Annotated in this window: 48 protein-coding genes and 4 tRNA genes (2 of these 52 cut by a window edge); 25 read left to right on the forward strand and 27 right to left on the reverse strand. The window is 63.3% G+C overall.

The window, feature by feature from the left end; all coding sequences use genetic code 11:
• The 10 genes from EBB56_RS15885 to EBB56_RS15930 all read right to left on the reverse strand — a co-directional run.
• Window positions 1–1,418, reverse strand: the 5' portion of a protein-coding gene (locus tag EBB56_RS15885; RefSeq protein ID WP_045993748.1) for a SurA N-terminal domain-containing protein. 403 nt of this gene lie to the left of the window's left edge; the window shows 1,418 of its 1,821 coding nt (coding positions 1–1,418); it begins with the start codon at window positions 1,416–1,418; the stop codon falls past the left edge of the window.
• A gap of 193 nt (window positions 1,419–1,611) precedes the next feature.
• Window positions 1,612–1,884, reverse strand: a complete 273-nt coding sequence (hupB, locus tag EBB56_RS15890) for a nucleoid-associated protein HU-beta (RefSeq protein WP_045993749.1) — start codon at window positions 1,882–1,884, stop codon at window positions 1,612–1,614.
• A gap of 176 nt (window positions 1,885–2,060) precedes the next feature.
• Complete coding sequence (gene lon, locus EBB56_RS15895) at window positions 2,061–4,469, reverse strand: endopeptidase La (RefSeq protein WP_124804792.1); 2,409 nt, start codon at window positions 4,467–4,469, stop codon at window positions 2,061–2,063.
• A gap of 163 nt (window positions 4,470–4,632) precedes the next feature.
• Window positions 4,633–5,922, reverse strand: coding sequence for an ATP-dependent Clp protease ATP-binding subunit ClpX (gene clpX / locus EBB56_RS15900; RefSeq protein WP_045993751.1), 1,290 nt, complete (start codon window positions 5,920–5,922; stop codon window positions 4,633–4,635).
• A 75-nt stretch (window positions 5,923–5,997) separates the two neighbouring features.
• On the reverse strand, window positions 5,998–6,618 hold the full coding sequence (clpP, locus tag EBB56_RS15905) for an ATP-dependent Clp endopeptidase proteolytic subunit ClpP (RefSeq protein ID WP_045993752.1): 621 nt from the start codon (window positions 6,616–6,618) through the stop codon (window positions 5,998–6,000).
• Between the two features lie 73 nt (window positions 6,619–6,691).
• Window positions 6,692–8,032 (reverse strand): trigger factor, encoded by a 1,341-nt coding sequence (tig, locus tag EBB56_RS15910; RefSeq protein WP_045993753.1) that lies wholly within the window; start codon window positions 8,030–8,032, stop codon window positions 6,692–6,694.
• Between the two features lie 286 nt (window positions 8,033–8,318).
• Window positions 8,319–8,393, reverse strand: a tRNA-His gene (locus EBB56_RS15915).
• Between the two features lie 58 nt (window positions 8,394–8,451).
• Window positions 8,452–8,526: transfer RNA gene (locus EBB56_RS15920), tRNA-His, on the reverse strand.
• A 67-nt stretch (window positions 8,527–8,593) separates the two neighbouring features.
• Window positions 8,594–8,670 (reverse strand) — tRNA-Arg (locus tag EBB56_RS15925).
• Between the two features lie 69 nt (window positions 8,671–8,739).
• Window positions 8,740–8,816 (reverse strand) — tRNA-Pro (locus tag EBB56_RS15930).
• Between the two features lie 203 nt (window positions 8,817–9,019).
• Between EBB56_RS15930 and folD the strand changes: the two genes are divergently transcribed.
• The 3 genes from folD (at window position 9,020) to mtnN (ending at window position 11,215) form a co-directional block, all read left to right on the forward strand.
• Window positions 9,020–9,898, forward strand: coding sequence for a bifunctional methylenetetrahydrofolate dehydrogenase/methenyltetrahydrofolate cyclohydrolase FolD (gene folD / locus EBB56_RS15935; protein ID WP_045993754.1), 879 nt, complete (start codon window positions 9,020–9,022; stop codon window positions 9,896–9,898).
• An 83-nt stretch (window positions 9,899–9,981) separates the two neighbouring features.
• Window positions 9,982–10,449 (forward strand): S-ribosylhomocysteine lyase, encoded by a 468-nt coding sequence (locus EBB56_RS15940; RefSeq protein WP_045993755.1) that lies wholly within the window; start codon window positions 9,982–9,984, stop codon window positions 10,447–10,449.
• A 28-nt stretch (window positions 10,450–10,477) separates the two neighbouring features.
• Window positions 10,478–11,215 carry a 5'-methylthioadenosine/S-adenosylhomocysteine nucleosidase gene (gene mtnN, locus EBB56_RS15945; protein WP_124804793.1) on the forward strand — a complete coding sequence of 246 codons (738 nt, stop codon included), beginning with the start codon at window positions 10,478–10,480 and terminating at the stop codon, window positions 11,213–11,215.
• 76 nt (window positions 11,216–11,291) lie between these two features.
• Here mtnN and EBB56_RS15950 read toward each other — a convergent pair whose 3' ends face one another.
• From EBB56_RS15950 to EBB56_RS15975, 6 genes are all read right to left on the reverse strand, one after another.
• Window positions 11,292–12,299: a DUF5801 repeats-in-toxin domain-containing protein gene (locus EBB56_RS15950; protein ID WP_124804794.1), complete on the reverse strand. Its 1,008-nt coding sequence runs from the start codon at window positions 12,297–12,299 to the stop codon at window positions 11,292–11,294.
• Between the two features lie 301 nt (window positions 12,300–12,600).
• Window positions 12,601–18,669 carry a retention module-containing protein gene (locus EBB56_RS15955; RefSeq protein ID WP_124804795.1) on the reverse strand — a complete coding sequence of 2,023 codons (6,069 nt, stop codon included), beginning with the start codon at window positions 18,667–18,669 and terminating at the stop codon, window positions 12,601–12,603.
• A 349-nt stretch (window positions 18,670–19,018) separates the two neighbouring features.
• Window positions 19,019–19,618 carry a response regulator transcription factor gene (locus EBB56_RS15960; protein WP_045993759.1) on the reverse strand — a complete coding sequence of 200 codons (600 nt, stop codon included), beginning with the start codon at window positions 19,616–19,618 and terminating at the stop codon, window positions 19,019–19,021.
• Window positions 19,618–21,036, reverse strand: coding sequence for an HlyD family type I secretion periplasmic adaptor subunit (locus EBB56_RS15965; protein WP_045993760.1), 1,419 nt, complete (start codon window positions 21,034–21,036; stop codon window positions 19,618–19,620). Before EBB56_RS15965 ends, EBB56_RS15960 begins: the two co-directional genes overlap by 1 nt.
• Window positions 21,036–23,141: a type I secretion system permease/ATPase gene (locus tag EBB56_RS15970; RefSeq protein WP_108133366.1), complete on the reverse strand. Its 2,106-nt coding sequence runs from the start codon at window positions 23,139–23,141 to the stop codon at window positions 21,036–21,038. The genes EBB56_RS15965 and EBB56_RS15970 overlap by 1 nt, the downstream gene beginning before the upstream one ends.
• A 271-nt stretch (window positions 23,142–23,412) precedes the next feature.
• Entirely contained in the window at window positions 23,413–25,356 is a 1,944-nt protein-coding gene (locus EBB56_RS15975) for a TolC family outer membrane protein (protein ID WP_249742783.1), read from the reverse strand.
• Window positions 25,357–25,754: 398 nt separating this feature from the next.
• Here EBB56_RS15975 and EBB56_RS15980 point away from each other — a divergent pair, with 398 nt between their 5' ends.
• From EBB56_RS15980 to EBB56_RS16030, 11 genes are all read left to right on the forward strand, one after another.
• On the forward strand, window positions 25,755–26,036 hold the full coding sequence (locus EBB56_RS15980) for a hypothetical protein (RefSeq protein WP_045994775.1): 282 nt from the start codon (window positions 25,755–25,757) through the stop codon (window positions 26,034–26,036).
• 132 nt (window positions 26,037–26,168) lie between these two features.
• Window positions 26,169–27,656: a tRNA uracil 4-sulfurtransferase ThiI gene (gene thiI, locus EBB56_RS15985; protein WP_124804796.1), complete on the forward strand. Its 1,488-nt coding sequence runs from the start codon at window positions 26,169–26,171 to the stop codon at window positions 27,654–27,656.
• 120 nt (window positions 27,657–27,776) lie between these two features.
• Complete coding sequence (gene metG, locus EBB56_RS15990) at window positions 27,777–29,819, forward strand: methionine--tRNA ligase (protein ID WP_045994777.1); 2,043 nt, start codon at window positions 27,777–27,779, stop codon at window positions 29,817–29,819.
• A 63-nt stretch (window positions 29,820–29,882) separates the two neighbouring features.
• Complete coding sequence (rsxA, locus tag EBB56_RS15995; protein WP_045994778.1) at window positions 29,883–30,473, forward strand: electron transport complex subunit RsxA; 591 nt, start codon at window positions 29,883–29,885, stop codon at window positions 30,471–30,473.
• Entirely contained in the window at window positions 30,470–31,036 is a 567-nt protein-coding gene (rsxB, locus tag EBB56_RS16000; RefSeq protein ID WP_045994779.1) for an electron transport complex subunit RsxB, read from the forward strand. The genes rsxA and rsxB overlap by 4 nt, the downstream gene beginning before the upstream one ends.
• Window positions 31,023–32,777 carry an electron transport complex subunit RsxC gene (gene rsxC, locus EBB56_RS16005; protein WP_124804797.1) on the forward strand — a complete coding sequence of 585 codons (1,755 nt, stop codon included), beginning with the start codon at window positions 31,023–31,025 and terminating at the stop codon, window positions 32,775–32,777. Before rsxB ends, rsxC begins: the two co-directional genes overlap by 14 nt.
• The gene (locus EBB56_RS16010; protein ID WP_124804798.1) at window positions 32,774–33,796 is read left to right on the forward strand and encodes an RnfABCDGE type electron transport complex subunit D; all 1,023 of its coding nucleotides are present in this window, start codon (window positions 32,774–32,776) and stop codon (window positions 33,794–33,796) included. The genes rsxC and EBB56_RS16010 overlap by 4 nt, the downstream gene beginning before the upstream one ends.
• A gap of 118 nt (window positions 33,797–33,914) precedes the next feature.
• Window positions 33,915–34,457: an RnfABCDGE type electron transport complex subunit G gene (locus EBB56_RS16015; RefSeq protein ID WP_185696463.1), complete on the forward strand. Its 543-nt coding sequence runs from the start codon at window positions 33,915–33,917 to the stop codon at window positions 34,455–34,457.
• The gene (locus EBB56_RS16020; RefSeq protein ID WP_124804800.1) at window positions 34,454–35,161 is read left to right on the forward strand and encodes an electron transport complex subunit E; all 708 of its coding nucleotides are present in this window, start codon (window positions 34,454–34,456) and stop codon (window positions 35,159–35,161) included. Before EBB56_RS16015 ends, EBB56_RS16020 begins: the two co-directional genes overlap by 4 nt.
• Window positions 35,162–35,223: 62 nt before the next feature.
• Window positions 35,224–35,859: an endonuclease III gene (nth, locus tag EBB56_RS16025; protein WP_124804801.1), complete on the forward strand. Its 636-nt coding sequence runs from the start codon at window positions 35,224–35,226 to the stop codon at window positions 35,857–35,859.
• Between the two features lie 217 nt (window positions 35,860–36,076).
• Complete coding sequence (locus EBB56_RS16030) at window positions 36,077–36,370, forward strand: hypothetical protein (RefSeq protein WP_045994784.1); 294 nt, start codon at window positions 36,077–36,079, stop codon at window positions 36,368–36,370.
• A 270-nt stretch (window positions 36,371–36,640) separates the two neighbouring features.
• Here the strand turns inward: EBB56_RS16030 and EBB56_RS16035 are convergent, their stop codons facing one another.
• From EBB56_RS16035 to EBB56_RS16060, 6 genes are all read right to left on the reverse strand, one after another.
• Window positions 36,641–36,835 carry a hypothetical protein gene (locus EBB56_RS16035; protein ID WP_045994785.1) on the reverse strand — a complete coding sequence of 65 codons (195 nt, stop codon included), beginning with the start codon at window positions 36,833–36,835 and terminating at the stop codon, window positions 36,641–36,643.
• 38 nt (window positions 36,836–36,873) lie between these two features.
• The gene (locus EBB56_RS16040; RefSeq protein WP_124804802.1) at window positions 36,874–38,082 is read right to left on the reverse strand and encodes a YeeE/YedE family protein; all 1,209 of its coding nucleotides are present in this window, start codon (window positions 38,080–38,082) and stop codon (window positions 36,874–36,876) included.
• A 193-nt stretch (window positions 38,083–38,275) separates the two neighbouring features.
• Window positions 38,276–39,241, reverse strand: coding sequence for a sulfurtransferase (locus tag EBB56_RS16045; protein WP_124804803.1), 966 nt, complete (start codon window positions 39,239–39,241; stop codon window positions 38,276–38,278).
• Between the two features lie 328 nt (window positions 39,242–39,569).
• Window positions 39,570–40,244: a glutathione S-transferase family protein gene (locus EBB56_RS16050; RefSeq protein ID WP_108449420.1), complete on the reverse strand. Its 675-nt coding sequence runs from the start codon at window positions 40,242–40,244 to the stop codon at window positions 39,570–39,572.
• Window positions 40,245–40,438: 194 nt separating this feature from the next.
• Window positions 40,439–40,741 (reverse strand): HlyU family transcriptional regulator, encoded by a 303-nt coding sequence (locus EBB56_RS16055; RefSeq protein WP_124804804.1) that lies wholly within the window; start codon window positions 40,739–40,741, stop codon window positions 40,439–40,441.
• A 35-nt stretch (window positions 40,742–40,776) separates the two neighbouring features.
• Window positions 40,777–41,994, reverse strand: coding sequence for an argininosuccinate synthase (locus EBB56_RS16060; RefSeq protein ID WP_045994790.1), 1,218 nt, complete (start codon window positions 41,992–41,994; stop codon window positions 40,777–40,779).
• A 207-nt stretch (window positions 41,995–42,201) separates the two neighbouring features.
• On the opposite strand from EBB56_RS16060, the gene rnt reads away from it, so the two are divergent.
• Window positions 42,202–42,867 carry a ribonuclease T gene (rnt, locus tag EBB56_RS16065; RefSeq protein ID WP_124804805.1) on the forward strand — a complete coding sequence of 222 codons (666 nt, stop codon included), beginning with the start codon at window positions 42,202–42,204 and terminating at the stop codon, window positions 42,865–42,867.
• 172 nt (window positions 42,868–43,039) lie between these two features.
• Here the strand turns inward: rnt and grxD are convergent, their stop codons facing one another.
• Window positions 43,040–43,390, reverse strand: coding sequence for a Grx4 family monothiol glutaredoxin (gene grxD, locus EBB56_RS16070; protein ID WP_045994792.1), 351 nt, complete (start codon window positions 43,388–43,390; stop codon window positions 43,040–43,042).
• Between the two features lie 237 nt (window positions 43,391–43,627).
• On the opposite strand from grxD, the gene argF reads away from it, so the two are divergent.
• Window positions 43,628–44,548 (forward strand): ornithine carbamoyltransferase, encoded by a 921-nt coding sequence (gene argF, locus EBB56_RS16075; RefSeq protein ID WP_124804806.1) that lies wholly within the window; start codon window positions 43,628–43,630, stop codon window positions 44,546–44,548.
• Between the two features lie 84 nt (window positions 44,549–44,632).
• Entirely contained in the window at window positions 44,633–44,935 is a 303-nt protein-coding gene (locus EBB56_RS16080) for a hypothetical protein (protein WP_045994794.1), read from the forward strand.
• 314 nt (window positions 44,936–45,249) lie between these two features.
• Here EBB56_RS16080 and EBB56_RS16085 read toward each other — a convergent pair whose 3' ends face one another.
• The gene (locus EBB56_RS16085) at window positions 45,250–45,825 is read right to left on the reverse strand and encodes a carboxymuconolactone decarboxylase family protein (RefSeq protein WP_124804807.1); all 576 of its coding nucleotides are present in this window, start codon (window positions 45,823–45,825) and stop codon (window positions 45,250–45,252) included.
• Window positions 45,826–46,059: 234 nt separating this feature from the next.
• On the opposite strand from EBB56_RS16085, the gene EBB56_RS16090 reads away from it, so the two are divergent.
• From EBB56_RS16090 to EBB56_RS16110, 5 genes are all read left to right on the forward strand, one after another.
• Entirely contained in the window at window positions 46,060–46,980 is a 921-nt protein-coding gene (locus EBB56_RS16090; RefSeq protein WP_108133355.1) for a 3-keto-5-aminohexanoate cleavage protein, read from the forward strand.
• Window positions 46,977–47,930: an L-carnitine dehydrogenase gene (locus EBB56_RS16095; RefSeq protein ID WP_124804808.1), complete on the forward strand. Its 954-nt coding sequence runs from the start codon at window positions 46,977–46,979 to the stop codon at window positions 47,928–47,930. Before EBB56_RS16090 ends, EBB56_RS16095 begins: the two co-directional genes overlap by 4 nt.
• The gene (locus EBB56_RS16100) at window positions 47,930–48,382 is read left to right on the forward strand and encodes a thioesterase family protein (RefSeq protein ID WP_124804809.1); all 453 of its coding nucleotides are present in this window, start codon (window positions 47,930–47,932) and stop codon (window positions 48,380–48,382) included. Before EBB56_RS16095 ends, EBB56_RS16100 begins: the two co-directional genes overlap by 1 nt.
• A gap of 40 nt (window positions 48,383–48,422) precedes the next feature.
• Window positions 48,423–49,241, forward strand: a complete 819-nt coding sequence (locus tag EBB56_RS16105) for an alpha/beta hydrolase fold domain-containing protein (protein WP_124804810.1) — start codon at window positions 48,423–48,425, stop codon at window positions 49,239–49,241.
• Window positions 49,242–49,371: 130 nt separating this feature from the next.
• The gene (locus EBB56_RS16110; protein ID WP_045994800.1) at window positions 49,372–50,763 is read left to right on the forward strand and encodes a BCCT family transporter; all 1,392 of its coding nucleotides are present in this window, start codon (window positions 49,372–49,374) and stop codon (window positions 50,761–50,763) included.
• Between the two features lie 168 nt (window positions 50,764–50,931).
• Here the strand turns inward: EBB56_RS16110 and EBB56_RS22080 are convergent, their stop codons facing one another.
• Window positions 50,932–52,188, reverse strand: coding sequence for a hypothetical protein (locus EBB56_RS22080; RefSeq protein WP_124804811.1), 1,257 nt, complete (start codon window positions 52,186–52,188; stop codon window positions 50,932–50,934).
• Between the two features lie 218 nt (window positions 52,189–52,406).
• Between EBB56_RS22080 and EBB56_RS16120 the strand changes: the two genes are divergently transcribed.
• On the forward strand, window positions 52,407–53,081 hold the full coding sequence (locus tag EBB56_RS16120) for a Fe2+-dependent dioxygenase (protein WP_124804812.1): 675 nt from the start codon (window positions 52,407–52,409) through the stop codon (window positions 53,079–53,081).
• A 12-nt stretch (window positions 53,082–53,093) separates the two neighbouring features.
• On the opposite strand, the gene EBB56_RS16125 is transcribed toward EBB56_RS16120, so the two are convergent.
• Window positions 53,094–54,089 carry a GlxA family transcriptional regulator gene (locus tag EBB56_RS16125; protein ID WP_045994548.1) on the reverse strand — a complete coding sequence of 332 codons (996 nt, stop codon included), beginning with the start codon at window positions 54,087–54,089 and terminating at the stop codon, window positions 53,094–53,096.
• 187 nt (window positions 54,090–54,276) lie between these two features.
• Between EBB56_RS16125 and EBB56_RS16130 the strand changes: the two genes are divergently transcribed.
• Together EBB56_RS16130 and EBB56_RS16135 are read left to right on the forward strand one after the other, a co-directional pair.
• Entirely contained in the window at window positions 54,277–55,326 is a 1,050-nt protein-coding gene (locus EBB56_RS16130) for a GlxA family transcriptional regulator (protein WP_311767538.1), read from the forward strand.
• A gap of 305 nt (window positions 55,327–55,631) precedes the next feature.
• Entirely contained in the window at window positions 55,632–56,900 is a 1,269-nt protein-coding gene (locus EBB56_RS16135) for a TauD/TfdA family dioxygenase (RefSeq protein ID WP_124804813.1), read from the forward strand.
• A gap of 20 nt (window positions 56,901–56,920) precedes the next feature.
• Here EBB56_RS16135 and EBB56_RS16140 read toward each other — a convergent pair whose 3' ends face one another.
• A protein-coding gene (locus EBB56_RS16140; protein ID WP_260425383.1) for a GlxA family transcriptional regulator crosses the window boundary here: on the reverse strand, window positions 56,921–57,671 show its 3' portion. The gene runs 302 nt beyond the window's last position; only the last 751 of its 1,053 coding nucleotides appear in the window; the start codon falls outside the window, past its right edge; its stop codon occupies window positions 56,921–56,923.

A 57,671-nucleotide genomic window follows, 5' to 3' on the forward strand; every position in this document is an offset into this window, starting at 1 on the left:
TGCTCCAGCGGGAGCGTCGCCGCGTCGCGGTGATCGAGCACCCGCAGCACCAGACGCCGCGAGCCATCCAGCTCGATGACCTCGCTGTTGAACCCCTCTCCAAGCACCTCATCGCTGAAGGCCTGGTCCATCACGCCAGGTTCGGCCAGTACGCCTTCAGCGCCTTCACGACCGACCCAATCACTGGTCTGACGCTCGAGTCCAAGGTCGTCAGCCACACTCTGAAGATCGTCTGCAGCGAAGCTCTCGTCGATCAACTGCTGGGCCTTGTCATTGAAGGCGTCGCGCACCTGTGCCTGAGCAAGTTGATCACGCAGACGGTCACGCTCGGAGGCAAAGTCCGCACGATCGATCTCGGTCACCTTGATCAGGTGCAGTCCGTTGTCGGTCTCGACCGCCTCGGAGACCTGGCCCTCGTCGAGGGCAAAGGCGGCCTCTTCAAAGGCCTCGCCGAAGATACCCCGGGTGATCACCCCAAGATCGCCACCGTCGTCGCTGGTGGATGTGTCATCGGAGAACTCGGCCGCCAGATCGTCGAACGCGTCGCCATCGGCCAGTCGCGCCTTGATGGCTTCGATACGGGCCTCGGCCTCGTCTCTGCTGCGCTCGTCGCCGAAGGTCACCATGATGTGTGATATCTGACGATCGGCGTTCTCTGCCTGGGCTTCCCAGGCTTCGCGCAGGTCCTCCTCGCTCACCTCGATATCGGCGGCCATGGCCTCCTGGTCGAGCACGATGTAACCGAGCTTGACCTGCTCCGGCCGCAGGAATTCCTGCTGATGCTCGTTGTAGTAGGCTGTCATTTCCGCCTGAGACACCTCGACAGGCGCCTCGAGGTCCGCCTCGGTCAGCCGGTGGTAGCGGAAACTACGCGTCTGGCGCTGCAACTCGGCAAGCCGCTCGCGTTCACCTGGCAAGGTGAAGTCGCTGGCGATCAGGCCTTGCTGAATGTGCCCGCGCATGACGTCACGACTGAGCTGCTCGCGGAAGGACAATGGCGTATAGCCGACGCTGGAAAGACGGCTGCGGAAGAGCTCCTGGTCGAACTGGCCATCGGCATTCTGAAACTCCGGGCGACTGACGATCAACTGGTCGAGTTGATTGTCCGAAACCGCTAGTCCGCCGTTCTTGGCGTAGTCGATCATCAAGCGGTCACTGATCAAGCCTTCGAGCACTTCGCCGCGCAGCGCGCGCTCCTGGTCGGCCGGCACCTGGTTGGAGCGCATGGCGCGCTGGACATTCAGTTCGACCTGCTGGCGATTGATGGGCTCACCATTGACCGTGGCGACCTCATCGCCGGATTGTCCGAATAGACCAATCAACGACTCCACGCCAAACAGTGCCATGGTGACGATCACGGCACCAATGATGATCTTTGCGATCCAGCTCTGGGATCGGTCGCGAATACTCTGCAGCATGCATGCCTCTGCGAAAGGATGGGGATTCGTCGCGCACCAGTATACGCACCCGAGGGCCTGGCGCGACCTCCCCCAAACTCATGAAAAAGGCGCACCGCGATAGCGATGCGCCCTTGGCGAGTCCGGCGTAGGCGGTGGCCGCCAGACTCGTGTCAACGTGACGATGCTCGACGTGCCGCCGAGACCACGCGTCTTAGTTGACGGAATCCTTCAGAGCCTTGCCGGCCTTGAAGCTCGGCACCTTGGCGGCACTGATTTCGATCGGCTGACCGGTCTGCGGGTTGCGGCCGGTACGTGCAGCGCGCTCCTTGACGGAGAAGGTACCAAAGCCAACCAGTGAAACGCTGTCGCCCTGCTTCAGGCTCTCGGTCACGGATTCCACCATAGCATCCAGCGCGCGAGAAGCGGCGGCCTTCGGAATATCGGCAGACGCGGCAATGGCATCAATCAGCTCGGACTTGTTCACACTTCACCCCTTGACTATTACAGAAAAAATTCGAAACGGCGATACTTCTTGCCGACAGGCTCGATCGCAGCATGGCGATAATTTATAGCAATGCAGCAAAAGACCTGTCAAGCAACCTTCCTTGCCAATCCGCATGAACTCGGCATTCTACACCCAAGATCATGGAAAAAACGTCACTAGTGTGTGCTGACCATTGAGTGTGTCGCAGACGACTCTGTCGACAGTGAATCGTCGGTTTTTTGATCCACCTTTTGTGACAGAGCGAGCTCGAGCACTTCATCAATCCAGCGAACCGGATGGATCGTCAGAGCATCCTTGATATTTTCAGGGACCTCCTTGAGATCGCGACGGTTCTCCTCGGGTATTAGCACCGTCTTTATACCACCGCGCCTGGCCGCCAGCAATTTCTCCTTGAGCCCACCGATCGGCATGACTTCGCCTCTCAGGTTGACCTCACCGGTCATCGCAACGTCGCAACGCACAGGACGGTTGCAGAAAGCCGAGACCATGGCGGTCACCATGGCGATACCCGCGCTGGGGCCGTCCTTGGGGGTGGCTCCCTCCGGCACGTGGATATGCAGGTCTTCCTTCTCGAACCGCTCGGGATCGATCCCCAGCGCCTCGGCGCGGGCCCGCACCACCGTCTGGGCGGCACTCACCGACTCCTTCATGACGTCACCCAGTGAACCGGTCTTGTTGAGACGCCCCTTGCCAGGCGTCACCACCGACTCGATATTGAGCAACTCACCTCCCACCGAGGTCCAGGCGAGTCCGGTCACACGACCGACCTGGTCCTGCTGGTCGGCCAGACCGTAGCTGTAACGCCGCACGCCAGCGTAGGCTTCGATATCCTCGGCCGCCAGCGTCTGCGAGCCCAGGGCGCCTTCCTTGCCTTCCTTCTCGAGCCGCTCACGCAACACCTTGCGACTGACCTTGGCGATCTGCCGCTCGAGCTCGCGAACGCCGGCTTCGCGGGTGTAGTAGCGAATCAGCTCCAGCAGCGCATCCTCACCAAAGCTCAGCTCATCTTCCTTGAAGCCGTTAGCGGCCAGCTGCTTGGGCACCAGATAGCGCGTGGCGATGGCCAGCTTCTCATCCTCGGTGTACCCCGGGAGGCGTATCACCTCCATGCGGTCCAGCAGCGGCCCCGGAATATTCATCGAGTTGGCGGTACAGATGAACAGGGTTTCCGACAGATCGTAGTCCAGCTCCAGGTAGTGGTCACTGAAGGTGTTGTTCTGTTCGGGGTCCAGCACCTCAAGCAGCGCAGACGCAGGATCTCCACGATGGTCCATGCCGACCTTGTCGACCTCGTCAAGCAGGAACAACGGGTTCTTCACCCCCGCCTTGGCCATGCGCTGGATCGGCTTTCCGGGCAGAGAGCCGATATAGGTCCGGCGATGCCCACGGATTTCCGATTCATCACGCACGCCGCCGAGGGCCAGACGCACATACTTGCGATTGGTCGCCCGGGCGATGGACTTGCCCAGCGAGGTCTTGCCGACGCCGGGAGGCCCCACCAGACACAGCACCGGCCCCTTGAGCTTCTTGACCCGCTTGTGCACGGCCAGATACTCGAGGATGCGTTCCTTGACCTCATCCAGTCCATAGTGGTCCTCGTCGAGCACCTTCTGGGCATTGATCAGATCGTGCTTGACCCGGGTACGTTTCTTCCACGGTACCGACACCAGCCAGTCGAGGTAAGAGCGCACCACCGTCGCCTCCGCCGAGGAAGGTGACATCATGCGCAACTTGCCGAGCTCCTGGTTGGCCTTGTCGGCGGCCTCCTTGGGCATCCCGGAGTCCTTGATGGCCTGCTCGTACTTGTCGGCCTCGTTTGGCGCGTTCTCGAGCTCGCCCATCTCCTTCTGGATGGCCTTCATCTGCTCGTTGAGGTAGTACTCGCGCTGGGACTTCTCCATCTGGTCCTTGACCCTGGAGCGAATGCGCTTCTCTACCTGCAGCAGGTCGATCTCGGCTTCGATCAGCGCCATCAGGTGCTCGATACGATCGCGGACGCGATCCATCTCGAGCAATTCCTGCTTGTCGCCGATCTTCAGCGACAGATGGGCGCAGATCGTATCCACCAGGCGGCTGGGATCCTCGATCCCGGCCAGCGAATTCAGTACCTCGTTGGGCACCTTCTTCGACATCTTGACGTACTGCTCGAACTGGTTGAGCAGCACCCGCACCAACGACTCCTGCTCACGCTCGCTCAGGGGCTCGCTGGAACGCAGTATCACCTGGGCCGTGGAGTAACCCTCTTCGGCTACCGAGATCTCACCGATATCGGCGCGAGACTCGCCCTCGATCAGCACCTTGACGGTACCGTCCGGGAGTTTCAGCAGCTGCATGATCTCGGCTACCGTGCCGATGGCGAACAGATCTTCGTCATCGGGATCATCCTTGCTCGCCTCACGCTGGGCGACCAGCAAGACCCGCTTGTCATCCGCCATGGCGGCTTCCAGCGCTTGAATCGACTTCTCTCTGCCGACAAACAAGGGGATGACCATCTGCGGGTATACCACCACGTCACGCAGTGGCAAAAGGGGCAGACTCATAGTCTGTTCGGCGTTCTGCTGCATCGCAGACGTTCCTCAAACTTAGCGGGTGAAACCTAAGGGGATGGGGGCAGCCCCGAGGCATTGCAAGGGGAAACGCCTAGCCGAATCGCCATCGAAGGCTCCGGCAGACAAAGGGGCCGCGTCTGCGGCCCCTTTTGACGGCGTCGCGGGAAGCGCTGACGGACTAGCCGTCGGTGCCGTCCACGCGAGTGTCTTCCTCAGCGTCGCTGGCCTGGCTGTAGATCAGCAGGGGATCACTCTCCCCACCGATGACAGAGGCGTCGATAACCACCTTGCTGACGCCCTCGAGAGAGGGAATCTCGTACATGGTGTCGAGCAGCACCGACTCGAGAATCGAACGTAGGCCACGGGCGCCGGTCTTGCGCGCCATTGCCTTGTGGGCCACCGCGCGCAGGGCATCCTCGCGGAAGTCCAGCTCGACGCCTTCCATGTCGAACAACCGAGCGTACTGCTTGACCAGCGAGTTCTTCGGCTCGGTCAGAATCTGAATCAGTGCGTCTTCGGTCAGCTCGGTCAAGGTTGCGATGACCGGCAGACGTCCGACGAACTCGGGAATCAGGCCGAACTTGACCAGATCCTCGGGTTCCACGTCCAGCAGCAGATCGCCGACACCCTTGGTCTCATCCTTGCTCTTGACCTCGGCATTGAAGCCAATGCCACCGGTCTCGGCACGATCCCGGATAACCTTGTCGAGGCCGGCGAAGGCACCGCCGACGATAAACAGGATATTGCCGGTATCGACCTGCAGAAACTCCTGCTGCGGATGCTTGCGACCACCTTGCGGAGGCACCGAGGCCGTGGTGCCCTCGATCAGCTTCAACAGCGCCTGCTGCACGCCCTCGCCAGAAACATCCCGGGTGATCGACGGATTGTCCGACTTGCGCGAGATCTTGTCGATCTCGTCGATGTAGACAATGCCACGCTCGGCCTTGTCCACGTCGTAGTCGCACTTCTGCAGCAGCTTCTGGATGATGTTCTCGACATCCTCGCCGACGTAGCCCGCTTCGGTCAGCGTGGTGGCATCGGCGATGGTGAAGGGAACATTGAGCAACCGCGCCAGGGTCTCCGCCAGCAGAGTCTTGCCGCTACCGGTGGGCCCGATCAGCAGGATGTTCGACTTGCCGAGCTCGACCTCATCCTTGCCACTGTGACGCAGACGCTTGTAGTGGTTGTACACGGCCACCGACAGCACCGTCTTGGCGCGGTCCTGACCGATCACGTAGTCGTCGAGGGTGTGTCGAATTTCGCGCGGAACGGGCAGACGCTCCTCGTCGCTCTCGGCATCGGCATCGAGAACTTCTTCGCGAATGATGTCGTTGCAGAGATCGACACACTCATCGCAGATATAAACGGACGGACCGGCGATCAGCTTGCGTACTTCGTTCTGGTTCTTGCCACAGAACGAACAATACAGAAGCTTGCCGTTGTCGTCCTTGCCTTTGCCGTCGGCCATTCGCGTACCTCTCTGGCAGCGGTGGCCCCAGGGGCCACCGGTAATCACGTAGTCATCGCGCGAGCTATCACGCTATCAGGATGCCGGGCGCTTATCCAGCACTGCGTCGATCAGGCCATACTCCGCGGCCTGGGCGCCGTTCATGAAGTTGTCGCGATCGGTATCCTTGGCGATGGTCTCGATATCCTGGCCGGTGTGGTGCGCCAGGATCTGGTTCAGTCGCTCGCGGATGCCCAAAATTTCACGGGTGTGAATCTCGATGTCCGAGGCCTGCCCCTGATAGCCACCCAGCGGCTGGTGGATCATCATCCGCGAGTTGGGCAGGCAATAGCGCTTGCCAGCGGCACCACCGGCCAGCAGCAGGGCTCCCATGCTCGCCGCCTGACCGATACAGACGGTCGAGACGTCAGGCTTGATGAACTGCATGGTGTCGTAGATGGACATCCCCGCCGTCACCGAACCGCCGGGCGAATTGATGTAAAGGTGGATGTCCTTGTCCGGGTTCTCGGACTCCAGGAACAACAGCTGGGCGACCAGCAGGTTGGCCATATAGTCTTCGACCGGCCCCACCAGGAAGATCACCCGCTCCTTCAACAGCCGGGAGTAGATGTCGTAGGCACGCTCGCCGCGGGCGCTCTGCTCGACCACCATGGGCACAAGGCCGCCGGCAGCGTTGATATCGAACTCGGTGTTCATGAGGAGATGTCCTTGTTTCCTTGCGTGACAAAACGACGAAGCCGGCCCGACGGGGCCGGCCAGGAGAGGCGCCTCAAGCGTCCTCGCCTTCCTCCGCCTCGTCGCCCGGCTGCTGCTGCGCGGCAGCCAGGGCCTGCTGGTAGGACATTTCCACGTCCTTCACATTGGCCTGATCGAGCAAAGCGTCGACGGCCTTTTCTTCCAGCAGTGCAGACTTGACCTGGGTCTTCATCTGCTCGTTGCCCATATAGTACTCGACGACCTGCTCGGGCTCCTGATACTGCTGTGCAAGCTCCTCGACCTTTGCCTTGATCTCGTCGTCGGAAGCATCCAGCTCGTTGACCTTGATCACCTCAGCCAGCAGCAGACCGACCTGCACGCGGCTCTTGGCCTGTTCGGTAAACAGCTCGTTGGGCAACTGGCTGACGTCGAAGTCCTCGCCCAGACCAAACTGCTGCGCCGCCTGACGCTTGAGGCCATCGACCTCCTGCTGGACCAGCGACTCGGGAACGGGGATCTCGTTGGCCTGCTTGAGGGCCTCGAGCACCTGCTGCTTGACGCGATTCTCGACCGCCTGGTCAGCCTCACGGCTCATGTTCTTCTTGACCTCGGCGCGGAACGCCTCGACGTCACCACCTTCGACACCGAATTTCTCGATGAATTCCGCATCGACTTCCGGCAGCGCCTGGCCCTTGACCGCGTTGACCTTGACCTTGAAGGTCGCTTCCTGGCCGGCCAGCTGCTCTGCCTGGTAGTCCTCGGGGAAGGTCACGCTGATGACCTTGTCCTCACCCGCCTTGGCACCTTCGAGCTGATCCTCGAAGCCGGGGATGAAGCTGCCGGAACCCAGCACCAGATCGTGGCTCTCGGCGCTGCCGCCTTCAAACGGCTCGTCACCCAGGAAGCCCTGGAAGTCGATATTGACCTGATCGCCCTGCTCTGCAGCACGCTCAACCTCTTCCCAGGCAGCGTTCTGCTTGCGCAGCGTCTCGATCATCTCGTCGACGTCGGCATCGGTCACTTCAACCACCGGACGCTCGACCTCGGCGCCTTCAATGGTCGCCAGCTCGAACTCAGGATAGACCTCGAGGGTGGCCGTGAACTCCAGGTCCTTGCCGGTCTCGTTGACGGTGGCTTCGATCTGCGGGTAGCCGGCCGGATTGAGCTTCTCATCGGTAATGGCGCGAACATAGCGCTCACGCATGACCTCGCCCACCACCTCGTTGCGCACATCAGCACCATAGCGCTGGCGGATGACCGACATCGGCACCTTGCCCTTGCGGAAACCGTCGAGACGAACGTTCTTGGCGGCATCCTTGAGACGGGCGGCGACGGCCTCGTCGATCTCGGCGGCCGGCACCTGGACGTTGATGCGGCGTTCGATCTGGGAGGTCGTATCGACGGAAACTTGCATGAATAATCCTCTACCGACTGGGGGCGTACTGAAAAATTGAAAACGTCAAAGGGGAGATTCTAAGAATCCCGCCGGGCACTGGCAAGCGCCAACGCCCACAACATGGGGCCTGGCATGTCTTTTACAAGGGGCTATCGGAAAATTCGTGGCCACCGAATGACGACACGACCGCCGCCGAGGGCGAAACACAGGCACGACAAAACGCCGGACAAGCAACTTTGCCTGCCAGCTTCAGATTCGACAACGACTTGTTCAAGAAAGAAACTCGGGGAAGGAATCAGGTTGATGGGGTGGATGATGGGGATCGAACCCACGACCACCGGAGCCACAATCCGGGGCTCTACCACTGAGCTACATCCACCACAACCTGTCAGCTACCGAACCCACGTTCGGGCTTGACCACACTTGCATCGCCTGAATGGGGTGGATGATGGGGATCGAACCCACGACCACCGGAGCCACAATCCGGGGCTCTACCACTGAGCTACATCCACCATATCAGGACAATACCGCTACAACCTTTGCCCGAGCCTGTCAAAAGCAGCTACCAGCAAACTTCACTGGCGCGCCCAGCAGGACTCGAACCTGCAACCTACGGCTTAGAAGGCCGTTGCTCTATCCGGTTGAGCTATAGGCGCATTCTACAGAACCGAACTCTTCACCACAACCCGCTTTTCGAGAAAAACTTCTTCTCCAACAAGCTGTTGTGGTCGGGGTGGAGGGATTCGAACCCCCGACATCCTGCTCCCAAAGCAGGCGCGCTACCAGACTGCGCTACACCCCGCCGGCCAGCCGCTCGGCCATGCAAACCGCCGAAGCAGTCTCTGCAAGCGCTGCGTATTCTACGGAACTTTCCCGCCAAGTCAACAGGCTACCGAGACATTCCTGTTGTCATTCGGGCTCAAGCTTTGCCTGGATGGCGGAGCGTGCGAAAATCCGTGGCCGCCAATTTCATCCAGCACACCCACTTCTGACCGAGGGAACCCCATGACCGCCCAGCTCATCGATGGCAAGTCCATTGCCGCCACAGTACGCCAGCAGGTCGCCCGTCAGGTACAGGCGCGGATCGATGCCGGAGAACGCATCCCGGGGCTTGCTGTGGTGCTGGTCGGTGAAGACCCCGCCTCCCACGTCTATGTACGCAACAAGCATCGCGCCTGCGAGCAGGCGGGTATTTCATCTGTTCAACACGCCCTGCCCGCTTCCACATCACAGGCAGAGCTCGAAGCCCTGGTCGACCAGCTCAACGCCGACGCATCCATCGATGGCATTCTGGTTCAACTTCCGCTGCCCGACCACCTGGACGCTCGCCCTATCCTCGAGCGCATCCTGCCAAGCAAGGACGTGGACGGCTTCCATCCCTACAACCTGGGACGGCTGGCCCAACGTCTGCCGCTGCTGCGCCCCTGCACCCCCAAGGGCGTGATGACGCTGCTGCATCACTCGGGTCTGGCGGTGCGAGGCCTCGACGCCACGGTGGTCGGTGCCTCCAATATCGTGGGACGGCCGATGGCACTGGAATTGATGCTGGCGGGCTGCACGACCACCGTCTGTCACCGCTTTACCCGTGACCTCGAGGCTCAGGTACGCAAGGCGGAACTGCTGGTGGTTGCGGTCGGAAAACCAGGACTGGTGAAAGGCGAATGGGTACGTGACGGCGCGATCGTCATCGATGTGGGCATCAATCGACAGGAAGATGGGCGCCTGGTGGGCGACGTCGACTTCGACGAGGCCGCCCGACGTGCAGGTCACATCACACCGGTCCCGGGTGGCGTTGGCCCGATGACGGTAGCCAGCCTGCTGGAAAACACCTTGATGGCCGCAGACATTCATGACGGCCAGCATCGCGAAACTCCCGACGGCTGAACCTGCACTTGCGACATCCATGCGTGATGGACTCAATTGACGTAGCATCGCGCCCATCCAACACAGGATCACGGAGACACTCCATGAGCGACAAGAAGATGAATGTCGAGAGCTTCAACCTCGACCACACCAAGGTTCGCGCCCCCTATGTGCGTCTGGCAGATATCAAGACCGGCGCCAACGGCGATCGCATCCACAAGTATGACTTGCGGATTTGCCAGCCCAACAAGGAGCACATGGAGATGCCTGCCCTGCACTCCCTGGAGCACCTGTTGGCCGAGCTGTCGCGCAACCACTCGGACAAGGTTGTCGATATCAGCCCCATGGGCTGCCAGACCGGCTTTTATATCGCCATGATCAACCACGACGACTACGACGACGTGCTGGCACTGATCGAGGGTACGCTCAACGACGTGCTGTCGGCGACCGAAGTTCCTGCCTGCAACGAAATGCAGTGTGGCTGGGCCGCATCCCACAGCCTGGAAGGCGCCCAGGAGCTGGCAAAAGGCCTGCTGGCCAAGCGTGACGAGTGGCACCAGGTCTTCGCCTGAGCCGAGGCTCCACCTCAAGAGGAATCGCATGAAACGCATTGGCATCATCGGAGCCATGGCGCAGGAAGTCGCCCAACTGGCGGCCCAGCTGGAAGACGTCAGGACCCGCACCCACGTCGGCTCCACCTTCTACATCGGCCGCCTGCATGGGGCCGAGGTCGTACTGCTGCAATCCGGGATCGGCAAGGTCAACGCCGCCATCGGGGCGACGCTGCTGCTGGACAACTACCAGCCCGAGGCGATCATCAACACGGGTTCCGCAGGCGGGTTCGGCGAAGGACTGTCGATCGGCGACGTGGTGGTGTCCAGCGAGGTGCGCCACCACGATGTCGACGCGGTGGTATTCGGCTACGAACATGGCCAGGTGCCCAATATGCCGGCGGCCTATCTCCCGGATGAACGCCTGGTTCGGGTGGCACGGGACTGCGTCGAAGGCATGGCTGAGGTCAAGGTGGTCGAGGGCCTGATCGCGACCGGCGACGTCTTCATGGCGTGCCCCGATCTTGTCTCGCGCACCCGCAACCGCTTTCCCACCATGCTGGCGGCAGAAATGGAGGCGGCCGCGATTGCCCAGACCTGCCACCTCTACGGTTGCCCCTTCGTGGTGATTCGCGCCTTGTCCGATATCGCCGGGCAAGGTGACAACCACCTGTCCTTCGAGGAATTCCTCGAGCAGGCGGCTGATCACTCCAGCCGTATGGTGACGGCAATGGTGCAACGGCTGGCGTCACCGCAACCTGCCGTTGACCGACAGCAGCCGGCCTGACAACTCTGTCTCGCCAGAAAGCACTGCCGTCATCCTGACAGCACGCCCGGCTACAGCCGGGCGTGCTGCCACTCGCTCAACCGATATCCGGCTGTGAACTCTCCAGCAGCCTGACCAGAAAGTCGTCACTGCTTCCGTCCATGGACACCCCCGTTAGCGTCACCTGAACATCCGCATTGCTGCCGTCCTGCAAGAGCCCTCCATCGAGCTTCACGTGGACCACGGTGTCTTCGCCATCTGCGATGGCCAGGACCTTTTCACCACCTTCCAGATCACCAATGTCTTCGAGCAACTCTCTTAGATCCAGCATATTGCCCAAGACATCGACCGCAGTGGCGTAGGAGCTGTCAGCGCTGGACGCAGGCTCTCCCAGACTCCAGGCCAGCTCATCCTCTTCCGCCAACAGCGGTAGCGCGGCTGCTCGGCTTGACCCTGCCATCGCGGCCCCGAAGCCCTCCGGATCGATGCCGGTGATGGTTGGCGTATCGTCATTGATCACCACCTCAAGCGTCCCGCTCACTGTCGAGCCATCCTTGTCGGTAGTGGCGTAGCCCAACTCGAGCGACAGATCGCTTTCCTGGCCGCCCTTCGGGTGGTCGACATCCTTGCTCAGGTAGACCACCACATCACCGGCCTCGGCATCCACCAGACTAATGGTCAGGACCCGCTCGCCATCAGCATCATTGCCCATCACGGTGTAGCCGTCTGAACTCACCACAAACTCGACTGGAGAGTCTCGGCTGGTCAACTCAGGCAGCCCGTCGAGATCCCAGCGGAAAGCACCCTGCACGGCAGCACCATCAGCCCCAGCGTCGAACCCGAGGTTGGCGCTCGCGCTGTCGTTGCAGCCGGTGTTCACCACCTCGGTTCCCGGGGCGTCGCCGGGACCGCCGGCGATACCTTTGGGCAGGCTGTGCTCGTCGAGCAGGCCCTTTCCCCTATCTACTCGAGCCACTCGCGTCGGCACTGTTACCAGAACACTCCCCTCTTCAAGGCGATCTCCCGCCAAGGCCACCTTCAGATTTCCTTCGGCGTCTTTTATCCAGACGCCTCCTGAAGCGGCGACGATTACGGCATCTTCCATGACACTTTACCTGTCCCTAATGCGATTTCATCCATACAACACTAAAAATGACAGGCAAGGGAGCACACGCACCGTACTAAAGAACAATCCTCGCACAAACGAAGGAAGAAATAGCGAAGCTGCAAAGCAAAACATGACAAAGCGTCAGCAGCTGGATCATGCCTCCTTTCCCGGCTTCGCTCGGACCACCACAGCCATCTCTGGCTGCTTCTGAAGGAAAGTCCTGCTGTTGATACTCGAATGTGAACTGACGCATACAAAAAGGGCCTGGCATCGCCAGGCCCTTTTGCAAAACGCATCGTCACTCGACGATCAATTGTCCATCATCAAGCATCTGCTGCAGCACCTGTTCACCACTTCCGGCCACACCGAGGCCGCCCAGTTCGATGGTCAGATCAGCGTTGTTCCCGGACGCGTCAATCCCGCCATCGGTCTTGATTTTCAGGAGAATATCCTCGCCTTCGTCGACAGCCACCAGATAGCTGGACAGGTCCGACGCAGCGCCATCGATCAACAGACCGCTCAGATCGAGCTTGTCAGCTTGATCGGTGGTTCCGAGAGTGAAGTCCTCGATACGATCAACAGAAGGGACCTCGGCGTCTGCGGCATCCCATACAAATTGATCACTATCCAGGCCTCCCCACAGAACATCGTCTCCTTTACCGCCCACCAGAACATCCTGCCCTGCCCCGCCTATCAGGACATCATCGCCCTCTTCACCATATAGCTCATCGATACCACCGTCCTGGCGCTCAAGGTTCATCAGTGAATCTACGTTGGCCAGAACATACGCCTTGACCTCATCAGTCGTTGGCGCGGTGCCATTGCCAAAATCGGGAGACCACTTCAGAAACTCATAGAGGCCTTCATAACCTAGACCATTGTGCTCACCCGATGAAAACTCCTCCCCGGAATCGCCGTTAACCCATTCGAGATCATCGGAGTTGACCGTGTCACCGAATACAAGATCATCCCCCGCCCCGGCAAACACCTGGTCACTCCCCAAGGGTTCTAGATCCGAGGTACTTGACCCCGTATCAAGAGCAAGATTTAGATCTTCCTCGGTGTTGACCACGTTGATCTCACCGGCGGAGCCGGTATAGGTATTGCCGTCTTCCAACGCAGTCTCGACGTCACCCGCCAGGATGTCGGTATTGTCAAAATGGCGGATGTAATCAACCAGACTATCTTCCCCTATGCCGATCCCGTGGACCGAATCAGCCACTTCGAGCAGTGCTTCGAAGGACGCCACCGATTCCTCCACCGCCACAAGAGAACCGGGCTCCAGCGGTTCGGGTATCACCAGCTTGCCATCCTCGTCCAGCCAGATTGTCGGTAGCCCGTCGGTGACAAAGACCGCCGTTGACTCGAAGCTGTTGATATCCGACATGCGGGTGAAGAAGTCCGTACTGGCAACGAAGCCTGCATCGAAATTGGTGGATCCCTTGGCTTCCATACCGAGGATATAGGCCCTGGCCGCAGCCAGGTCAGCACTACTGAAGTCTTCGAACACGACAGGATTTCGTGCTACGCCGTCGAAATCGATCAGTTGAAGATTCAAGGTACCTTCGAAGTCTGCCAGGGTCTCGAGCTGTCGCAGCATTGCTGCCTTCAGCAGCTCGAGGCGGGTATAGTTGCCCGATCCATCCGGCCTGGGCGTATCGACTTCTGCATTCATGCTGACCGACGAGTCGAGAATAAAGGAGAGGTTATAGTTGCCTGCTGGGTCGATGATGATCGTTGCCCCACCCTTGTCCGCGATGACGACATCGTCGCCCCCACCCGTGGTGATAGTATTGTTGGCATTGTTGCTCACCACGAGCTCGCCCGGGCCTGACAGGATCAAGGAAAGCTCACCGGACGCCTTGTCACCGTCGCCATCGGCAGCCTCGAGGGGCAGCGGCACCGATGCGTCTCCTGGCGCAGCCCCACGGACGATGTCCACGCTGCCAAGCCCAAAGGGTTCACCGTTCCCGCCTTCGATGATGATGGCCTGGATGCCCTCGGCGCTGTTGATGACAAACGACCAGCCATCCTGCAAGCCTTCAACCTTGAGATCCCCATCGATGACATCGATCTGAACCTCCGACGTCACATCCACGCCCCGTTGATCGAGAATGCGCAGGTCCCCGGCCGACAGCGGCAGAGGCTCATCTTCCCCCTGCTGTGACGAGTAGGCCCGGGCACTGAGCAGCAGGGTGGCTCGCGCGTTGTCAGCGCCAGCCATCGAGATACTCTGGCGAAACTCGCCGACGCGCACATGTGAGTCCCAGGACACCACACCGCCGGTTTCCTCGGCCCCCGCGACCATATCGACACGCAGCTGGTCTCCTTCATCAATCTGTCCCGCCCCGACGATGAGTGATCCGTCGGCAATCGCAACGCCGGCCACCGCGGAGAACACCAGCTGCGAATCAAGACCGCCCTCGGAGACATCCAGCACACCCTGGGTCGCGCTCTGCGAAATGGCGGTCGCCACGATGTCACCATCAAGCCGAATGAAAACAGACAGCTCACCTTCCCCGACAACGAGACGGGCCTGATTGCTTGATTCATCCAGCACCACGCTGAAGCCTACCTGTCCGGTGGCTGTCACCGCCTCCAGCTCGACCCCATTGTCGGCCAGCCTCCAGGACAGTGGTCCGCCATCCAACATGATGGTGTTGCCATTGACGTCTTCCACCGGCGCCTCATCCAGCGCACCGTCGAAGCGGATCGGGGCCCCTTGCCCATCCGCACCATACCCGCCCGGAATTGCCAGTTCTCCAGTGCTGCCATTTTCAAGCAGTAAAGCTTCCGAGACGATGCCCTCCGGCGCATCATCATCGATGCGAATGTCGAGCTGGCCGGATGCCTCGCTACCGTCAACATCGGCGACGGTGTAACCGACCGACATGGCCAGATCGTCCTCGGTGGAATTTTCCGGATGGTCGAGCGGACGCAGCAGGCTCACCTCGAAGGCACCGCTGGCGAGGTCTGTCAGGGTGATGCGCAGCGCCTCTTCGCCCGCTGCCGTGGCCGCCACCAGGCTCAGGCCATCATCCGACACGGCAAAATTCAGCACCTCACCGCGGGAGCTCAACGCCGGCAGACCCACCTGCGACCAGGCGAAGGCGCCGGTGCCTGCCGGGCCGTCGTCGCCGAAGTCGTAGCCGAGCGCACCGGTGATGACCGTGGCCTCGCCCGCGACATCGCCATCACCGCCAGGGATACCGCCATCCAGGCCATCCTCATCGAGCACCACCTCGTCCGGTGCCGCATCCGGATCACCGCCATCCGTTGGGGTGGTAGGCCCCGATGCGTCCAGGATCTCGCCACTGATATCCAGTTCGACGATGTCACCGTCACCATCGGTCACGCGAAGCACGACATCGACGTTCTGCGGCGTACTGTTGTCGAGTCCGCTGGCTGCCGTAAAGGACCAGCTACCGTCACCTCTCAGGGTCAGGTCGCCCTGCGCCAGGGTCAACGTGGTCTGCTCGTCACTGCCAGGCAGACTGGAAAAGCTCAGGGGCGCCCCATTGATCAGTACGTCGATGACGGAGAGTCCATCCGCGCCGGGGCTCAGAGACCAGTTGCCTTCGACGGTGGCGCCCTCGGCCACCTGGATAACGCCTGAGCTGGCGTTGGCGTCGATCAGGGTGTTCCCCGTGGTCACCGACGCCACCGGGGTATCATCATCGATGCGAATGTCGAGCTGGCCGGAAGCCTCGCTACCGTCAATATCGGCGACGGTATAGCCGACCGACATGGCCAGATCGTCCTCGGTGGAATTTTGCGGATGGTCGAGCGGACGCAGCAGGCTCACCTCGAAGGCACCGCTGGCGAGGTCTGTCAGGGTGATGCGCAGCGCCTCTTCGCCCGCTGCCGTGGCCGCCACCAGGCTCAGGCCATTATCCGACACGGCGAAATTCAGCACCTCACCGCGCGAGCTCAACGCCGGCAGACCCACCTGCGACCAGGCAAAGGCGCCGCTGCCTGCCGGGCCGTCGTCGCCGAAGTCGTAACCGAGCACACCGGTGATGACCGTGGCTTCGCCCGCGACATCGCCATCACCGCCGGGGATACCGCCATCCAGACCGTCCTCATCGAGCACTACCTCGGCAGGCGCCGCATCCGGATCACCGCCATCCGTTGGGGTGGTGGGCCCCGATGCATCCAGGATCTCGCCACTGATATCCAGTTCGACGACGTCACCGTCACCATCGGTCACGCGAAGCACGACATCGATGTTCTGCGGCGTACTGTTGTCGAGTCCGCTGGCTGCCGTAAAGGACCAGCTACCGTCACCCCTCAGGGTCAGGTCGCCCTGTGCCAGGGTCAACGTGGTCTGCTCGTCACTGCCAGGCAGACTGGAAAAGCTCAGGGGCGCCCCATTGATCAGTACGTCGATGACGGAGAATCCATCCGCGCCGGGGCTCAGAGACCAGTTGCCTTCGACGGTGGCGCCCTCGGCCACCTGGATAACGCCTGAGCTGGCGTTGGCGTCGATCAGGGTGTTCCCCGTGGTCACCGACGCCACCGGGGTATCATCGTCGATGCGAATGTCAAGCTGGCCGGATGCCTCGCTACCGTCAATATCGGCGACGGTATAGCCGACCGACATGGCCAGATCGTCCTCGGTGGAATTTTCCGGATGGTCGAGCGGACGCAGCAGGCTCACCTCGAAGGCACCGCTGGCGAGGTCTGTCAGGGTGATGCGCAGCGCCTCTTCGCCCGCTGCCGTGGCCGCCACCAGGCTCAGGCCATCATCCGACACGGCGAAATTCAGCACCTCACCGCGGGAGCTCAACGCCGGCAGACCCACCTGCGACCAGGCAAAGGCGCCGCTGACTGCCGGCCCGTCATCGCCGAAGTCGTAGCCGAGCGCACCGGTGATGACCGTGGCCTCGCCCGCGACATCGCCATCACCGCCGGGGATACCGCCATCCAGGCCGTCCTCATCGAGCACTACCTCGGCAGGCGCCGCATCCGGATCACCGCCATCCGTGGGTGTGGTCGGGACTGTTGCGTCGAAGATCTCGATACGCTGGTGAGCATCGGCTTGATCACCGTCTCCGTCGGTCTGTACCAGACTGAACTCCACCGACGGTGATGCTCCCTGATCGAGTCCGACGGCAGCGGTGAATGACCAACTTCCATCAGCCTCCACGATCAACCGTCCTTCCTCGAGCACGATCTCCTGTCCCAGCGCAAAGGACTCATCGATGCCAGCGACCGACACAACGAGACTGGCCACACCATCGGCACCATCAACGGCGCTCCAGCTCCCCTCGATGGTACTGCCTTCCCCCACCTCGGCGGGACCGCCCAGCTCGATGCCGGGAACATCATCGAGAATCAGCACATCCAGGCTGGCAGTGCGGCCGTCACCATCGACATCCGTCACCGTCACTTCGATCTGCTCCAGGAAGCCGCCATCGGTGGCCCCCTGCGTCTCGTCATTGTCGACGGTACTGGTCAGCTCAAAGTGGTAAAGCACGGTCCCGCCAGTGGCGTCACCCTGAAAACCATCAAGCCAGAGGATGCCATGGGGCGTATCGAGGGACCTGGGAGTCCCCTCCAGGGCCTGAAGGTCCGCCAGCGTCAAGGAGAGCGTCCCTCCCAACGTCAGCGCGCCGAGACCATCGGGAGTGTCGAAGTTGAAACTGCTGGACTGCGCCAAGGCGTCCGCCGATGGACGACTACCCTGGGCTAGCGCAGACTCTCGTACCACGAGCTCGGCACCTTCCAGCCCCCCCGGAAGATCACCAGCGTCTGGGTCTATACCAGAGCCGTCTGGACCACCTTCCAAGCCGCCTAGGCTGACATCGTTGTCTTCTTCCTCTTCGCCACCGTCCTCGCCAGGGTTGTCGCCATCGACGATATCTCCCAGGAATAGTCGGGGTTCCTGTCCATCGGACGAGTCCAGGCCGTACTCGAAGGCGAGTGGAGAAACCTGCTCGAGAATACGCAAAAGACGGACGAAAGAATGCCCATTGTCGTTGCCGGGGCCAGCACCCGGACCCGCGTCAGGCTCGTCGAAGACATCGAAGAGGTCCCGGCCCGATTCCAGCACCTCGAACACCTCTTCCAACTGCTCGTCCTGCAGCAGCGAAGCCTGAATCAACTCGGACGGGACAGTCTGCGCAAGAAGCAAATCATCTGAGGGAAACGATTGGGCGTCGCCCTGGCCCAGCGGCATTTCCATTGTCTCGCCTGATTCAAGCACCAGCGGTAGCTGTCCTGAACTTGACGAAACAACCACTCGCCCGTCATCTCCGGCGACAAGTCGCTGGCCTGGCTGCAGCACATCGCCGGGCCTGGCCACCCGCTGTTCGCCTGCCTGGTCGACAATCCACACACTTCCTGCGGTAGCAATGATATTCATGGGTTTAGCCCCGTGCTTTCTGCTTATTGGGTTTCCACAGAAAATAGGGGCGGCCCCGTGCGGGCGATACTGTCTAATAGGTCAAGTGGGAGAGTTCTCCATCGGAACAACCCACAAATGCACAGTTAAGAAGTGTTTATTGCAAAATATAAAGATAATCTCTTACTTCAACCAACGACTTTCCCAGACCGAAAAGTAACGGCACTATTCCAGGGCTCTATTTCCGGAGTAAGGTGCAGAGGCCGAGACGCCAGCACTTGACGACATCAGATCAACCGTTCTACCACAGAAAAAGGGGGCAAAAAGCCCCCTTTAAACTGTCGCGCGGTAATGACCACTTCTTTCGCCGTCAACGATCCCTGGAGAGGCGCAGGATCAACTGCATCCGATCCTTGACCCCCAACTTGCGGAAGACTGCCCCGAGGTGGGCCTTGACGGTTCGCTCGGTAATACCGAGCTCTCGCGCCACCAGCTTGTTGCTTTGGCCCTCCGCCACAGCCAGCGCAACATCCTTCTCGCGCTCGGTCAAACCTTCCAGCAAGTCGTGGTGCACGGCAGGCGCCCCACCCATGGCCTTGAAGACACCGCCCACCAGGCTGTCCATCAACTCGGGCCAAAGCCAGATGCCCCGGTGCCTCACCACGACATCGACCTGACGCAGCACTTCGGGGGTAGAAAGCGCGTGGACATAGCCCCTGGCGCCAGCGGTGAAGGCTTCATACGCTTCTGCGGAATGCGGGTTGAAGGACAGCACCGACACCAGCACTCCCTTGCTGGCCAAACGCGTGCACAGTCCCGTCCAGTCGCCGCCTTCAACCACTACCCAGGCGAGATCGCCCTTGACGGCATGGTCGATGACACTGTGAGGAGCGACCACTTCCAGTTCACTGAAGGCATCATTCCAGCGCGGTACCTCGCTACTTCCTTGGTAGACCAGGTATCGAGTCATCACCGCTCTCCCATCGCGTTACCCCAGGCGCGCAGTACCGGCTTCAGCAGGAACTGCATCACCGTTCGCTTGCCGGTCAGGATATCCACCTGAGCGGTCATGCCCGGGATGACATCCACCGCTTCGGCTTCAGCGCTGTCTTCGGTTCGCACTCGAACCCGATAGTAGGTGTTTCCCTCTTCATCGGTAGTAGTGTCGGCGCTGATGTGCTCCAGCTGGGCATCCAACCCGCCATAGATGGAGAAGTCATAGGCCGTCAACTTGATGGTCGCAGGCAGGCCCGGGCGTAGAAACGCGATGTCCTGCGGCGCGATCTTGGCCTCGACCACCAGGGCGTCGTCTGTCGGGACGATATCCACCACCTCCTGACCGGGCTGAGCCACCCCGCCGATCGTATTGATCGCCAGACGCTGAACGACACCATCGACCGGCGAGCGTATCTCGGAGAGACGCACCCTGTCCTGAAGCCCCTCGCTGGACTCGTCCAGGGCCGACAGTTCACCCAGGGTCGCCGACAGCTCCTGACGCCACTCATTGCGCGCCTTCGCATCGACCTCACGAAGCTCACCCAGCGCCTCCTGAATCGCCGACTCCAGCCGCGACACCTGAGCCGTCGCTTGATTGCGCTCACCACTCGCCCTGGAGACCTCACGCTGCAAGCGCAGCACTTCAACCTCTGAGACCGCCCCGCTGGACAGCAGAGGGCGCGTCATGTTGAGTTCCTGACTGGCAAGATTCAGCTCGCGACTGGCTGCGTTGCGACGCGCAGTCGCCTCGTTGAGCTCCGCCCGGCGCTGTGCCAGTCGCTCCTGCAGTATCTGCTTCTGCTCATCCAGCGTTTCCAGACTACTGTGGTATAGCTCGCGCTCACGGGAGACGATATTGGGCGCCTGCTCGATCAATGCCTCCGACGGAGAGAAGTCCGACCCGGTAGCCAGCGCCCTCAGTCGCTCGGCCTTGGCTTGCAGGGTTTCCGCCTTCGCCCGGTTCTCGTTGAAGTTCGAGAGAAAACGCGTCGGGTCGATGCGCATCAGCAGATCGCCGGTGGAAACAAAATCACCTTCGCTGACGCGAATCTCCTGAACCACGCCTCCATCGAAGCTTTGCACCCGCTGAAGCTGGCTGGAGGGTATGACCCTGCCGCTACCGCGTGTCACCTCATCGATCGGCGCAAAGCAGGCCCAGACGATCACGCAGATGATCGCTACGACAACCATGTACAGCATCAGCCTGGCGCGCAGAGGATCCTGCTGCATTCGCGCCCAGTCTGCGTCGCTCGCCCAATCTCTGTTGAGATGGGATGCGCTGACGCGACGCGCAAACAACCGGTCGATAAAGGGGCGAAAGACTTTGCCACCTTTGCGTGATACGCGACCGACGCCTTCGAATCCCTTCTGTTCGGCACTCTTGCTGGACATCAGCTGGCCCTCCCGATCTGGCCTTTGCGCAGCGCATCCATGACGCTGTCACGCTCACCATCTGCGACCACCTTGCCAGAGTCGATGACCACGATACGATCCACCAGCGACAGCAGTGACGTGCGGTGCGTCACCACCACCATCGTCTTGCCCCCAGCGTAATCCTTGAGGTTGCGCTTGAAGGCCTCCTCGCTGGCGTGGTCCATGGCGCTGGTCGGCTCATCCAGCAACAAGATCGCCGGGTCGTGCACGATGGCTCGCGCGATCGCTACCGCCTGCTTCTGACCACCCGAAAGCATCTGTCCGCCTTCGCCTACCTGCAGCTCGACGCCCTGAGGGTGTGTGCTGACGAGTCCATCGAGCCCACTGATACGGATGGCCTTGAGCAGCAGATCGTCATCCACCCCTTCGCTGCCGGCACCGGCGATGATGTTGTCCTTCAGTGAGCCGTAAAACAGGCGAACGTCCTGAGGCACATAGCCGATATGTCGCCTCAACTGCAGAGGGTCGAACTGACGAATGTCCACATCGTCGATCAGCACCGCTCCCGACGTCGGCTGGTACAGACCGAGCAACAACTTCTGCAACGTGGTCTTGCCACAGCCAACTCGCCCCAGCAGCGCCACCTTCTGGCCTGGTGCTATCGACAGAGAGACGTCGCGAAGGCTGTCATTCTCGGCCTGGGGGTAGCGGAAGGTAACCTTGTCGAACTTCACCAGCCCCTTGACGGCGGGACGATCGATGTAGCTCTTTTCCTCACGTTCCACCGGCATTTCCATCACTCTATCCAACGACTCCAGGGCCGTGGCCGATTGATGATACTGAGCCAGCAGTGCGGCGGCCTGACTGACCGGTGCCAGCGCACGAGACGACAGCATATAGGCAGCGATCAGCCCGCCCTGGGAGAGATTGCCGTCGATGATCAGATAGACGCCGATAAGGATGACGCAGATACCGACGGTATTCTGGGTCCACTGGGCGATACTGGTGACCGAGGTTCCGAGAAACTTCAGCTGAGCGCCGGTACGCGAAAGGAAGGCACTGGCCTGCTCCCATTGCCCCTGAACTCGGCTCTCGCCCCGCAGCGTCTTGACCGTCTCGAGCTGGGAGACCGATTCCACCAGAGTGGCGTTACGTTGCGCCCCTACCTTCAAGGTCGTTTCCGACAAGTCGTGCAGCTTTCCCTGGGCACCGAGGGCGTAGAGCAAGATAAACAGCACGCCAACCACGATAGGAATGACCAGTGCAGGTCCTATCAGGCCAATGATGGCGATGAACATCAGAACGAACGGCAGGTCCACCATGGCGATCACGGTGGCGGAGCCGATAAAGCTCCGAACCGACTCGAAGGATTGCAGCATCGAGACAAAGGAACCGGTCGAGGCAGGCTTGGCCTCCATCCGCATCCCCATGACGCGAGACATGATACGCGACGAGAGCTTGACGTCAGCTCGACTGGCCGCAAGATCGACAAAGCTCGAACGCATCAACCTGAGCGTCAAGTCGAATGCCAGTACGATCAATGCACCGATGGACAACACCCACAGTGTCTCGGTGGCGTGATTGGGCACCACGCGGTCATAGACATTGAGAACGAACAGGGGCATCGCCAGCGCGAAGATGTTGATGGCGACGGAGCCCAGTATCACGTCACGGTAAAGGCGTCTGTTTTCCTTGATCACGCTCCAGAACCAATGCCCAGAACGTTTCTCGTTGACATCCTTCGACCGGGCGTCGAAACGGAACCGCGGCCGCGTATAGATCGCCGTCCCGCTGTAACGTTCGTGAAGCTCGTCCAGCGAGATTTCTACCGACGCCTGCCCCAATTCGGGGTAAATCACCTGAGCGGTACGCGCCTTGACATCGATATCGAGCAATGCGCAGGCGCGCCCCGGCTCCAGCAACAGCACGACAGGGAATAGCGCAGGATTCAACTGAACGAGGCGACTCTTGACGAGTCGCGCCGTCAGCCCGGCACGTTCCGACGCCCGGGGAAATATCCCTGGCGTCAGTGCACCATCTTCCAACGGCAGCCCGGCTGTCAGGGAATCCGCACTGACATCATGCTCGTGATAGTGAGCAATCGACAGCAGCACTTCCAGCAACTCATCCTTGACTGGGCCTCTGTCTTCGTCCTGCTCCTGCGCTTCAGGTGTTGTAAATTCTGCTTCATCCGCAACTCGTGAATCGTCCACGTAAACCTCTCTGTCGGCCGATGGCTGTACCAGAACGCCCTTTCCGTGCGACCCGGCCTATCATCCCTGCTGTCGTCACGGCTTCCTTTGCGGCAATGCAAGGACCAGAACGTGGCAGTTGCATCCATATTCCGGGAAATGGCGTCCCCGATAAGCGAGGACGCGATCATCCACTGAGCTTCTAGCCCTCCAGGCCGCGACCGTGTTCCCCTCGCGCCCAGGCAAGGGACACACTGTCATCACCGGCGGAACCAGGCAATGCCCCCATGTCCAGATTCTCGCCACTGCGTTCAAGTGTGATCTCCACTCGACGGTTCTGGCGACGACCTTCGACGGTGTCGTTGGACTGAACAGGCCGATGCGAGCCATAGCCCCGGGTTTCAATCAGCGAAGCACTGACGCCCTGGCTGACCAGGTACTGGCCCACCGCTGCCGCTCGATTACGCGACAGTGGATCATTGATGGCATCGGTACCCGAGATGTCCGCATGGCCAGCGATGAATACCCGGACCAGGTCGTTACGGCCACGGATACGGTCGGCCAACGCACTCAGTTCCTGCTTGGCGCTCGCGCTCAGCACGTAGCTGTTGATCTCGAACAGAGCGTCCGCAGGCATGACGACGTCCGGAGCCCGTGTGGAGCCGGTGAGCTCCTCGATGCTGTAGGACCGCGGACCTACCGCCGGACAGACGATATCCGGCGTGATCGACACACCGTTGCTGTCCAGCTCGGCGAGGCTCGGCAGTCCATCCTTGCGTACCTCCAGCACCTCCAGCAGGCTACCGGTGGCACGCAGGGTGCGCGCATCTGCCAGAGCAACGTCATACTGCGCGTTCACATAGGCACGACTCGCCTCGAAGTACTCATTCTCGATGTCCAGCAGGTCGAGCAGCGAACGCTGACCGATATCGAACTGCTGCTTGTAGGCTCCGCGTACGCGATCGGTCGTCTGACGGTGCTCGTTCAGGTATTCCAACTGGTCGCGCAGACGACGGGTGTCGTTGTAGGCGATGGTGGTGGTCTGACGAATGTCGACGCATGCCTTGTCACGCAGATTGACCGCCTGCTCGACGCGATCACTGGCGGCGCGGAACGACGCCAGGTCGCTGCCGCCGCGATACAGATTGAGGCTACCCACCAGTTCGATGCTGTGACGGTCTTCATGATCATTGTCGGAAATGAAGTCGCCGTCGGTGTCACTGCCCTTGTAGGTACCACTGCGGCCCACCAGGTCAAGCCTGGGATGGAAGGGCGACTTGGTGCCTTCACGCTCGGCGCGGGCGGCCTCGATGTTCTCGATGGCGGCATGGAAGTCCGGGTTACCCTCGTAGGCTAGCTGCAACGCCTGGGCGACGTCAGCGGGTAGCTGCTCGGCAAAGGTCGGCGCCGGCGCCAACGCTTCCGGCGGCAATTCGCCCACCAGACGCTGGAATCGCGCAGACACATCGTGCAGGTTGGAGGCTTCGGTGATCAGATTCGATTCGGCCAGTGCCAGACGACCGCTGATCTGCTCGAGGTCGACGCGACGACCGGCGCCGGACAGCGCACGGGCCTCGATCTGCTGGTAGACCTCCAGGTGCTTCTGATAGTTGTCCTGGGCCAGGCCCACCAGGCGGCGGTAACGCTGAACATCAAGATAGGCATTAGTTGCGTCCAACGCCGCGTCCTGACTCGCCCCCAGCAGCTCGTAGTAGCGTACCAGTTCTGCCCGGCTCAGACGCTCGACCTCGCTGGCGGTGGCGAAGCCGTCATAGATCATCTGGTTCAGCGTCACCTCGACATAGTCGGTGTCGTAGCTGCCCTGTTGATCGTTCTGACGATCCTCGAGGCCGACGCCTGCGTTGACGTCAATCTGAGGCAGATAGCCCCCAAAGGCCACCCGCTCATCGTGGCCCGCCGCCTGGAAACCATTCCAGGCGGCCAGCACCTCAGGATTGGTATTGATGGTCTGCTCCACGACGTCACGCAGGGTCGCCGCACCGGGCGATGTCGTGCCAGGCGGCAATGTCTGCGCGTCCTGGGCCATGACTCCTGACCCCATCAGCATTGACGTAGAGGCCAATGCGATGGCACTGACCAGCGGCCGCACCATGGAAGAGCGAGGTTCTCGGCGGATCGTTTTCATTCGTGTTCCCTTAATTATCAATGGCCGCAGCCAGTACAGTTGAATCTAGTACCAACGAACTAGCCCAACAACCCCGGATTCTGCAGGACCAGCCGTGCTGCTTCGGCGCTACCATTCTCATCATCCCCGGGATGGGCGAGCAGTTTCCCTGTAGCGCCGATTGTCGAGCGCTTCCCCAACGCTGCTAACATCCCATCCAGCCACAACTACTGTTACAACTACAATCCTCTCACATTCGAACACATTCGGTAACATCTCGTCATTCAATGTCATCATGGTCAGGCAAGGCACCACTTGACAGAATCCACAACATCGCCCTACAGCAAACCTGTCCCGTAGCAGTCCACAAACATGCTATCGTAATCCCTTGGATCAAGCGCCTAGCCAAGGAGTCACCGATGGCCTCATCCGAAATTCAAAAAACCCGTGTCATCAATGAATTGACCGGCTTTATCAAAAAGTTGCTGCAGGACCCCAAGGTCCTGGAGACCTCTCTAGAGATCGCCCGCCGGCACCTGGAGAGTGGCAGCGATAGTGGCGTCATGGCCGACATTGCCAACGAAATCTCGGACACCACCAGCATTCATATCCCTGACAGCGCCGAGGAGCACTCCGAAGCCGACCGGCTCTTCCTGGAGCTTCTCAAAGAGGTCGTACAGGAAGAAAAAGCGCTGTACTGACGCATTTTTTCCTCTTTTTTTCCTGCCCCCCGCCGATCGCCCCCCTGCCGTCGGCGGAATCTCGAAGATCTCCATCAAACTTGATCTGGATCAAGGTTACTATTCTTACATCGTAGTTTCGGCGTTCACACCATGGAATATCGTCTTTCCCTTTCTGCCGACATCGCCACCAAGTCCGCCTCGGTGAGACGCCACATGGGTCGCTGCCTGGCCACCAATCTGCGCAATGCACTCAGGCGCCAGGAGCCCAAGACCAAGGTCGTTGCCCAATGGGACCATCTTGTCGTAAGACTTCCGCGGGAGCTTTCTCGCGGGGATCGTCTGGCACTGGAAGCAAGCATGACCCGGATACCGGGCGTTCAGCGCGTGGCCAGGACACGTAACAGGCCGCTTGGGGACTGGCGGAACACCATCGAACAACTGGCACGCGAACGAGCATCGGAGCTCGAAGGCAAGCGCTTCAAGGTCAAGGTCAAGCGCAAGGGACATCACGACTTCGGTTCGGTGGAGGTAGAGCGTGCGCTGGGCGCAGCGCTGCTCGCCCATGCTGCTGATGCCAGGGTCGACCTGAGCACCCCGGAGGTAGTGATGCCACTGCGGATCGATGGCGACACCTTGATCGAGGAAGTCGACCTTGGGCCGGGCCTCGGTGGCTTTCCACTAGGCACCCAGGGAGAGGCACTGGTACTGATGTCAGGGGGTTATGACTCCCCGGTGGCGGCCTATCGGATGCTCAGGCGCGGCATCAAGTGTCACTTTGTCCTCTTTCGTTTTGGCGGACAGGAACAGGAAAGCGCGGTCAAGGCGCTGACCCGAGACCTGTGGCAACGATACAGCGCCTCCCACAAGGCCAACTTCATCACCGTTCCCTTCGAGGAAGTGGTCGAGACACTGCGTCGCGAGGTACCTGATGGCCTGGTGTCGCTGGTGCTCAAGCGCTTGATGATCGAGGCCGCCGCAAGAGTCGCGCAACGCGCGCGCATCCCCGCCCTGGTGACAGGAGAGGCGATCGCCCAGGTATCGAGCCAGACACTGACCAATCTCGGCCTGATCGACCGCGCCAGCCACCTGCCGGTGTTGCGACCGCTGCTGACCGATGACAAGCAGACCATCATCGATGAGGCCCACCGGATCGCTACCGCTGAGGCGTCGAGCCGAATGCCCGAGTACTGCGGCGGGATGTCCAGCCGCCCCAGGGTCAAGGCGCCGCTGAAGGAACTTCAGGCGGCAGAGGCCAGGCTACCGGCCGACCTGCTGGATCGCGCCCTGGCCAGCGCCACTCGCCAGCCTGTCGATGCGCCAGTATCCAAAGGCGTCAGCGCACCCTCCCAGGAGCCTCTGGCAAAAGTCTCCTTTGGAGGCCTCCACGACTTCGCCCGAACGGCGACCCGGGTCATCGATGTGCGGCCCCCGGACGACGTCGAGCGCCGTCCGCTTGGGCCACTCGCCTGCCCCGTCGATCATATTCCCTTCTATGAACTGGCGACCCGCAGCGATGCGCTTGATCCCGACACCCGCTATCTCCTCTACTGTGACCAGGGTGTCATGAGCCGCCTCCAGGCGCTGCACCTCAAGGACCGAGGCCTTGAGCATGTCGGCCTGCTGGTGGCGTCCTCCTGACAATGCACCGTCTGCGCAACGGCTTTTTCATGGCTGCGCCCAAGCACGATAGCGGATGCACACGACCTCGATCCTAGCTACAATCGTCGCCTGATTTTCAACGGGATATCACGTCACACCATGTCCATCACCGCACCCGACAAGCGCCAGATTCTGGTCACCAGCGCCTTGCCCTACGCCAACGGCGCCATTCACCTGGGCCACCTGCTGGAGTACATCCAGACGGATATCTGGGTGCGGTTCCAGAAGAGTCGCGGCCACCAGTGCCACTACGTCTGCGCCGATGACGCCCACGGCACCGCGATCATGCTGCGTGCCGAGCAGGAGGGCATCACCTCCGAGGCGCTGATCGACCGCGTATCCCGCGAACACCAGCAGGACTTCGCCCGTTTCGGCGTGGCCTTCGACAACTACCACTCGACCCACTCCGAGGAAAACCGCCACTTCAGCGAGCTTATCTATAAGCGCCTGCGCGACAAGGGGCACATCGCCACCCGTGACATCGAGCAGATGTACGATCCGGTCAAGGGTCTGTTCCTGGCCGATCGTTTCATCAAGGGCACCTGTCCCAAGTGCCACACCGCGGATCAGTACGGCGACAACTGCGAGGCCTGCGGCGCCACCTATACCCCTGCCGAGTTGATCGATCCGGTATCGGCTATTTCCGGCGCCACCCCGGAAGTCCGCAGCTCCACCCACTACTTCTTCAAGCTGCCTGACTTCGCCGACTTCCTCAGTGCCTGGATCAAGGACGACCATGTCCAGCCGCAGATCCGCAACAAGCTGATGGAATGGTTCGAGTCCGGATTCAACGAGTGGGACATCAGCCGCGACGCGCCCTACTTCGGCTTCGAGATTCCTGACGCGCCGGGCAAGTACTTCTATGTCTGGCTGGACGCTCCGATCGGCTACCTGGCGAGCTTCAAGAACCTGTGCGAGCGTGAGGGGCTGGACTTCGACAGCTACTGGGAGCGCGACTCAAAGGCCGAGGTCTACCATTTCATCGGCAAGGACATCGTCTACTTCCACGCCCTGTTCTGGCCGGCGATGCTGCACGGGGCCGAGATGCGCACCCCCACCGCAGTCAACTGCCACGGCTTCGTCACGGTCAACGGCGCCAAGATGTCCAAGTCACGCGGCACCTTCATCAAGGCCGCGACCTACGCCGAGCATCTCAATCCCGAGTACCTGCGCTACTACTTCGCCGCCAAGCTCACCTCCCGTGTCGATGACCTCGACCTGAACCTCGAGGACTTCGCGCTCAGGGTCAATGCCGACCTGGTGGGCAAGGTGGTCAACATCGCCAGCCGCTGCGCTGGTTTCGTCAAGAAGCTCGGAGGTGGGCAGCTGTCGACTCACTGCGCCGAGCCGGACATGCTGGCACGCTTCATCGCCGCCGGTGACGAGATCGCCGACTACTATGAACAGCGGGAGTTCGGCCGCGCCATGCGCAAGGTGATGGAACTGGCCGACGAGGCCAACAGCTACATCGCCGACCAGGCCCCCTGGGTGCTGGCCAAGGAGGCAGGCCGCGAGCAGGAAGTGCTCGACATCTGCTCCATGGGAATCAACCTGTTCCGTCAGCTGATGGTCTACCTGGCCCCGGTCGTACCGGCCATGGCCGAACAGGCCAGACTGTTCATGAATCTCGACACCCTCGACTGGAACAGCCGCGAGACCTGGCTGGGCGATCACCCCGTCAACAAGTTCAAGCCGCTGATGACCCGGGTCGAGAACGATCGTATCGATGCCATGATCGAAGCATCGAAGGAGGATCTGGTGGAAGAACAGAAGCTCAAGGAAACGCCCAAGGGACCGCTGGCCGAGACGCCGATCGCCGACGAGATCAGCTTCGACGACTTCGCCAAGGTGGACCTGCGTATCGCCCGAATCGCCAAGGCGGAATACGTCGAAGGGGCCGACAAGCTGCTCAAGCTGTCGCTGGATCTCGGCGGCGAAAGCCGCCAGGTCTTCGCCGGCATCCGTCGCGCCTATTCGCCGGAGGCTCTCGAAGGCAAGCTGACCGTCATGGTGGCCAACCTGGCACCGCGCAAGATGCGCTTTGGTGTTTCCGAAGGCATGGTGCTGGCGGCTGGCAACGACGACGGCATCTATCTGCTCGAACCCCACAGTGGCGCAGAACCCGGCCAGCGGGTCAGCTAAGGGGTTCCATCAAGCCCATGCGCCGGCGGGACCCTGCCCGCCGGCCGTTACCTCGTGCATTCCATGACCGACGTTCTTCTCGTCCTCGTCAGTACCGCCCTGGTCAACAACTTCGTGCTGGTGCAGTTTCTCGGGTTATGCCCTTTCCTGGGGGTGTCCTCGAAGCTGGAATCGGCGCTGGGCATGTCCCTTGCCACCACCTTCGTACTGACCCTGTCATCGGCGGCCAGTCACCTGCTGCACCGTTATCTGCTGGTGCCGCTGGATCTTGAGTACCTGCGCACCATCGCCTTTATCGTGGTGATCGCCGTGGTAGTCCAGGCCACCGAGGTCATGGTCCGCCACCTGAGCCCCCTGCTGCATCGGGTGCTCGGCATCTTCCTGCCGCTGATTACCACCAACTGCGCGGTGCTGGGCGTGGCGCTGCTGAGCCTGGGTCGCGACGGCGGCTTCTTCGATGCGCTGCTGTACGGATTCAGCGCCGCTCTGGGCTTCTCGCTGGTGTTGATCCTGCTGGCGGCCATGCGCGAACGCCTGGCGGGCGCCGATGTACCCCGCCCGTTTCGCGGTGCAGCCATCGCCATGATCACCGCCAGCCTGATGTCGCTGGCCTTCATGGGCTTCACCGGACTTGCCACCGGGGGCTCCCCATGAGCCTGACGAGTCTTGTCGGCGTGGTCCTGATGGTCGCGCTGATCGGCGTCTGCGGCGGACTGCTGGGCTGGCTGAACCGTCGCTTCAAGGACGGCGAGGATGGCCTGGTGGAGCAGATCGACGCCCTTTTGCCCCAGACCCAATGTGGCCAGTGTGGCTATCCCGGCTGTCGGCCCTACGCCGAAGCCGTCGAGCAGGGAGAGGCCATCAACCGCTGTCCACCGGGCGGCGAGGCAACCATTCTTGAGTTGGCCGAACTGCTTGGTCGGGAACCTCTGCCGCTCGACGGCGACGCCGACGATACCCCCCGGGTGGCCTTTATTCGGGAAGATGAATGCATCGGCTGCACCAAGTGCATCCAGGCCTGCCCGGTGGACGCCATCCTCGGTGCCTCGAAGATGATGCACACGGTCATCGCACACGAATGCACCGGCTGTGATCTGTGTATCGCTCCCTGTCCGGTGGACTGCATCGACATGCTGCCAAGAGAGCCACAACCCCGCTGGACCGCCGGCATCATCGCCAGCGACCGTACCACGGAGACGCTTCATGGCAGTACTTGAGCGGCTCTGGCGATCACTGGCGACGGGTACCCGGCCCGCTGGCGGCGTGCTGCCTCCTACCCGCAAGTCGCAGACCCGTGACCTGGGCATACGCACGCCGCCGCTACCGGCCAGGGTGACATTGTTGCTGGAAGATGGCCGCGACCAGCCCTGGCGAGAGGTCCAGCCCATCGTCAAGCCAGGCCAGTACGTGCGTGCCGGCGAGCCAGTGGCACGCGCCGTCGGCCACCTTGCGCTGCCGGTGCACGCCAGCATCTCGGGCCACGTCAGCGCGCTGTTCATGCACGACGAGGCGGACGCCGGCGGACAACACCCGCCCGCCGTGGTGATCGAGGCCGACGGCGCTTCACAGCACCACTGGCTGCCGCCGCTCGACTGGCAAGGCGCGGCCCCCGACGAGATCATCCAACGGATTGCCGACGCCGGCATCGCCGGCATGGGCGGCGGCGGATTTCCGGCGCATCTCAAGGTCCGCGCGGCACGCCAGGCGGGCATCGATACCCTGGTGGTCAACGCCGCCGAGTGCGAACCCTACCTGAGCGCCGATGACCAGACACTGCGCCAGCACACCGACCGGGTGCTGCTCGGTGCAGCAATGGTGGCCCATGCCACCGGGGCCGCCTCTATTGTCATCGGCATCGAAGACGACAAGCCCGAGGCGGCCAGCGCCGTGCGGGCCCGGCTAAACGAGTTGCCCTGTCCGGCACGACTCGAGGTGATCCCCACCCGCTACCCCAGCGGCGGCGAGCGCCAGCTGATCGAGCGCCTGCTGGGCCGCCGTCTCACCTCGGACCAGCTGCCGGTGGACGCCGGCGTGCTGTGTCACAATCCCGGGACCCTGGCGGCCATCCACGACGCGGTGGCGCTCGGCAAGCCGATGATCGAGCGCACCCTGACCCTGGCGGGCCGAGCACTGGCACGCCCCGGCAATGTCACCGCGCGCCTGGGCACCGCCATCGACTACCTGCTGCAGGACGCCGGCCTCGATCGCGCCAGATTGTCTCGGGTGATCGAAGGCGGGCCGATGATGGGCCAGGCGATCGAATCGCTTGACCAACCCATCACCCAGACCACCAACGGCCTGATCGCCGCTGACGCGGCAGAACTGCCGACGCCGCCCCCCGCACGCCCCTGCATCCGTTGCGGCGACTGCCAGCCGGCCTGCCCGGCGGGCCTTGCCCCTCAGCAGCTGTGGTGGCACGCCCAGGCAGGCGAAGACCACAAGGCCGAGGCAAACGGCCTGTTCGACTGCATCGAGTGCGGCGCCTGCGACTACGTCTGCCCCAGCCATCTGCCGCTGGCCAACGGCTTCGGCGAGGCCAAGCAGCGCCTGCGCACCGCGCGCACCGAGAGCGCCCGGGCCGACCAGGCCCGCCACCGCTTCGAGGCACGCCAGGCCCGCGAGCAGCGCGAGGCGGCCGAGCGTGAAGCACGTCGCCAGGCCCGTCGTCAGGCCGCCACCCGGCGCGGCCAGGAGCGTGACGCAAGCAGCGCCGAGGATAGCTCAGCCGGTGCAAAAGGCGCTGCCAGCGCCCCGGACGTGCGTGGCCTGCGCATCGCCCAGGCAGCCGCCAAGGCCGCGGCACGCAAGGCTGAGAAGGCGCTGGAGCGCGCCGCCCAGCAGCAGCAATCGGCGGATGTCCTCGCCGACCTCGAGACTCAGCTGGATACCGCCAGACAGCACCTCGCCGCCGCCGATGCACGACTCAAGGCCGCCCGTCAGGAGGAAACCCGGCCATGAGCCACCTTCACCGCCACACCAGCGCAGACAGCGCTCGCCGTGGACACGACAGCGCTACCTTGATGCGTCGGGTGACGCTGGCCTGCCTGCCCGGACTCATCACCCAGAGCTGGTTCTTCGGCCTTGGCGTCGTCACCAACGTCATCACCGCAGCGGCCTGCTGTGTGCTGATCGAGGCGATGATGCTGGTGGCGCGTCGGCGGCCCGTCTCGCCGACCATCGCTGATGGCAGCGCCCTGTTGACCGGGGTACTGCTGGGTGCGGCGCTGCCGGCGGGCACCAGCCTGTGGCTGATCCTGATCGGCTCGCTTGCCGCCGTGGCGGTGGCCAAGCACCTTTACGGCGGGCTCGGCCAAAACCTGTTCAACCCCGCCATGGTGGGCTACGCCCTGCTGCTGGTGTCCTTCCCCACCCAGATGAGCCTGTGGCCCGCACCCTCGGGGCTATTCGGCCCCGACGCCGTCGAGCCCTCGACCTGGCTGGCACGCTGGCTGGGACAGCACCCGCCAGCCGCACTGGATGCGCTGAGCGGTGCCACACCGCTGGACGCCTACCGCCATCGCGCCGCAGCCGAGCTAGTGGCACCAGCGGCGCTGGAGGCCTGGCGCAACGTCGCCCTGGCCTGGCTGGCCGGAGGTCTTTACCTGCTCTACCGCCGGCTGATCGACTGGCGCCTGCCGCTGTCCATGCTCGCCTCCATGGCCTTGCTCGCCTGGCTGTTCGATCAACTGTCGGCCAGCGGCGGAGTCGGCTTCCACCTGCTCGGGGGCGCGGCCATGTTCGGCGCCTTCTTTATCGTCACCGACCCGGTCAGTGCCGCCAGCGGTCGTCGTGCACGCCTGGCTTATGGTGCCGGCATCGGCGCCCTGACGATGATCATCCGTGCCTACGGCGGCTACCCTGACGCCGTGGCCTTCGCCGTGCTGCTGATGAACCTGGCCGCCCCCCTGCTCGACCAGCTGGTGCCCGACCGGTCATCGAATGCTCGAGCCACCCGGAGGCACAACGATGACGGCTAGCCAGCGACACCGCCCTGGTCAAGAACGCTGATGGACGACCGCCTCACTTGGAAAGCACTGATAAACTGCGCTGATGAATAGCCCTGATAGCAACACGTCGGCTCCGCGAACACTGGCCGTGAAACTTGCCCTGTTCGCCCTGGTAACCCTGGGTGCGGTCAGCCTGACCCAGGCACTCAGCGAGGGGCGTATCGAGGCCAATCGCCAGGCCCACCAGGACGCCCTGCTGCAAAGCCTGGCGCCTCAGGGCACCGCCAGGCTGGTGCCGGCGCCGGCCGGTGACCAAGGCTGGCAGGCGCTGGACGAAAGCGGCACGCTGCTCGCCACCCTGCAACCCTCGTCAGCGCTCGGCTACGCAGGCCCCGTCGAGGTGCTGGTAGCACTGACACCGCAGCGGCGTGTCACGGCAGTGCGCGTCGTCGATCACCGCGAGACGCCGGGTCTCGGCGACGCCATCGAGCGCCGCAAGGGTCCCTGGATCGATCAGTTCGAAGGCCTCGCTCGCCACCAGCTGGACCTGGCCCCGCAGGGCGCCATCGAGGCCCTGACCGGTGCCACCATCACCTCTCGCGCCGTCATCCAGGCAGTGAACGAAGCGGTGCTGACTGCAGGGTCGCCGCGTGATACGCCAGACGCCAGTAACCAGGAGCCCAGTCCATGACCCGCAGCGACGCTCGTGACATCGCCATCAAGGGGCTGTGGAGCAACAATCCCGCCCTGGTCCAGTTGCTCGGCCTGTGTCCGCTGCTGGCCGTCACCGGCAGTGTGGTCAATGGCCTGGGGCTCGGGATCGCCACCCTGGGGGTGATGCTCGGCGCCAGCGCCTCGGCCTCGGCGCTGCGCCACCAGGTACGCCCTGAGGTACGCCTGCCCGCCTTCGTGTTGATCATCGCTGCCTTCGTGACCTGCGTCGAACTGGCCATGGCGGCGCTGGCCTACGAGCTCTACCAGGTGCTCGGTATCTTCCTGCCGCTGATCGTCACCAATTGCGCCATCCTGGCTCGGGTCGAGGCCTTTGCCTCCCGCCAACCGCTCAAGCCGGCCCTGTTCGACGCCCTGATGAACGGCCTCGGCTTCTCTCTGATGCTGGTGTTGATCGGGGGTATCCGCGAACTGCTGGGGCAAGGCACCCTGTTCGCCGGCATGGACCTGCTGCTGGGCGATGCAGCCGGTGATTGGACACTGCACCTGCCGGGTGATGGCGGCATGCTGTTTCTGGTGCTGCCGCCAGGCGCCTTTCTGGTCACCGGGCTGCTGATCGCCGCGAAGAACGCCATCGACGACGCCGTGAAGCGCCGCCGCCCGGCGCCGACCCGGACGCCCAGGGACGAACGCCGGGTGCGGGTTACCGGAGTCGTGCGCTGAAGATCCGCCCGGCCTGGCCCGCTGTCGATTCAGCCCCTGGCTTGCCAACCAAAGAGACGAGCATGAACGCTGCCAAACGCCACGAGATCTTTACCCGCCTGCGGGCCCACAATCCCGAGCCGACCACCGAGCTCAACTGGAGCACACCGTTTGAACTGCTGGCCGCGGTACTGCTGTCGGCGCAGGCCACCGACGTCGGCGTCAACAAGGCCACCGCTCGCCTGTTCCCGGTGGCCAACACACCCCAGGCGATCATCGATATCGGGATCGACGCGCTCAAGGAACACATCAAGACCATCGGCCTTTTCAACACCAAGGCCGAAAACCTGATGAAGACCTGCCATCTGCTGATCGAGCGCCATGATGGCGAGGTACCGGCCACCCGTCCGGCGCTGGAGGCCCTGCCCGGGGTCGGACGCAAGACCGCCAACGTGATCCTCAACACCGCCTTCGGCCAGCCCACCATCGCCGTGGACACCCACATCTTCCGGGTCTCCAACCGCACCGGCATCGCCAAGGGCAAGAACGTGGTGGAGGTCGAGGAACGGCTGGTGCGCCACGTCCCCCGCGAATTTCGCCAGGACGCCCACCACTGGTTGATCCTCCATGGTCGCTATACCTGCGTGGCACGCAAGCCACGTTGCGGCAGCTGTGTCATCGAGGATCTGTGCGAGTTCAAGGACAAGACCGACATCTAGACCTTGCATGGGCCGCGACTGCACCCAGCGACGGTTTTCGCCCGTCCTGGCCCCCAGCACCACAGACAAAAGCGCTCACCGACGAAAGCGCCCATCACCAAGGATGCGTGCCGGAAGCCGGAAGCCGAAAGCCAGGCGAATTACGCCAAAGTTCAAGCGCAGCCGGCGGCCAGACGCGTTAGCCTGTGGGCCCAAGTCTCAACATGAGCGGTTAACGATGCAGGAAGTGCTACAGCAACTCTGGATTCCGCTGGCCATGGCCGTGAGCTTTGGCGCCTTCACCGGCTCGCTGTTCCGGCTAAGTGGCCGCCCGGGCTCCGAGCGGCCACTGATGTTCCCGGTGCTTGGCCTGCTCGGCGGCCTGACCGCCTTCATGATCCACCAGGTGCTGGTGTGGACGGTGGGCGCGCCGACCTGGCTGTTACCGATCCTGGTGGTGCTCCAGGTCTGGCTGTGGCTCGGGCCGCTGGGGCCGAAGATCCCCCGCCGCGAACAGGACCCACGAGAATGATCGCCTCCCCGTCAGACTGACGACCACAAGAGGCGCCCCTGCCATGGCAGGGGCGCCTCTTTGTTGGCCAATACTGTCCGACGAACAGTGCCTGGACGGTAGAACGTCACCGAGCGCAGGCATAATTCCAGGCTTTCTACGAAAAGTCGGCGAGCGATGGTTAGACAAGGCAAAAATCGGTGAGAAAGCGCAGTTTACAAGCCGTAAATGAGCATTTTGACCCGATTTTTAACGCCGTATTACCGAGCGCAGGCACTTTTCATGCAAGCCCTATTGGCGAGTGGACGGGCACGGCGCCCCACAGGGCGCACAGGCGCTGGCGTCACGCTGGTTCAGCGAGGTGCGAGCGTGGCCGTCGCCCATGTTGAAGGCGAAGGTGGGACTGGCCAGGTGGTCGGCCATGATCAATACCAGAATCGCCAGCAACAGACCGATGACGCGGCTTCGATGATAGGCGGCTTTCATGGGAATCACCTTGAACAATGGATCAGTGGGTCGGTCGATCAGTTGGGCAGCCGGAACCAGGGGCGCAGGCGAATCCCCACCAGCGAACCGACGAAGGCGCAGGCGAACCACACCCAGGCGTGCAGGCTGCCCGAGGCCAGTCCCGAAAACAGCGCGCCGATATTGCAGCCGAAGCCCAGGCGGGCACCGTAGCCCAGCAGCAGGCCGCCGATGATCGCCGCCAGGAACTGACGTCCCTCGATGGGCTTGCGACTGGCTTCATTGAAGCGATTGGCCAGACCCGCCGCCAGCATGGCACCCAGCAGCAGACCGAAGTTCATCACCGAGGTGATGTTCACCAGCACCGAATCGGCCAGCGCCATGGCCGGGTAGTCCCAGGTCCAGAACTCGAACTGACTCATGTCCACGCCGATGGCCTGCAACGCCTTGGCGCCCCAAAGATTGAAGGCGAAGGTGATGCCCCAGGGCGCCCCGCCGATGGCCAGGGTCAGGGTGTTGCCGATCGCCAGCACCAGGATCGCCCAGACGAAGGGCCAGCGTCCCTGCACCAGGGTGCGCAGCACCCCGCCTTCGGCAGGTGCCAGGCGCAGCTCGGAACGTTCCAGCGAACCATGGGCGCGGCGTTCTGCGCGATTGACCCACAGCATCACCAGCGCCAGCCCCGCCCACTGTACCGCGATGGCTCCGATGACCCCGACACTGTCGATCAGGCTGATCGGGTCCAGGCTCGGCAGGTCGAGCCACCACGGCAGGTGGATCGAACCGACCACCGCACCGATGATGAAGAACGCAAGTGTCACCAGCATGCGCAGGTTGCCGGCGCCGACGGTAAACAGCGTGCCTGAGCCACAGCCTCCACCCAACTGCATGCCCAGGCCGAATAAGAAGGAGCCCACCACCAGCGAGGTGCCGATGGGCGCCACCGCCCCCACCATGCCGGACTCACCGCTGCCGAGCAGCGGAATCATCAGCGCAGACGTCAATGCAAACAGGATCAACTGGGCACGCATGCCGGCGCCGCGACGCTTGGTGACCAGGTTGCGCCAGCCGGCGGTAAAGCCAAAGGCCCCATGGTAGAGCGCCATCCCCAGCGCGATACCGACGCCGAACAGCGCCACCAGGAAAGGAGCGGTCTCGAGCCACACCAGCCCGCCGAGGATCAGCATCCCGGCCAGGGCCACGCCGACGACGAAACGATCGACAGGAAGGCGGCCCTGGACGGGGGCCGCAGCGGAAGTCTGTGTCATGGTAGTGATCTACTCGTGATGAGAGGGCCACGCCGGCGACCCGGGGTCGGCGGCGTGGCGATAGCATCAAACCCTGCCACCCAGCAACAGGTCCGGCACGGACGCAGAAGCGAGGCAACGACAACGTAGCAAAGGCGCAGCAATTGCGCGAAATCGACGCTTTAACAAGGCGCCAACCGGAGCCTCAGGGCGATCAGTCGTCACCAAGGCCCAGGGCGTCGAGCACCTTGCCCAGTCCCTGCTTGGCCACCGCCAACGGGCGTGACTCGTCCTGGGTCCACTCGGCCATGGAGCCGTCATACAGGGCCACATTGTCGAAGCCGGCGATTTCGCTGAGCACGAACCAGTCGGTGGCGGCCCAGTGGCCGGTGTTGCAGAAGGCCACGGTCTTGGCGCTGGCGTCCAGCTCGGCCGCCTGTATCCGCGAGGTCACCTGGGCGGTGTCGAGACGCCAGGCGCCGCCATCGTTGGCCAGCAGGCTCTGGTGAGGCAGGTTCAAGGCACCCGGGATAGTGCCAGGGGCCGCCGCCGCCGGCGACTGATTGTCCCCCTTGAAGTAATCCTCGGGGCGAGCGTCGACCAGCTGTCCCTGGGACTCCCGTGCGGCCTCGACCTCTTCGGTGGTGGCCAGCAGCGACTCGTCCAGTTCGCCCTCGAAGCGCACCGGGTCGGGATATTCGACGGGGTCACTGGCGACCTCCAGCCCCTGTTCCTTCCAGCCCGCAAAGCCACCGTCGAGTATCGCCACCTGGTCATGGCTGAGTACCTTGAAGGTCCAGTAGACCCGTGCCGCGCTGCCGAAGTCGGTGGCACCCGTGCCCGCCGGCACCAGCACCACGGTATCGTCGTTGTCGATACCGAGCCCACCGATCAGCCGCTGTAGACTCGACACCGGCGGCATCACCCCGGTGACGCCGTCACGGCTCTCGCGCCAGCCGTCTTCGGTATAGCTCGAGTACAGGCTGCCCGGGATATGGGCGCCTTCGAAGCTCGAGCGATCGCCGCCATTGTCGATGCTGGAGCGAATGTCCAGCACCACCAGATTATCGTTGTCCAGATGCTCCCTCAGCCAGGCGGGGCTGACCAGCGGATCGACCTCAAGCGCCTGGGCGGAGCCTGCCACCAGCAAGGCACCGGCAAATGTCAGGGACCTCAGCATGATCTTGACCTCCTAGGTGGGTGTTGACGCCCATTATCCCGCTCGGAGCAGCAAACTCAATATGCTTGTAATGAATAATAATTTTCATGCTCATAACTTGCCGACATGAATATTCGCTCCAGCGAATGCCGCGCAACGGAGCAGGCGCAATGCCTTGTCAGGCAAGGCGCTTGGTAACATACCCCTCGTGCACGCCCCTACTGTCACGCTCCTCATGCAAGGTCCTTCCCAGACGGTCTCTCCCACAAGGTCCTTCCCAGACGGTCCTTCGGCCATACCCACAGGATCCTTTCTGCCAGACGATGCGCGAGCGTCCTTCCGCACCAGGTTACAGCGACAGTTCGCCTCCCCGTTCGACGGCGCGGACATAGCCGGGCCGTTGGCGACAGCGCTCGACAAAGGCGCCAAGCTGCGGGTGGTCGCCCAGCTGGCCACGACCTTCCAGCGCCAGCAGCGGGAAGCTCATCTGTATGTCGGCGGCACTGAAGCGCTCGCCCGCGAACCATTCTCGCCCTTCCAGGCTGTGCTCCCAGAAGTCCATCAGACGGAGGATCTCCGGCCCCAGATACTGCTTGCGCACGCCCTCGGCAAAGAGCCGGCCCAGGGGCCGCATCAGCGCCGGCACCGGCGGTTTGCCGAGTCGGCTGAACACCAGATTCATGACCAGTGGCGGCATGGCCGAGGCCTCGGCGTGGTGCATCCAGAACACGAAGTCGGTGGTGTCGGCGCTTGACGGCTCCGGCCACAGTCGATGCTCGGTATCGAAGCGCCTGAGCAGGTAGTCGATGATGGCGCCGCTCTCAGCCACCACGCGGCTACCTGCGTCTTCATCGGTGATTACCGGGGACTTGCCCAGCGGGTGCACCTGCTTGAGTGCGGCGGGTGCCAGCATGGTCTTCGGATCTCTGGCGTACTGGCGGATCTCGTAGTCCACGCCCAGCTCTTCCAGCAGCCAGACGATACGCAGTGAACGCGAATTTTCCAGATGGTGCACGACGATCATGGGACTCTCCTTGGAACGAGTCATGCCTTGAGCCGGGTCTTTCCCTGAGACAGGCAATGGCCTGAGGTGCGGCTCTCCCCGGCATGGGCCGGGGCGTATTGATTGGGCTGACGGGTGCGGCGGCGACCTGCCTGAAACAACCGCCCCACAGACACAAACGGCGCCCCGGAGGGCGCCGTTGTCGCGGTGAGCAATCAGCGCGGTTCGAACATCTCGTCGCCGACTTCATCGATGTAGCGTTCGGCCTTCTGCCGCATCAGGGCGTCACAGGCTTCGCGCCCCAGCACCAGGTCGGATCGCTCGAACCGATGCTCCAGGGTCTCGCCGCCCTCGATGGGCTTGCGGATGACACCGCTGACGCGGAACTGACCGCCCTGCTCCTCGGGTTGCGAGATGATCAGGTAACCACGGTACTCGACCGCTTCGGCCTCGGGCGCGACCCGGGACGACGACTTGCCGTCCCCCTTGAACAGCGCTCCGAACAGTTGCTTCAGCATGGGAACTCCTTTGGCCTGTCGCGCGACGTTACCACTCAGTCCTGACGACGACCCTTGCCGGCAGCGATGCGCAGACGCAGGGCGTTGAGCTTGATGAAGCCTTCGGCGTCCTTCTGATCGTAGGCGCCCTGGTCATCCTCGAAGGTGGCGATGGACTCGTCGAACAGCGACTCGTCGGAGCGGCGACCGGCGACGATGGCGTTGCCCTTGTAGAGCTTCATGCGCACCACACCGGAGACGTTCTTCTGGGTCTCGTCGATGGCCGCCTGCAGCATGCGGCGCTCGGGGCTCCACCAGTAGCCGTTGTAGATCACCTCGGCGTACTTCGGCATCAGCTCGTCTTTCAGGTGGGCCTCTTCGCGGTCGAGTGTCAGCGACTCGATGGCGCGGTGAGCACGCAGCATGATGGTGCCCCCGGGCGTTTCGTAGCAGCCGCGGGACTTCATGCCGACGTAGCGGTTCTCGACGATGTCGAGACGGCCGATACCATTGTCGCCACCCAGCTTGTTGAGCTTCTCGAGTACTTCGTGGGGCTTCATCGGCTCGCCGTCGATGGCCACGATGTCACCCTTGTCGAAGGTCAGCTCGACGTAGGTCGGGGTATCGGGAGCGGCCTCCGGCGACACGCTCCAGCGCCACATGTCTTCCTCGGCCTCGGCCCAGGGATCCTCGAGGATGCCGCCCTCGTAGGAGATATGCAGCAGGTTGGCGTCCATGGAGTACGGCGACTTCTTCTTCTTGCTGAAGTCCACCGGAATATCGTGCTGCTGGCAGTAGGCCATCAGCTTCTCGCGGGAGTTGAGGTCCCACTCGCGCCACGGGGCGATCACCTTGACGCCGGGCTTGAGCGCATAGCCGCCAAGCTCGAAACGCACCTGATCGTTGCCCTTGCCGGTGGCGCCGTGAGAAATCGCGTCGGCACCGGTCTGGTTGGCGATCTCGATCAGGCGGCGGGCGATCAGCGGACGGGCGATGGAGGTGCCCAGCAGGTACTCGCCCTCGTAGATGGTGTTGGCGCGGAACATCGGATAGACGTAGTCGCGCACGAATTCTTCGCGCAGGTCCTCGATGTAGATTTCCTTGACGCCCAGGGCCTCGGCCTTGGCACGGGCAGGCTCGACTTCCTCGCCCTGACCGATGTCAGCGGTGAAGGTCACCACCTCGCAGTCGTACGTTTCCTGCAACCACTTGACGATGACGGATGTGTCCAGTCCGCCGGAATAGGCGAGCACGACCTTCTTTACATCGGACATGCTAGGGGCTCCTTCTTGTAACCAACCATGGTGTGACCAACGCATTCGCGGCGCGAATAACGCCCGAAGAGCGCCGATTATAGCGTGCATCTGGGGTGCCGAATACCGGCCACGGGACGCCGCTGCCCCAAACTGCTAGACTTTCGCCGTTTCGGCCTGCCAACACCAGGCCCCCTGACCCCACACGGCCCGACTAAGGAGAGGTGCATGAGCGAGCTGATCGCCCGCGAACTCATGGCGCAACGTTTTCGCAGTTTTCTGCCGGTGGTGGTGGATATCGAGACCGGCGGCTTCAACCCGGAATCCGACGCCCTGCTGGAGATCGCCGCCGTCACCCTGACCATGGACCCGGAGGGCAACCTGTTGCCCGACGCCACCTTCGCCTACCACATCGAACCCTTTGCCGGTGCCAATGTGGAGCAGGCAGCGCTGGATTTCACCGGCATCCGCCTCGATGACCCGCTGCGCAAGCAGGTGGCGGTCAGCGAGGCCGAGGCGCTTGGCGAGATATTTCGACCGGTGCGCAAGGCGATCAAGGCCCACGGCTGTACCAGAGCCATCCTGGTGGGTCATAACGCCGCCTTCGACCACGGCTTTCTCAACGCCGCGGTCAATCGCTGCGAGATCAAGCGCAACCCCTTCCACCCCTTCTCGAGCTTCGACACCGCCTCGCTTGCCGGCCTGGTCTACGGCCAGACCGTGCTCGCCCGAGCCTGTCGCGCCGCCGGCATCGAGTTCGACAACAACGCCGCGCACTCGGCCCGCTACGACACCGAGCGCACCGCCGAGCTGTTCTGCGCCATGGTCAATCGCTACAAGGACCTGGGAGGATGGCGGCTGGCCCAGCAGGAGCAAGGCATGGAGGAGGATTGATCCCCTTCGGCCGCCAAAGTCTCAAGACGATAAAGGCCCCGATGGTCGATGACCATCGGGGCCTTTATCGCAGGTGCGAAGCTTTCGCGGCAGCCGGTCGACGCGGTCCCACCGGACAACGCCTTATGGAAAGGCGTTGGCCTGGCGGGCGCACGGCCACCAACAGCGCTCTTTAGTCTGCAGCGCCTTCCTCGTTCTGGCGGGCACGCTCGGCGGCCTGCTTGACCAGCGGCTCGAGTTCGCCGTTGTTGTGCATCTCGACGACGATGTCGCAGCCGCCGACCAGCTCGCCTTCCACCCACAGCTGCGGGAAGGTCGGCCAGTTGGCCACCTTGGGCAGCTCCGCGCGGATGTCGGGGTTGTCCAGCACGTTGACGAAGGCAAAGCGCTCGCCACAGGCCATCAGCGCCTGCACGGTCTGGGCGGAGAAGCCGCACTGCGGCAGCTGCGGAGACCCCTTCATGTAGATCAGGATGGGATTTTCGCTGATCTGGCGCTGAATATTCTCGACGGTGGTACTCATCACGGCTCCTCGTTGAAACGGGCTTGGCTTGCTCGCCCTTGCTAAGTGACGCAGACCGGGACAATGGGGGCATCCCGCCCCATTTTCAATGCGGCCCCGGCGGACTACCTCGCAGGAGGCAATACCCGATGGCCACACTCGGCCTTTGCATGGCCGCATTGTACGGCCCGGCGGCGCGTTGCGCATCCCCTCGGGGCTGGCTAGGATGGTCGTTTTTTACCTCGTTGGAGAGATGCCATGGCCACCCGCCACTTCCTGACCCTACTGGACCTGAGCCAGGATGAACTGCGCTACCTCATCCAGCGCGCCATCACCATCAAGAACGGCCTCAAGGCCCACGGCCCCACCTACACGCCGTTCACCAACCGCACCCTGGCGATGATCTTCGAGAAATCCTCGACCCGTACCCGGGTGTCCTTCGAGACCGCCATGGCCCAGTTTGGCGGGCACGCTCTGTTTCTGTCACCGCGCGACACCCAGTTGGGGCGCGGCGAGCCCATCGGTGACACCGCGCGAGTGCTCTCGGAGATGGTCGATGCGGTGATGATCCGGACCTTTTCCCACCAGGGTCTCGAGGAATTCGCCGCCGCCAGTGAAATACCGGTGATCAACGCCCTGACCGACGACTACCATCCGTGCCAGCTGCTGGCCGATGTCATGACCTGGACCGAGCTGCGCGGCAGCGTCAAGGGCCGCACCGCGGTGTGGATCGGCGACGGCAACAACATGTGCCACTCCTGGATCAACGCCGCGCGCCAGTTCGACTTCAAGCTGCGTATCTGCTGCCCCGAGGGCTACGACCCCCGCGAGGACATCCTGGCCGCCGCCGGTGATCGGGTGGTGATCGAGCGCGACCCGATGACCGCCGTGGCCGGCGCCGACCTCGTCACCACCGACGTCTGGGCCTCCATGGGTCAGGAGGAAGAGCAGGCTCGTCGCGAGGCGGACTTTGCCGGTTTCCAGGTCACAGAAGCGATGCTCGACGCCGCCGCCAAGGACGTGCTGTTCCTGCATTGCTTGCCGGCCCACCGCGGTGAGGAGATCAGCGAGACCCTGCTCGACGATCCCCGCGCGGTCGTCTGGCAGGAAGCCGGTAACCGCCTGCACGCCCAGAAGGCGCTGCTGGAGTTCTTGATGCTGGGTCAGGTCAACGGCTGAGATCCTGGTCGACGCGCTTATAGACTTTGGTCTAATTCGACGATTGTCGTATACTGGTCCCATCTTCTTATTCGGGATGGGACCATGGCCCTCACCGCTGATCACAACGACACCGCCCAGCGCATCGACCTCACCGCCTTCATCGAGGATCTCTACCGCGATGGCGAGGTGCTGGAGGCGATCACCCAGCCCAGTCGCGGACTCAGCGCCGAGCGGCTCGATTCCCTGACCCGCTCACGGTCCCAGGCCTCGCGTCTGCGCCGCCTATTGCGCCAGGCGCTGGTGGCACACAATAGCCAGGGGCGGCTGGTGCTCACCACCACCGGACGTGAACTGGCCTTTGATCTCTATGGTGTCGGCGCTGCCGACCTTCACGCCAGCGCCTGAGGTCTAAAGCGAGCGACCGACGGTGCTGTCTGGATATCTCCAGCCATCAACAGCCAGGCGGTAAATAGCCAGGCGGTCTCTGACACCAGCCAGATAAGCCAAGGGCGCCCAGCGGGCGCCCTTGGTGCTTCTGCTATCGGCTCTTGGGCATATCGGCTCTTGCCACTATTCGTTTTTACCAGTAGCGGCTCTTGCCAATATCCGTTGTTACCCTTGGCCTTTTCCAGCGGCGGTCGTTGTTGCCTACTGCCTATGCAAACAGCAGTCTGCCGCTTGGCTGCCCGCCACTGCGTCGCCGGTGAAGGCCCCCTCGATCAGGCCGCCGCGTCGGTACCTGCAACCCCCTTCGTCCAGGCGTGGCGCTTGAAGGCGTCGTCGATGGGCGTGTCCGCCAGGTGATTCACGTAGTTCGACAGAATCTTCTGGCTCACCCCCAGCACGATGTCCAGCAGCTGCTGGCGGGTGAAGCCCGCCTCGATGAAGTGCTCCACCACGGCCGGATCCGGACGTCCGCGATCACGCACGATGGCCAGCGTGGTCTGGCGCAGCAGCTCCAGACGAGCGTCTTCCAGCGGCTGCTGGTCGCGCAGCGCCTGGGTGATGGCGGGGTCCACCTTCATCATGCCGGCCACCGCCGTGTGCACTGCCACACAGTACTCGCAATCATGCTCGACGTTGATCGCCTGCCATACCACCGTCTTCTCGGCGGCATCGAAACTCGAGGCGAGAAACAGCTCATGCAGTCGCTGGTAGGCCTCCAGCACGCCCGGCGCTTCGGCCATCACGCTATACAGGGCCGGGATCATGCCCATCTCCTTCTGCGCCTTCTCGAGCAGGGGGCGGCTTTTTTCGGGGGCGCTGGACAGATCGTGCTGAGTAAAGTCGGTCATGGGTCTCTATTCCAATACAGAGGTGAAGGGATACGTCGATGAACGTGCTACTTGGTGGCGCTCGTTGCCGAATCCTTTCCTCGCACTCTCCCTACCCTCCTCATCACGCCGGTTCTGGCACAGATTGGCAGCGACACCAAGGATGTCGCATGACGTCAACAAAACGACGGTTGGCGCCAAGTGACAGGCCGTCATCTTCGCCACACTGCGCCCATTCACGACGAGGAGAGCATCATGAACCGCAACGTCATTCTGACCTGCGCCGTGACCGGCGCCGGCGACACCACCGCCAAGAGCGACAAGGTACCGGTCACCCCCGAGCAGATCGCCAACGACTGCATCGAGGCCGCCAAGGCCGGCGCCAGCATCGCCCACATCCACGTGCGCGACCCCGAGACCGGTGGCGTCAGCCACTCGCTGGATCACTTCCGCGAGGTGATGGAGCGGGTGCGCGAGGCCGACACCGACATCGTCATGAACATCACCGCCGGCGGTGGCGGGGACTGGATTCCGGACAGCCAGGATCCGACCCGTGGCGGCCCCGGCACCGACATCCAGACCCCGGCCCAGCGCCATGAGCCGGTGGGCGAGCTGCTGCCTGAGCTGTGCACCCTGGACTGCGGCAGCCTCAACTTTGGCGACATGATCTACGTCAACTCCGCCGACTGGCTGCGTGAACACGCCCGCCTGGTGCAGGCCGCCGGGGTCAAGCCGGAGCTCGAGTGCTTCGACCTGGGCCATGTATGGTTCGCCCGCCAGCTCCAGGCGGAAGGCCTGATCGACGGTGACCCGCTCTACCAGCTGTGCCTGGGCATCCCCTGGGGCGCCGAGGCCGACACCGAGACCATGCTGGCCATGCGCAACAAGCTGCCGACCAACGCCAACTGGGCGGCCTTCGGCATCGGTCGCCACCAGATGCCCATGGCCGCCCAGGCGGTACTGCTCGGCGGCCACGCCCGCGTCGGCCTCGAGGACAACCTCTACCTGGAAAAGGGAGTACTGGCCTCCAACGCCCAGCTGGTCGAGAAGGCCGGTCGGATGATCAACCACCTTGGCGCCAACGTGATGACCCCGGCCGAAACCCGCAAGTTCCTCAAGCTGCGCGACCCGTCCACCGGTCAGATCGCCGGCGACAGCGCTGGAGGTGATGCATGAAACAGCTATCCGTCATCGGTACCGGCGTCATCGGCAACGGCTGGATCGCTCGAGCCCTGGCCAACGGCTGGCGTGTTGCCGCCTTTGACCCCGACCCCAAGGCCGAGGCACGCACCCGTGCCTTCGTCGACAATGCCTGGCCGTCACTGGAAAAACGCGGCCTGGCCAAGGGCGCAAGCCCCGACAACCTGCGCTTTGCGACCTCGCTGGAAGCCGCAGTGGACGGCGCCGACCTGATCCAGGAAAACGTGCCCGAGCGCCTCGAGCTCAAGCGCAGCATCCTGGCCCAGATCGACGCCGCGGCGCCGCCTGAGGTGCTGATCGGCTCCTCGACCTCGGGCTTCAAGCCCAGCGACCTGCAACAGGGCTGTCAGCACGCGCCCGGCCGGGTCATCGTCGCCCACCCCTTCAACCCGGTGTATCTGCTGCCGCTGGTCGAGCTGGTCGGCGGCGAGGCCACTCAGGCCGAGCACACCGAGCGGGCCCAGGCGCTGTACCAGGCACTCGACATGCGCCCGCTGGTGGTGCATCGCGAGATCGAAGGGCATATCGCCGATCGCCTGATGGAGGCGCTGTGGCGGGAGGCCCTGCATCTGGTCAACGACGGTGTCGCCACCACCGAAGAGATCGACGCCGCCGTGGTCTACGGCTGCGGCCTGCGCTGGTCACTGATGGGCACCTTCCTGACCTTCCATCTGGCCGGCGGCGATCAGGGTATGCGCCACATGCTGGAACAGTTCGGCCCCGCCCTGAAGCTGCCCTGGACCAAGCTCGAGGCCCCGGAGCTGACCGACGAGCTGATCGATCGGGTGGTCGAGGGCTGCGAGCACCAGGCCGCGGGTCGCAGCGTGTCCGAGCTGGATCGCCGTCGTGACGACTTTCTGGTCGAGCTGCTCGGGCTGGTCCAGAAGTACTGGCCGGAGGCGGAAGGCCTCGAGGGGCGCATCTGATGGCGCTGCTCGACACCGACGTCAAGCCTGACTGGGTCGACTACAACGGCCATATGAACGACGCCGAGTACGCCAGGGTGTTTTCCCTGGCGGTCGACACCCTGATGGAGCACATCGGCCTCGACGAGGCCGGGCGCCACCGGCACGGCTACACCCTCTACACCCTGGAGACCCACCTGCGCTACCTGCGCGAGGCCCACCAGGGGCAGCCCCTTCAGGTCGAGGTCGCGCTGGTCGATCGTGACGCCAAGCGCCTGCATCTGTGGTTCGAGCTGTACAGCGGCGAACAGCTGCTGGCCACCAGCGAACAGATGTTGATGGGCATCGACCTCGACAGCGGGCGCCCGGGACCTTTCCCCGAGGCGGTGGACACCGCCATCGCTGCGCTGCCGGTCATCTCATCGCCCGCTCCCGAGGGACTCGGGCGGCGTATCGGCATCGTCCGACGCTGACGGCGCCATCAGCGCAGATTCGGCCAGGGAACACCAGACCATGACCATCGATGACTTCGCCGAACGTTTCCAGGCCGGGCTCGACGCCATGGCGACGATGCCGATGAACCAGGCGAGGCGCCACTACGACGAGCTCTGCGCCAGCTTCGCCGGCCCCGTACCGGCCACGATCGCAGTTACCGACGAGGTCATCGACGGCGTCGGCGTGCGCCGCTATCGACCGCACCTCGGCGCCGAAGGCGTCGTGCTCTACGCCCACGGCGGCGGCTTCACCATCGGTTCGGTAGAGAGCCACCAGGGTGTCGCCGCCGGTCTTGCCCAGGCCCTCGGGCGAGAGGTCGTCAGCCTGAACTACCGGCTGATGCCCGAGGCGTGCTATCTCGCGCTGCTCGACGACGTCGAGGTGGTCCGTCGGCGGCTTGCGCCTGTTGCCCTGGTCGGCGACAGCGCCGGTGCCCGGCTGGTGCTGGACGCCGCCAGGCGTGCCGCCGACGACAGCCCCCTGGGCCTGGTCTACCCGCTGCTCGGCACGCCAAGCGACACAAGCCTCGGACCGGACGCGCCGCTGCTCAGCCGTCAGGACGTGTTGGCAGCCTGGTCAATGATCGCCGAACAGGCTCGCCGGATCGGCGACGACCTGCCCGCCAGCCGGGCCATCGAGTGCCTGGCCGTGGAGCATGACCCGCTGACGCCCCCCTTGCTGGCAACACTGGATGAATGGCGCCGCTGCCACCACCAGGTCGGTGTGCATATGGCCGAGGGCATGTTGCACGGCGCCCTGCACGCGCGCTCGTCACTGCCTGCCATGGAGGCTGCCTGGCGAGCATTCTGCCGTGCGCTTGCCGCACATCTTGACTAGAGTCTTTTCTCTAAACGCCTTGTTTTTCAAGTGCTTGAATCGACTAACCGGCACATTTTCGTCGCCTTTACCCTGCCCAACCGAGGACACCGCCGACCGCCCGCCCCTCCAAAACGACAACGAGACGCCAATGAACCAGAACATCACCACTTCGGTCGCCACCGTGGCCACCGTCATCGCCCTGATCTCCTTTGCCGCCCTCGCCCCAGGCCCCTTCCAGACGCTGCTTGACGCCATCAAGGTCAACGTCATCGGCAACTTCGGTTTCATCTTCACCTACCCGGCCTTCGCCGCCTCCATCGTCTTTACCGTGCTGATGTTCACCCCCCTGGGGCGGCTCCGGTTCGGCCAGGGAGATCCCGAATTCTCCACCCTGGCCTGGCTCGGCATGCTGTTCGCCACCGGCATGGGCATCGGCCTGGTGACCTGGGGCGTGCTGGAACCGCGCTACCACGTCGATGCCGGCCACAGCACCGACCAGGCCCTGCTGTACGCCTTCAACCACTGGGGCCTGCTGGCCTGGGCCGGCTATCTGGCGATCGGCGTGATCTTCGCTCACGCCATGTACAACCTGAACATCGACAAGCCCGCCGAGACGCTGCTTGGTGGCGGCTTTCTCAGCAAGCTCAACCTGGTCAGCCTGGTGGTGTCTACCGTCATCGGCCTGTCGCTGACCTTCTCCTACGCCACCGATCCGCTCAAACAGAGCCTCGAGCAGTTCTTCGGCATCGACGCCAGCCCCACCCTGATCATACTGGTGCTGTCGCTGTTCGCGATCGCCTCCAGCGCCTCGGGGCTCCAGCGTGGCATCAAGTGGCTGAGCAACTACAACACGCTGTTCGCCCTGTTTCTGATGGTCAGCGTCTTCGTGCTGACCTCACCGCTGGACATCCTCGGCACCTTCACCCGACTGTTGCCGGAATACCTGGTGAAGTACCCGGCGATGGCGACCGATATCGGCCTCGGCGATCCCGAGCACAAGGCCTGGCTGGCGGATTGGCTGTACGCCTTCGAAGCCGCCTGGTACGGCTGGTTTGTGTTCACCGGCGTATTCATCGCGCGTATCTCGAAGGGCCGCACCTTGCGCCAGCTGGTACTGGGGGTGATGCTGGTGCCGAGTCTGTTCTCCTGCCTGTGGTTTACCACCTTCGGCCTCGGCGGACTCGAGACCGGCTCCGAGGACGTCTTCGCCCTGATGGCGACCCTCGACAGCCATGGCGTGCTGTCGGCCGTCCTGGCGCTCAACATCCTGCTGTTCTTCGTCACCAGCGCCGACTCGGCGGGACTGGTCTGCGAGATGCTGACGGTGCGCCGCTCACGAGCCTTCTGGATCGTTGCCATGGCCGCCCTGGCGGTGGTGATCAACTGGCTGGAAGGCGACATCTTCAAGGTCATTCTGACCCTGATCTCGGTCGCCGCCGTGCCTGTCGCCTTCGGAATCTTCGCCCTGGTCGCCGCCTTCCTGGTGCGCATCCGAGGCAGGCACGATGATCTGAGCGACAGGCAGGGCCAGGACTCCTGAGCCGCATTGTCGAGTGCCACCCCAACGACCAACGCAGACAAGGCCTGGAAACAGGCCCTGTCTGCGTCATGACCAGGTGTGGTTGGCGGACTTACGTCCAGGGGCCAGCGTCGGCAGACGCCGGCCCCTTCACGCTAGCTCTGGGATGCTAGCTCAAGGGCAGTTCCATCAGAACTTGCCCAATTCGGCCTCCAGCGGGAACATCGCCGCCGACAGCTCGCCTACCGTCATCACCGGAGACTCCGGCGCCTTGGCCGTCGGCCAGGCCTCGAGCAGCCCGTCGTAGCCCTCGACCAGGGCATCGTAGGCACCCGCCTGACGGAACATGTCGGCGTGGCGCTCCAGCGACTCCCGGGCGGTCAGCACAAAGCCACGACCGTCCTGATACTCGACCACGTTCTTGAACTCGCCGTCATCCACGGCTTCTTCGTACTCGTGCAGCGCGGTCTTCAACAGCGCCAGCTGGACCTTGGCCTGAAAGCCCGCATCCTGCTCGAGGCCATCGTCGACGTCGGCCATGGCCGAGAGGATGGTCTCGCGAAGCGATGCGTAATCCTGTTCGACCTCGCTCCAGTCACCGCCCTGCTGCACCTTGCCGGAGAAGGCTTCCAGCTCAGTATCGAAAGCGTCAATGCCACGGCTTTCCAGCGCAGGCGCGATGCCGGGGTACACCTCGTGGTAGGGATGACCAAAGTGGGGGTAGGACGCGGTCTTGGCCCCCTCGGTGTAGAGCTCCTTGGCGACCTCAAGGTGGCCGAGCATCAGCGCGAGCTCAGTGGTGTAGACGCCAGGGTTGGCCGCGTCGACGTGGCCACCTTCGCCGCCTTCGCCACCTTCGCCACCTTCACCGCCTTCACCACCTTCGCCGCCTTCGCCGCCTTCACCGCCTTCGCCGCCTTCACCGCCTTCGCCGCCTTCACCGCCTTCGCCACCTTCACCACCGGAAGACGCCGTCAGATAGGCAAAGACCGCATAGGGATCGCTGGCGAGGGAGGCACTTTCACCGCCTTCACCGCCTTCGCCGCCGTGGCCGTGCTCGCCGCCTTCACCGCCTTCACCGCCGTGGCCGTGCTCGCCGCCTTCGCCGCCTTCGCCGCCTTCGCCACCGTGGCCGGATTCACCACCTTCGCCACCGTGGCCGGCTTCGCCACCTTCACCGCCTTCACCACCGTGGCCCTTCTCGCCACCTTCACCGCCGTGGCCCTTCTCACCACCTTCGCCGCCTTCACCTCCGTGGCCGCCTTCACCACCTTCACCACCGTGGCCGCCTTCGCCACCTTCACCGCCGTGGCTCTGTTCGTAGGCAGCGTCGTCCTTATGCATATCGTCGCCATCGCCGTGATGGTCGGCCCAGGCGGCGCTGGATCCGAGCAGGATGCTGGCGCCAACGCCAATCCACAGCTTGGTACGGGTCTCTTGCGTCATGGGGTGCTCCTTCCTTCTACGTCTACTTGGGGCCAATTTCTTGTTCAGGGCTCGCGCTCGATGGAACCAGGGTCCACTTGCCGCAACCCCATGTCCGATCTGGCAATGTCTGCGCCAGTCAAACCATCAGGTGCCTGCCCACTAGACTGGCGTGTCACGAAGTGTAATGCAAACGATTAACAGTCGGGTATACTGACGGCCATTTGCGGGAGCCTCCGATGATTCTGTGTATCGACAAGGTGCTGACCGACGACCAGCTCCAGCGTATTCGCCAGACACTGGACGCCAGCGACTTTCGTGACGGACGGGAGACCGCCGGCTGGCATGCGCGCACGGTCAAGCGCAACCAGCAGGCGAGCAGCCAGGAGCCCGCCATCGCCGCCCTGCGTGACGAGGTCATGCAGACCCTGTCCGCACACACCCTGTTCCAGATCGCCGCGCGCCCGCGCCGAATGAAGCCGGTCATGTTCAGTCGCTACCAGCAAGGCATGACCTACGGCAATCACGTCGACGACGCGGTGATGCCCACCCCCCAGGGGCCGATGCGCACCGACCTGTCCTTCACCATCTTCCTTGGGGATCCGGACAGCTACGAGGGCGGAGAGCTGGTCACCGAGACCACCCAGGGCGAACAGCGCTTCAAGCTGCCGGCGGGTTCGATGATCCTGTACCCGTCCTCGACGCTGCATCGCGTCGACCCGGTCACCCAGGGGCAGCGACTGGCCGCGGTGGGCTGGCTGCAGAGCCAGGTACGCCAGCCTGAACAGCGTGAAGTGCTGTTCGACCTCGACACCACTCGCCGCCAGATCTTCGAGCGCGACGGCAAGACCGCCGAGTTCGACAGCATCTCCAAGAGCCTGGCCAATCTGCTGCGGATGTGGGCCGAGATCTGACCTGAGGCCCGGTCAGCCGTGGTGTCGAAAGGCCTGCGGCGCCGTTCCGAACGCCCTGCGGAAGGCGCGACTAAAACTCGACGCCGAGCCAAATCCACAGCTGAGCCCGATCGCCAGCACATCGAGGTCGGTATCCTTGAGCAATTGGGCGGCACGTTTGAGGCGCAGCGACAGGTAGTAGGCACTGGGAGAGGTGCCCAGCACATCGGCAAACAAGCGCTGTAGCTGGCGACTCGACACGCGGCTGCGGCGTGCGATCTCGGCCAACGGCAGGGGCGTTTCCAGGTGCGACTCCATCAGCGCTACCGCATCGACCAGCCGCGGCTGGTGGGTGCCAAGACGCCTGACCAGGCTCATTCGCTGCTGGTCGGTGCGCGAGCGCAGGCGGTCGTGAATCAATTGTTCGGACACGTCCACCGCCAGCGCCATACCGTGGCGACGGGCGATCATCTCCAGGGTCATATCCATGGCCGCCGCGCCGCCGGCACAGAAGAAGCGCCGCTCCTCCAGCAGGAACAGCTCGTCGCAGGTGCGAATCGAGGGATAGCGTTCGTTGAAGGTGGGCAGCGTCTCCCAGTGCAGGGTCACCGTATGCCCCCTGAGCAAGCCGGCCTCCGCCAGCACCACCGCGCCGGTGTCCAGCGCGCCGATGCAGCAGCCCCCCTGGTCGAGCCGGTTGAGCCAGGCGCTGAGCCCGTGGCCGATCCACAATTCCGGATCGAAGCCGCTGCATACCGCCAGCCACGGCAGATTGCGGACGTCTTCCATGGGGTGGTCCACCAGCAGGGTCATGCCGTTGCTTGCGGTCACCGGCCCTCCGCCCAGCCCGATCAGCGTCCAGTCATAAAGAGCGCGACCGGCGATACGGTTAGCGATGCGCAGCGGCTCCACCGCCGAGAAAAACGCCATCATCGAGAACTGCGGCAGCAGCAGAAAACCCAGCCGCTGTTCGGCCTGCTCGATTTCACCGGCGCTCGCCTCCAGGCGTTGACCACTGAGCTCTACCATCGCTGTCCGCCTCCTTACCGACGCCCGTGACTGCGGCGCAGCATAGCATGAGGGCATCGACGATAACGTCCAAAGGCTGAGTAGAGTGGGGCCGCGCCTCCTGGCTGGCCGTGTCTCGCCTGCGCCCTGAGTTGAGAGCAGCGTACGAGGGTGGCACCCTTGCAGCGCGGTGCGGACCGAGCCGATCGTGAATCCGCTGCCGCTGGTGCGCCGATACCCGAACCACCGATCCTGGCGCGGCCAGCGCCGTCCCGCCCCCGCCATCCATGAGGCCACCATGCGTCTGACCTACCAGGGCCCTGTCCCGGAACCCATCGGCTTTCTGCTGCTGCCGCGTTTCTCCATGGTGGCGCTGTTCTCGGCCATCGACCCCTTGCGAATCGCCAATCGTCTGGCCGGACAGCCGCTGTTTCGCTGGCACCTGATCAGCCGCGACGGCGAGCCGGTCACCGCCAGCAACGGCATTCCCCTGAGCGTCGAGCATGACCTGGACAATGCCCCCTGGCTCCCTAGTCTGGCGGTGTGCGCAAGCTTCGAGCCGATGGCCGCAGTGGACCAGCCGCTCAAAGACTGGCTGACGCTGCGCCGGGTTCAGGGCGCCTGTCTGGGGGCGCTGGACACCGGTGTCTTCTGCCTGGCCGACGCCGGGCTGATCGAGGACACCGTGACCCTGCACTGGGAAAGCCTGCCCGAGTTTCGCCGTCGCCATCCCGACATCGAAGCGGTGGAGTCGCTCTACGAGGTCGGCCCGGTCGGCTTCTACGGCGCCGGCGCCAGCGCCTCCATTGACCTTGCGCTGGATACCATCCGCCGCCGCCACGGCGATGCCCTGACCCGGCGGGTCAAGCAGCAACTGGTGCACGACCATCGTCGCCTGCCGGCCAGTCGCCAGCGTGACGCCAGCGAATTCGAGCGGCTGCCCGAACGCCTGACCAGGGTCATCGGCCTGATGGACAGCCACCTGGAGTCCCCCTTGGCCATCGCCGAACTGGCCGCCCAGATCGGCCTGTCAGAGCGTCAGCTCGAGCGCGACTGTCAGCACCACCTGGCCCGTACCCCGAGCCGGCTGTATCTGGAGCGCCGCCTGGCGCTGGCCCACCATCTGGTGACCAGCACTCGTCACGGCGTCATGGACATCGCCCTGGCCAGCGGCTTCGCCTCCGCCTCGAGCTTCACCCGCGCCTTTCGCCAGCACCACGGCGCCAGCCCCCGGGAGCTAAGACGACGCCTCCTTTAACACTGGCCCACCAACTTCTGTCTACTACACGCCACGGCGCCAGCCCCCCGGGAGCCAAGACGACGCCTCCTTTGACACGGGCCACCATCTGTCGCCCTGTTCGCCCTGGCCAGTTGGCATACCTGGCGTGCCCTGAATGTCGGCTTCTGCACGATACCTGTCGATTTATGCACGACTTCGGTGCTGCCTGACAGGCAAGCTGGTCCCCACTTGAGCGCCAGCCGGCGCTGCCATCCATGACGCACAGCACGGGCGCTGTCATCCATGACGCACCACGCGCCCGTCCCAGCTTCGACGGAGTCCCGATGAACCAGCCACAGCACACCAGCGAACACCAGCAGTCCGCGTCGGTCGATCTACCGCGCACCCCGGACTATGACGCCTGGCCCATCGAGGTGCCCATCGCAAGCGTAGCCTCGACGCCAAGGGTGCTGACCGTGAACTGGCAGGACGGCCGTGTCAGCCGCTATCACAGCGTCTGGCTGCGCGAAAACGCCGCCGACGACAGCACCATCAATCCAGCGACAAGGGAGCGCATCCTCGATCTGTCGAGCCTGGACGCCTGGCCGGAAATTGCCCAAGCGACGCTGGACGCCAGCGGCGCCGTCGAACTGCTGATGACGCCGGAACAGCGCAGCCTGCGCTTTCACCCCGGCTGGTTGAGAGCCCACGACTACGACAACACCGAGGATCCGCTGGCGCCGCTGGTACCGGTCGAGACCTGGCTCGGCGGCCAGGACAAAGAACCGGTCACCCTGGACGCCGGCGGCTGGACCGCGACGCAGACCGACAGCCCCGAAGAAGAGACGATCCTGGCCCCGGCGCTTGACGCGCTGCTGCGCCATGGCCTCGTGCGGCTGCGCGGCCTGCCCACCGAGCCCGGCACCCTGGAGAACATCGCCGAGCGCTTCGGGCCGTTGCGGGCCACCAACTTCGGCACCCTGTTCAACGTTCGCGCCAAGCCGGACCCGGACTCCAACGCCTACACCTCGATTGCCCTGCCGCCCCACGTGGACCTGCCGACCCGCGAGTACCATCCCGGTCTCCAGTTCCTGCACTGTCTCGAGAACAGCGTGGCCGGCGGCCAGGCGGTAATGCTCGATGGTTTCGCGGTGGCCGAGGCACTGCGCGAGGAAGACCCCGAGGCCTTCGCTACCCTGACTCGCGTCCACTGGCGCTACGCCAATACCGCGAAGACCACCGACTACGTCTGGCACTCGCCGATGATCGTGCTCGATGAACAGCAGCAACTGCTCGAGGTGCGCATCGCCGACTTCCTGCGCGGCCCGCTGATGACCGATTTCGACCAGGTCGAGGAGGCCTACCGGGCACTGATGGCGCTGCAGCAGCGCCTGCGCGAGCCCCGCTTCGCCCTGCGCTTCACCTACGCCCCCGGCGACCTGGTGATCTTCGACAATCGCCGCCTGTTGCACGCTCGTGACGCCTTTGAAGGCGACTCCGGCCACCGCTGGCTGCAGGGCTGCTACCTCGAGCGCGACGAGGTGCGCTCGCGCTATCGCATCGTCCAGCGCCGTCGCCGCGAGCGGGAACTGGGCGAGGCCGGACAGACCTAGCAGCGAGGCAAGGCCACCGGCTAGCCTTCCGCCGGCGCCGGTGGCCGCAGCCCACGCCGGGCGGTCACGCTCGGCGCCTCGCCAAAGCGCTTGCGGTAGGCCCTGGAGAAGTGCGCCAGGTGGCTGAAGCCCACCGCCACCGCGGCCTCGGTCACCGCAATGCGACTGTCGGCCAGAATGCGCTGGGCCTGGTCCAGCCGCATGTTCAGATAGCACTGCTTGGGCGTCTCGCCGAACTCCTGCACGAATAGCCGGGTCAACTGGCGCTGGGACAGGCCCGCCAGACGACAGACGTCGGGAATCGGCAGCGCCTGGGCGAGATTGGCCTCCATTACCGCCAGTGCGCGCAGCACCCCACGCGGCAGCTCCCTGGGCGAAGCCCGATCCGCTACCCAGCCGGTGCTGGCCCCAGCCCTCCCTGCTGCTTGCTGCGCTGTTGCGGCTCCCCTCGCCTCCGCCGGTCGAGAATGAACAATCTGTCGCCCCACCGCCTCGGCCAGCGAAGGACCATAAAGGGTCACGATCCACTCGAGCATCATGTCGATGCTGGCGGCGCCGCCGGAGCCGGTGAGACGTCCGCCTTCCCAGACGTAGCTGTCCGCTCGCACTTCCAGCTCAGGGAACTCCTCGCGAAAGGCCGGCACGCTTTCCCAGTGCAGCGCCACCGGATAGCCCTCCAGTACGCCCGCCCTGGCCAGGATAAAGGGGGCGGTGTCCACCCCCCCAAGCCAGACGCCATGGGCCGCCAGTCGCTTGAGCAGCGCCAGATCC

This window comes from Halomonas sp. YLB-10, from assembly GCF_003856855.1.
GTDB classification, from domain to species: domain Bacteria; phylum Pseudomonadota; class Gammaproteobacteria; order Pseudomonadales; family Halomonadaceae; genus Halomonas; species Halomonas litopenaei.

Excerpts from the sequence above, each read along its gene's own strand:
- lon (WP_124804792.1), bottom strand. The coding sequence starts at position 4,469 with ATGCAGCAGAACGCCGAACAGACTATGAGTCTGCCCCTTTTGCCACTG.
- clpX (WP_045993751.1), bottom strand. The coding sequence starts at position 5,922 with ATGGCCGACGGCAAAGGCAAGGACGACAACGGCAAGCTTCTGTATTGT.
- clpP (WP_045993752.1), bottom strand. The coding sequence starts at position 6,618 with ATGAACACCGAGTTCGATATCAACGCTGCCGGCGGCCTTGTGCCCATG.
- tig (WP_045993753.1), bottom strand. The coding sequence starts at position 8,032 with ATGCAAGTTTCCGTCGATACGACCTCCCAGATCGAACGCCGCATCAAC.
- folD (WP_045993754.1), top strand. The coding sequence starts at position 9,020 with ATGACCGCCCAGCTCATCGATGGCAAGTCCATTGCCGCCACAGTACGC.
- EBB56_RS15940 (WP_045993755.1), top strand. The coding sequence starts at position 9,982 with ATGAGCGACAAGAAGATGAATGTCGAGAGCTTCAACCTCGACCACACC.
- mtnN (WP_124804793.1), top strand. The coding sequence starts at position 10,478 with ATGAAACGCATTGGCATCATCGGAGCCATGGCGCAGGAAGTCGCCCAA.
- EBB56_RS15950 (WP_124804794.1), bottom strand. The coding sequence starts at position 12,299 with ATGGAAGATGCCGTAATCGTCGCCGCTTCAGGAGGCGTCTGGATAAAA.
- EBB56_RS15955 (WP_124804795.1), bottom strand. The coding sequence starts at position 18,669 with ATGAATATCATTGCTACCGCAGGAAGTGTGTGGATTGTCGACCAGGCA.
- EBB56_RS15960 (WP_045993759.1), bottom strand. The coding sequence starts at position 19,618 with ATGACTCGATACCTGGTCTACCAAGGAAGTAGCGAGGTACCGCGCTGG.
- EBB56_RS15965 (WP_045993760.1), bottom strand. The coding sequence starts at position 21,036 with ATGTCCAGCAAGAGTGCCGAACAGAAGGGATTCGAAGGCGTCGGTCGC.
- EBB56_RS15975 (WP_249742783.1), bottom strand. The coding sequence starts at position 25,356 with ATGAAAACGATCCGCCGAGAACCTCGCTCTTCCATGGTGCGGCCGCTG.
- EBB56_RS15980 (WP_045994775.1), top strand. The coding sequence starts at position 25,755 with ATGGCCTCATCCGAAATTCAAAAAACCCGTGTCATCAATGAATTGACC.
- thiI (WP_124804796.1), top strand. The coding sequence starts at position 26,169 with ATGGAATATCGTCTTTCCCTTTCTGCCGACATCGCCACCAAGTCCGCC.
- metG (WP_045994777.1), top strand. The coding sequence starts at position 27,777 with ATGTCCATCACCGCACCCGACAAGCGCCAGATTCTGGTCACCAGCGCC.
- rsxA (WP_045994778.1), top strand. The coding sequence starts at position 29,883 with ATGACCGACGTTCTTCTCGTCCTCGTCAGTACCGCCCTGGTCAACAAC.
- rsxB (WP_045994779.1), top strand. The coding sequence starts at position 30,470 with ATGAGCCTGACGAGTCTTGTCGGCGTGGTCCTGATGGTCGCGCTGATC.
- rsxC (WP_124804797.1), top strand. The coding sequence starts at position 31,023 with ATGGCAGTACTTGAGCGGCTCTGGCGATCACTGGCGACGGGTACCCGG.
- EBB56_RS16010 (WP_124804798.1), top strand. The coding sequence starts at position 32,774 with ATGAGCCACCTTCACCGCCACACCAGCGCAGACAGCGCTCGCCGTGGA.
- EBB56_RS16020 (WP_124804800.1), top strand. The coding sequence starts at position 34,454 with ATGACCCGCAGCGACGCTCGTGACATCGCCATCAAGGGGCTGTGGAGC.
- nth (WP_124804801.1), top strand. The coding sequence starts at position 35,224 with ATGAACGCTGCCAAACGCCACGAGATCTTTACCCGCCTGCGGGCCCAC.
- EBB56_RS16030 (WP_045994784.1), top strand. The coding sequence starts at position 36,077 with ATGCAGGAAGTGCTACAGCAACTCTGGATTCCGCTGGCCATGGCCGTG.
- EBB56_RS16035 (WP_045994785.1), bottom strand. The coding sequence starts at position 36,835 with ATGAAAGCCGCCTATCATCGAAGCCGCGTCATCGGTCTGTTGCTGGCG.
- EBB56_RS16040 (WP_124804802.1), bottom strand. The coding sequence starts at position 38,082 with ATGACACAGACTTCCGCTGCGGCCCCCGTCCAGGGCCGCCTTCCTGTC.
- EBB56_RS16045 (WP_124804803.1), bottom strand. The coding sequence starts at position 39,241 with ATGCTGAGGTCCCTGACATTTGCCGGTGCCTTGCTGGTGGCAGGCTCC.
- EBB56_RS16050 (WP_108449420.1), bottom strand. The coding sequence starts at position 40,244 with ATGATCGTCGTGCACCATCTGGAAAATTCGCGTTCACTGCGTATCGTC.
- EBB56_RS16055 (WP_124804804.1), bottom strand. The coding sequence starts at position 40,741 with ATGCTGAAGCAACTGTTCGGAGCGCTGTTCAAGGGGGACGGCAAGTCG.
- EBB56_RS16060 (WP_045994790.1), bottom strand. The coding sequence starts at position 41,994 with ATGTCCGATGTAAAGAAGGTCGTGCTCGCCTATTCCGGCGGACTGGAC.
- rnt (WP_124804805.1), top strand. The coding sequence starts at position 42,202 with ATGAGCGAGCTGATCGCCCGCGAACTCATGGCGCAACGTTTTCGCAGT.
- grxD (WP_045994792.1), bottom strand. The coding sequence starts at position 43,390 with ATGAGTACCACCGTCGAGAATATTCAGCGCCAGATCAGCGAAAATCCC.
- argF (WP_124804806.1), top strand. The coding sequence starts at position 43,628 with ATGGCCACCCGCCACTTCCTGACCCTACTGGACCTGAGCCAGGATGAA.
- EBB56_RS16080 (WP_045994794.1), top strand. The coding sequence starts at position 44,633 with ATGGCCCTCACCGCTGATCACAACGACACCGCCCAGCGCATCGACCTC.
- EBB56_RS16085 (WP_124804807.1), bottom strand. The coding sequence starts at position 45,825 with ATGACCGACTTTACTCAGCACGATCTGTCCAGCGCCCCCGAAAAAAGC.
- EBB56_RS16090 (WP_108133355.1), top strand. The coding sequence starts at position 46,060 with ATGAACCGCAACGTCATTCTGACCTGCGCCGTGACCGGCGCCGGCGAC.
- EBB56_RS16095 (WP_124804808.1), top strand. The coding sequence starts at position 46,977 with ATGAAACAGCTATCCGTCATCGGTACCGGCGTCATCGGCAACGGCTGG.
- EBB56_RS16100 (WP_124804809.1), top strand. The coding sequence starts at position 47,930 with ATGGCGCTGCTCGACACCGACGTCAAGCCTGACTGGGTCGACTACAAC.
- EBB56_RS16105 (WP_124804810.1), top strand. The coding sequence starts at position 48,423 with ATGACCATCGATGACTTCGCCGAACGTTTCCAGGCCGGGCTCGACGCC.
- EBB56_RS16110 (WP_045994800.1), top strand. The coding sequence starts at position 49,372 with ATGAACCAGAACATCACCACTTCGGTCGCCACCGTGGCCACCGTCATC.
- EBB56_RS22080 (WP_124804811.1), bottom strand. The coding sequence starts at position 52,188 with ATGACGCAAGAGACCCGTACCAAGCTGTGGATTGGCGTTGGCGCCAGC.
- EBB56_RS16120 (WP_124804812.1), top strand. The coding sequence starts at position 52,407 with ATGATTCTGTGTATCGACAAGGTGCTGACCGACGACCAGCTCCAGCGT.
- EBB56_RS16125 (WP_045994548.1), bottom strand. The coding sequence starts at position 54,089 with ATGGTAGAGCTCAGTGGTCAACGCCTGGAGGCGAGCGCCGGTGAAATC.
- EBB56_RS16135 (WP_124804813.1), top strand. The coding sequence starts at position 55,632 with ATGAACCAGCCACAGCACACCAGCGAACACCAGCAGTCCGCGTCGGTC.